We start from the raw sequence: 57,671 nt of genomic DNA, 5'->3' as shown, positions 1-57,671 counted from the left end.
GAGCAACCCGGTGCGCACGTCGCGCTCCACCGTGGGCACGATGACGGAGCTCAATGACCACCTGAAACTGCTCTACGCCCGCGCAGCGCGGCTGTTCGACCAGGACACGGGCCTGCCGGTATCCGAAGACTCCCCCTCCTCGGTATTCCAGGCCTTGCTGGCACGCTGTGCCGCTACCCCGGGCGGGCGCCGCGTGGTGGTGACCTTCGCTGCCGAGTTGCCGGCCAACACCAGTGCCGAGCAAATGGAAGAGTGGCTGTCTGCCAGTGGTTTCTCCCGCATCCAGGCGCAACGTGAAGTCGCCACCCCCACCGGCCCGCGCCTGGTGCTGGATGTGGTGGCCGACCGCTTCCGCATGGGCGCCGACCCGGGTGGAGCGGATCTGGACCGCCCCCGCGTCATGGAGGCACTGGAAGTGGCCTTCAAACGCGGTGGCGGACAGATCACGGTGTATGCCCTGCCGGAGGGCGACCAGGACGAGGCCGAGCGCTGGCGTTTTTCCAGCGGCCTGCACTGCCCCGAAAGCGACCGCCGCTACAGCGCGCCCACGCCGGGCATGTTCTCCTTCAACTCGGCTGCGGGTGCCTGCCCTACCTGCCGGGGCTTCGGGCGCGTCATTGGGGTGGACTGGGGGCTGGTGATCCCAGATGGCCGCAAGACCCTGCGCAGCGGCTGCGTGAAGCCCATGCAAACCCCGGCCTGGGCAGAAAGCCAGGACGATCTGCTGAAGTACGCCGGGGACGCCGGCGTGCCGCGCGACACGCCCTGGTCTCAGCTGAGCGAAGCCCACAAGCAATGGGTGATCGACGGCGACCCCGGCTGGAAGGGCAACTGGAACAAGCAGTGGTATGGCCTCAAGCGCTTCTTCGAATACCTGGAGAGCAAGGCCTACAAGATGCACATCCGGGTGCTGCTGTCCAAGTACCGCAGCTACACCCCCTGCCCCGACTGTCTGGGTGCCCGACTGCAGACCGAATCCCTGCTGTGGCGTCTGGGCAGCCGTGACGACGCCCATGCCGTGCTGGCCCCGGCACAGCGCTTCATGCCCAAGGGCGTGGGTCTGACAAGATCGGCCTTTGAGATCTTGCCTGGCCTGAACCTGCACGATGTGATGCTGCTGCCCATCAAGCAGCTGCAGCGCTTCTTTGCCTTTGTCACCCTGCCGGACACGGCCGAGGGCGAGGCTCTGCAACTGTTGCTCGATGAAATCCGCAACCGCCTGAAGTACCTGGTCGATGTCGGTCTGGGCTACCTCACGCTGGACCGCCAAAGCCGCACCCTGTCCGGCGGCGAGGTGCAGCGCATCAACCTGACCACGGCGCTCGGCACCTCACTGGTCAACACGCTGTTTGTGCTCGACGAGCCCAGCATCGGCCTGCACCCGCGCGACATGGACCGCATCAACGAGGCCATGCAGCGCCTGGTCGATGCCGGCAACACGCTGGTGGTCGTCGAGCACGACCCGGCCGTGATGCTCGCCGCCGATCGCGTCATCGACATGGGCCCCGGCCCCGGCCACCAGGGCGGTCGCATCGTGTTCGATGGCACGCCGGACGAACTCAAGCAGGCTGAAACCCTCACCGGCGCCTACCTGGGTGCCCGGCGCACCATCAGCCTGGGTGTACGCCGCCCGGTTGAAGACAACACGCCCAAGCTGATCCTGCAAGGCGCGCGTCAGCACAACCTGAAGAACCTGGAAGTGAGCTTCCCGCTGCAACGCCTGGTGGGCGTGACCGGGGTAAGCGGATCGGGCAAATCAACCCTGATCCAGGACATCTTGCACCCCGCGCTGCTGCGCCATTTTGGCGAGGCCACGGAAAGCCCCGGCGAGCACGACGAGTTGCTGGGAGCCGACTGGCTGGCCCATGTGAGCTTTGTCGATCAGTCCCCCATCGGCAAGACGGCGCGCTCGAACCCGGCCAGCTATGTGGGTGCCTTCGATGCGGTGCGCACGCTGTTTGCGACGACCCCGCTGGCGCGTGAGCGCAAGTACACCGCCGGGACCTTCAGCTTCAACGCGGGCACGGGCCGCTGCCCGACCTGCGGCGGCTCGGGTTTCGAACATGTGGAGATGCAGTTCCTCAGCGACGTCTACCTGCGCTGCCCGGACTGCGATGGCACGCGCTTCCGCGCCGAGGTGCGCGAAGTCACCATCGAACGCATGGGCAAGTCGCTCAGCATCTCGGATGTGCTGGAGCTGACCGTGGCGGAAGCCGTGCGCCTGTTTGCGCAGGATGTCGACGTGGTGCGCGCCCTGCAGCCGCTGGCCGATGTGGGCCTGGACTACGTCAAGCTGGGCCAGCCGGTGCCCACGCTCTCGGGCGGCGAAGCGCAGCGCCTGAAGCTGGCCGGCCATCTGGTCGAAGCGGCCCAGCAGCGCAGCAAGTCGGGTCAGAAAGTGGCACGCAAGGGCACGCTGTTCCTGTTCGACGAGCCGACCACCGGTCTGCACTTTGATGACATCGCCAAGCTGATGCGGGCCTTCGCCCGTTTGCTGGAAGCGGGCAACTCCATCATCCTGATCGAGCACAACCTGGATGTGATCCGGGCCTGCGACTGGCTGATCGAGTTGGGCCCCGAAGGCGGTGACGAAGGCGGCCAACTGGTGGCCTGCGGCACGCCGGACGATGTCCGGGCCGGCTCGACCCACACCGGCGTGGCCTTGCGCGACTACGAGCAGGCCATGGGCCTGGCGCAGTCGGCCTTGAAGGTGGAAGAAGGCCGATCGCTGCAGGCCCTCGTCAAGGCCCGACGCGACCAGCGCCGTGCCAGGGCCTTGCAGGCGCCCGGCCACGAGGCCATCGAAGTGGTCAATGCCCACGAGAACAACCTCAAGGGCATGAGCGTCGCGATCCCGCGGGGCAAGTTCAACGTGGTCACCGGGGTGTCCGGCTCAGGCAAGTCCACCCTGGCGTTCGACATCCTCTTCAACGAGGGTCAACGCCGCTACCTCGAATCGCTCAACGCCTATGCCCGCAGCCTGGTGCAGCCCGCTGGTCGCCCCGAGGTGGATGCGGTTTACGGCATTCCGCCCACCGTGGCGATCGAACAGCGCCTGTCACGCGGCGGACGCAAGAGCACGGTGGGCACCACCACCGAGGTGCACCACTTCCTGCGGCTGCTCTTCGTCAAGCTGGGCGTGCAGCATTGCCCGAACTGTGTGGATGGCGAAGGCCACCCCGTGCCCGTGCTGCCGCAGACGCCAGAAGCCATCACCGCGCAATGGATGCGCGACTACCGCGGCCAGCACATCGGTCTGCTCGCCCCCCTGGTGGTCAACCGCAAGGGGGTCTACACCGAGCTGGCCAAGTGGGCCTCGGCACACGGCTTTGAATACCTGCGTGTGGATGGCGAGTTCCTGCCCAGCGCCGGCTGGGGCACCAGCAAAGGTCCCAAGCTCGACCGCTACCGCGAGCACACCATCGAGCTGCCCGTGGGCGATGTGTTCGTGTCCCCCGAAAACGAAGCCCGCCTGCGCGAGCTGCTGACCACGGCACTGGAACACGGCAAGGGCATCGTACACCTGCTCGCCCCGCTGGATGGGTTGGCCGATGCGCTGGCCAACGGCAAATCGACCCTGCGCATGGGGCGCGTCAAGGTGTTCTCGACCGAGCGCGCCTGCCCCAGTTGCGGCACCAGCTTCCCGGAGCTGGACCCGCGTCTGTTCTCGTACAACAGCAAGCATGGCTGGTGCCCTGATTGCGTCGGCACCGGTCTGGCCCTGACCCGCGAACAGCGCAAGGTACTGGATGACTCGCAGGCTGGCGAAGACAACAAAGGCCGTGAGCAGACCTTTGCCGAACCGGATGTGGACGACGTCAGCGACGCCGCCTGCGCCAGTTGCCATGGTGCCCGACTGAACCCGGTGGCCCGTGCCGTCACCCTGCGTGGCCAGTCGATCGCGGCCTTGTCGGGCCTGTCGGTCAAGGCCGCCCACGAGTGGTCTGGCAGCCTGAAGCTCGATGGCCGCGAGGCCACCATCGCCCGCGACATCGTCACCGAGATCAAGTCGCGTCTGCGCTTCATGGAGCAAGTCGGGCTGGGCTACCTCAGCCTGGACCGAGCTGCGCCCACCCTGTCGGGCGGCGAGGCCCAGCGCATCCGGCTGGCAGCCCAGCTCGGTTCGAATCTGCAAGGCGTCTGCTATGTGCTCGACGAACCCACCATCGGCCTGCATGCGCGCGACAACCGCCTGCTGCTCGATGCCCTGCACACGCTGGGTCAGGAGGGCAATACCCTGGTGGTTGTCGAGCACGACGAGGACACCATCCGCCGCGCCGAACACATCATCGACATCGGGCCAGGCGCCGGTACGCGTGGCGGTCAGGTGGTCGCCCAGGGCACGGTGGCCGACATCATGGCTTGCGAAACCTCGGTCACCGGCCGCTGTCTGCGTGAGCCCATGGTGCACCCACTGGCCGAACGCCGTGTGATCGCCGCCGACACGCCCGAGCTCATGATCAAGGGCGCGCGTCTGCACAACCTGCAGAACGTGACCGTGCCCGTGCCCCTCAAGCGCCTGGTAGTGGTCACCGGCGTGTCGGGCTCTGGCAAGTCCACCCTGGCGCGCGATGTGCTGCTGGCCAATGTGCATGCCGCCGTCAGCATCCCACCCAAGCAACGCGCCACCACGGCCCCGCTGTGGACTGGTTGCGATGGCATCGAAGGCTGGGGCGCGGTCGACCGTGTGCTGGAGGTCGACCAGACCCCGATCGGCAAGACACCACGCTCCTGCCCGGCCACCTACATCGGCTTCTGGGACACCATCCGCAAGCTGTTTGCCGACACGCTCGAGGCGCGCGCGCGCGGCTGGGCTGCCGGCCGCTTCAGCTTCAACACCGGCGACGGCCGCTGCCCCGACTGCGAGGGCCAGGGCCTGCGCACCATCGAGATGGCCTTCCTGCCTGACGTGAAGGTGCATTGCGACACCTGCGACGGCATGCGCTTCAATGCCGAAACACTCACCGCCACCTGGCGAGGCAAGCACATTGGCGATGTGCTGAAGATGGAAGTGGACGAGGCTGTCGACTTTTTTGCCTCCATGCCAGCCATTGCCCACCCGCTCAAGCTGCTGCAGGACGTCGGCCTCGGCTACCTTACCCTGGGTCAGCCCTCGCCTACGCTGTCGGGTGGTGAAGCCCAGCGCATCAAGCTCGTGACCGAGTTGAGCAAGGTGCGCGACGACGTGACCCGCCGGGGCAACAAGGCCCCGCACACCCTGTATGTGCTCGACGAGCCCACTGTGGGCCTGCACCTGGCCGATGTCGAAAAACTCATCCGCGTCCTGCACCGGCTGGTCGATGGCGGTCACAGCGTCGTGGTGATCGAACACGACCTCGATGTGATGGCCGAAGCCGACTGGGTCATCGACATGGGGCCGGAAGGCGGCACCGGCGGGGGCCGCGTGGCAGCCGCAGGCACCCCCGACGACATCATCAAGGCCAAGACACACACCGGCCAGGCACTCAAGGCGCACAAACGTCGTTGACAAGGGCGTCATACAGGCGTCATCAGTGCGTCATCAGTGCGTCATCGTGACCCGACAGCATCCCTGACTTTGTGGTCTCCGCCAGTCAGGGGTGCATGTCATGGATCGTCGGCAGTTTCTCAAGTTCAGCAGTTTCCTCACCACCACGGCCATCACCGGCAACCTGGCCGGCTGTCTGAGCAGCGGCGGCGGCGATGACGAAGTCCCCGATGCCAGCGGCAGCAGCTGGAAGTTCCCGCAAAGCGTGGCATCGGCCGACCCGAAGCCGGACAGCATCATCCTGTGGACCCGCGTGGTGGGCAGCAGCCAGTCTGACGTGGAAACCACCGCAGACGACAACGACGTCAAGATCCGCCTGATCGTCACGGCGGTCGACAACAGCAGCCTGCTGGGCACGAACACGGCACTGACCGGTACGGCCTTGCTCGACACCAAGGTCACTGCCTACGGAGCCTATGACAGCACCATCCGCCACAAGCTCACCGGGCTGAGCGCGGGCACCACCTACTACTACCAGTTCGTCGCCGGCAGCGTGCGCTCCAATGTGGGCCGATTCAAGACGGCACCGGCCACTACCGCCGAAGTGTCGCAACTGAAGTTCGCCTTCATCACCTGCCAGGACTGGACCATCAACCACTGGGCGGGCTACCAGCACATCGTCGACAACGAAGAGATCGACTTCTTCCTGCACCTGGGGGACTACATCTACGAAACCGTGGGGGAAGACTTCCAGACCGGCACGGTCGAATCGCGCCACACCACCCTCACCCTGCCCGATGGGGTCTACAAAAGCGGCAGCTCGGGCGCCAAGTACGCCAGCACCCTCAACGATTACCGCTACCTCTACAAGACCTACCGCACCGACAGCCGCCTGCAGGCCATGCACGAGCGCTTCGCGATGATCGCCATCTGGGACGACCACGAGTTCTCGGATGACTGCTGGCAGGATGCCGAGACCTATGACGTCGGCACCTATGACAGCACGACCGGCACCGGCGACAACACCCACCAGACCAGCCGCCGCCTGCACGCGAACCGTGCCTGGTATGAGTTCATCCCGGCTGACATCAGCTACGACTCGGCCAGCACCAGCATCAACGGCATCCAGATCTACCGGGACTTCCAGTTCGGCCAGCTCGCCCACCTGGTGATGACCGACGAACGGCTCTATCGCGCAGACCACATGATCCCCGAGGCGCTGATTGGCTCGAGCACCGGTTCGCGCTACATGGTACCGGCCAGCTACCGCACCAGCTTCGAGTCGGCCAAGATGGCCGCGGCCACCACGGCGGGCCTGGCAGACACGCTCAGCCCTGTGTCCATGCTGGGCACCACCCAGCGTGCCTGGTGGAAGACCAAGATGTCGTCTGCCACCACCACCTGGAAGCTCTGGGGCAACGAGGTATCGCTGCTGCGCATGGGCCTCAATGGCACCAACGCCATCGCCACCCTGGTGGCCTTGAACTCGGTGAGCACACTGGTGACCAACATCACCAACGCCGCCAGCGGCTCCAGCGTCGAGCTCGCTTCGGCCATCGTCGCAGCCGTCACCGCCGGGGCCTCCAGCGCCAACGCACAAGCGGGGGCTATCGCCATCGCGACCGCCGACGCCACTTCCGCCGACAAGCAAACCGCAGCCGTCAATGCCGGCCTGACCGCCGCACAAGCGGCCATCGCCGTGAGCGCCTACTCGGCCGCCAAAGCGGTATCCAGTTCAGGTACCAGCGTCGCCGCCACGGCAGCGGCACAGGTCATCGCCTTTGGCTACATCAAAGTTGACATCCGCACCAATGGCGCCAGCTCCAGCTTTGTGTCCTCCCTCGGACTGGACAACTACTTCACCAAGTTCCTGCTCAACTGCGACCAATGGGACGGCTACAACGCCGAACGCCAGCAGTTGATGAATTACCTGCTCGACAACAGCATCAGCAATGTCGTGGCCCTCACGGGTGACATCCACGCCTTCTTTGCCGGCACCGTCAGCAACAACTTCGATGCCACCGACGGGGGTACCGCCGCCATGGTGGATCTGGTGACCGCCGGCATGAGCTCTGACTCCTTCTTCACCTACCTCAGCGATGCCGTCGGTTCGTTGTCATCGAGCCTGGCCACACTGGTCTACTACACCCTGTCCATCCCCACCGGCACCAGCTACGGCACGCTCAGCGTGAACTTCAACCTGCTGGACTACACCATGGGCCGCGCAGCCCCAACGGTGGCCCAGTTGGCTGAACAGGTCCGCGTGCAGGTACGGGGTGCGCTGGCCGAAGCCGGTGCGCCAGAAAGCAGCCTCGACACGCTAACCACAGCCATCCTGACTGCCCTGGAAGCCGACAGCAGCTTCAACACCTCGCTGCTGGCCCTCGCGCAGCAACTGGCCAGCCTGGATTCCAATGCCTGGTTGAAATATGTCTGCACCGATGCCCAGGGCTATTCGCTGGTCACGCTCACCCCTGGCCAGCTGGTCTGCGAATTCCGTCAAGTCAACCGCCTGGTCGGCACAACGGCGCCCAGCACCAGTGTGATCGCCCGCACCACCACCGCCACGGTGACCGCGGGCAGCGCTGCCGTGGCCATCAGCTGAACACGACCTCAGACACAGCTGGACACAACGTTAAACGAGACAGCAACACCACAGCAACACCTCGGTCCTAGCGTAAAGGGGTCGGTTCTGCACCCGCAGCCGGCCCCTTTTTCATTTGTCGAAAGGACCACCCAGTGGACACACACGAACACGGACTGCAGCAGGACCTCGAAGCCATGGCCAGGCAAGCTGCCCGCCGCAAAGCACTGGGCTGGCTGGGCGCGCTGGGGGTGGCCAGCACCGTGCCGCTGGTTGCCTGTGGCGGCGGCGGGTCGTCCAGCGACAGTGCCACCAGCAGCAGCGACAGCAGCAGTTCCGACAGCTCCTCGGGTTCAAGCAGCAGCTCCAGCAGCTGCTCGGTGATCCCTGAAGAAACGGCCGGGCCCTATCCAGGCGATGGTTCCAACACAGCGAGCGGCTCGGTCGTCAATGCCCTGACCCTCAGTGGCATCGTGCGCAGTGACATCACCAGCAGCATCGGCTCGGCCAGCGGCACGGCCACCGGCGTGCCGCTGACCCTCGTCCTCACGCTGAAGAACGCCTCCTGCACCACACTGGAGGGCTACGCCGTCTACCTGTGGCACTGCACCAGCAATGGCAACTATTCGCTGTACTCATCGGGCTACACCGACCAGAACTACCTGCGCGGTGTGCAGGCCACCGACGCCAGCGGCCAAGTCACCTTCGAAACCATCTTCCCAGGCTGCTATTCAGGTCGCATGCCACACATGCATTTCGAGATTTACCGCAGCCTGACCACGGCCACCAGCTATAGCAACAAGCTGGCAACCTCGCAACTGGCCTTCCCGCGCGACATCTGCGAACACGTCTACGACAACGCCTCGGGTTATGGCAACAGCGCCAGCAACCTGTCCCAGATCAGCTTTGCCACCGACAACATCTTCAGCGATGGCTACACCCTGGAGATGACCTCGCTGACAGGCGACCTCACCAACGGCTACACCGCCACCATCACGGTGAGCATTTCAGTCTGACACCCGCCGGGGCGCTCAGCCAGCAGGGGTCTGCAAGCCGAGTTGATGGGCCCACAAGGCCAGCGACAACAAAGCTCCCACGGTTGTCCACAAAATGATGCGGGCCACCAGGCCCGTGTCCACCCGGGCACGCTCGGCCAGCATCGAGACATTGCTGGCCGAAGGCAGCGCCGCCGCCATCACCAGCGTCATCCAGCCCAGCGACGAGATCTCGACCCCAGCACGCTGCAGGGCCCAACCCGCGCCCAGCACGGCCGCCGGATGCACCACCAGCTTCAGCACGACCGGCAGCGTGACTGGCGCTGGCTTGCGGTGGGTTTCTGCCTGCATCTGCGCACGCGCCAGAATGCCGCCCAAGGTAAACAAGGCCACCGGCGTCGCCGACTGCCCCAGCATCTTCAAGGTTTCATCCAGCGGATGGGGCAAGGTGAGCCCGGCTGACGCCACGGCCACGCCCAAGGCCATGGACCACAGCAGCGGGTTCTTCATGGCACCGGCCAGTGCCGTGCGCGCGGCCTTGGCATCAGCCCAGGCCAGACACAGGGAACTGAACAGCACCACGTCGACCAGAAACGTGGCTGCCAAAGGGCCTGCCGCCTGGGGGCCCAGCAAGCCCATCAGCAACGGCAAACCCAGAAAGCCCGTATTGGGAAACACGGTCGCCAGGGCTGCATAGGCCGCATCGCGTTGACCCAGACCCTGCCTCCAGGCCCAGAGCGCCACCCCTGCCAGCACCACGGCGCCGCCCAGCCCGTAGGCCAGCAGCAGGCTGCCAAAGCCCCCGTGAGACAGCACCCCACCTGCGCCAAGGCGCAGCAGCAAGGCTGGCAAGGCAAAAAACAGCACGAAGACATTGAGCCCGCCCAGGCTGTCTGGCGGCACGAACCTGCGCCGCACAGCCACCCACCCCAGCAGCACCAGCGCGAAAAACGGAATGAACAACTCCACCAAGGTCAACATCGACCCCACCTTCCCACATCAATGCACGTTGCGCGCCCACAGCCCGAACCGCCAGCCCAGTAGCGCCGCCAGGATGGCGCCATAGATCGACACTTCGTTGAAGTCATGCTTGCCGGCCTTCTTCCAGAAGAAATGCAGCAACGCCAGCAAGGCCACCACATAGACCAGCCGGTGCAGCCACTTCCAGGCATGCCCGCCGATGGCGCGAATCGCCCCATTGAACGAGGTGGCCGCCAGCGGCGTCATCAACACCAGCGCCGCCACGCCCACCAGGATGAAATTGCGCTTGGCAATGTCCTTCAGGATGTCGGCCCAAACCCAGCCCTTGTCCAGCCAGGCATAGGCCAGAAAGTGAATCAAGGCATACACAAAAGTGCTCACACCCAAGGCCCGGCGAAAGCGCAGCAAGGCCGGCAGCTTGAACCACGTGCGAAGCGGTGAAATGGCCAGGGTAGCCCATAGGAAACGCAAGGCCCACTCGCCGGTTTCCTGCACCAGTTTTTCAGCCGGATTGGCGCCCAGCAGATCGCTGGCAGCGGCCACCATCAGGGTGAGCATGGGCACCGCACACAGGGCCCACAAGACAGGTTTGGCACGCGGGTGCAACAACCAGGACGACAGGTTTGTCATGACTTCGATCAGTAGTATGTTTTCAGGTCCATGCCGGCATACAGGGCCGCCACCTGGGGGCCATAGCCATTGAACATCAGGGTAGGCCGGCGCGGCGTGAACAAACCGCCCTCGCCAATGCGGCGCTCGCTGGCCTGACTCCAGCGCGGGTGGTCCACGGTCGGGTTCACATTGGAATAGAACCCGTACTCACGGCGGTTGGCTTTCACCCAGGATGGCAGGGGCTCGCGCTCGACCAGACGGATGCGGACAATCGATTTGGCGCTCTTGAAACCGTACTTCCAGGGCACCACCAGGCGCAAGGGCGCCCCATTCTGGTTAGGCAAGACCTCGCCATACAGGCCAAACGCCAGCATGGTGAGCGGGTGCATGGCCTCATCGATGCGCAGCCCCTCGGTGTAAGGCCAATCGAGCACGCTGTCGCGCACACCCGGCATCTGTGCCGGGTCCCCCAACGAGGTGAACTCCACAAATTTGGCGCGGCTGGTCAGCCCCACCCGCTGCAGCAAGGCCGACAGCGAATAGCCCACCCACGGGATCACCATCGACCAGCCCTCCACACAGCGCAGGCGGTAGATGCGCTCCTCCATGGCACCGAGTTTGAGCAGCTCATCGATGCCCAAGGATTGGGGGCGCTGGACTTCACCCTCGATGCGCACCGTCCATGGCCTGGTTTTCAGCGTATGGGCCGCATCGGCCGGGTCGGCCTTGTCTGTGCCGAACTCGTAGAAATTGTTGTAATGGGTGACGTCTGCATAAGGCGTCAGCTTGTCCATCACCTGGGCCCCCGCCACCGCGCTGCGCACGGCATTCAGCGGCGCCAATTTGCCCGCGCGCTCCACGGCCTGCGCTGCTGGCCAGGCCGCTGCAGCCAACACACCAGCAGTACCTTTCAGCCAGGCGCGGCGGTCCAGATACGCTGCGAGCGGCGTGACCTCACTCGGCGTGGCATGCACCATGCCGCTGTCGCGGTGCAGCGGGCTGCGCGAAGAACGGATATGAGCCATGGCAATCTGGACAAGGTGTCGATCGATGGCCGACACCATACACCCAGACGCCTCAGCGCGTCAGTTCACCACCAGCTTGGGAATGTCGCCATTGGGGCCATGGATCTCCAGCAGACGCGAAGCCAGCTTGGCCTGTACGCGATCCGGCAAGGGCGCAAAGCCCGTGCCTTTGGTCAGATCGTCACCATGCATGAAGCACCAGTAGACAAAGCGTGCAGCCCACTCGGTGTCCCGCAAGTTGCGCGGCTTGGCATCGAGCAGCATGTAGCTCGTCATCGTGATGGGCCAGGCACCCGGGCGTGCGGTGTTGAGCAAGGTGGCCGTGTCGTCGCCCTTGCGGTACACATCAGACCCCAGGATGGCATCCTTGAACCCCTCCACGGAAGCCACCACATCGCGCCCCGCCGGGTTGCGCAGGCGCACACCCGCCAGGCCATCCTTGCTCACCCGGTCAAACGACAGGTAGGCAATGGCGCCCACATTGGACTTGAGCAACTCGGCCACACCGTCATTGCCCTTGCCTTCCAGCACCTTGCCGGGCCAGTTCGGCTTGTGGCTGACCTGCACCAACGCCTTGAAGTCGGCGGACGAGGCGGCCAGATAGGCGGCAAACCCCTCGCTGCTGCCCGACTTGTCCTGACGCACCACGCGGGCAATCGGCAAAGCAGGCAACTTGACGCCCGGGTTCAAGCCACGGATGGCCTCGTCATCCCAGCGGGTGATCTTGCCCAGCATGATGTCGGCCAGCACCGGGCCCGTCAGCAACAGGCGGTTGCTGCCCACCCCGGGCAAGTTGACGGTCGGCACCAGGCCACCAATCAGCATCGGGATCTGGATCAGCCCCTTGTCCTTGAGGGCACCCGGCTCCAGCGGCGTATCGGTGCCACCAAACTGCACCGCACGTGCCGTGATCTGCTTGATGCCCTCACCGGAACCGGTCGGCGCGTAATCGAGCGCCACGGAGGGGTTGAGTTCGTTGAAGCGGTCAACCCAACGGGCATAGACCTTCGACGGGAAGGTGGCCCCGGTCCCCTTCACCGCGAGACCCGCGGCCTGGGCCGTCGACAGCCCCCATACCAGACAGGATGCCACCACGGCCCCCGCCACCTTCACACCATACATTTCCGCCTTCACGCGGCGCACACACTGAGCAAACACCTTGGGTACTTCCACAACCTGAGAAATTCGAGCTGCGGAAGATACCCAATGTTTATGACAGTTTTGTCACAAACCCTGATCAGCCTGTTGTTTTGCGCGCAGCCTTCTTGGCCGGTACCCGCGGTGCACGGGGCTCGAACTCGAAGCCGACCTTGCCCGCCTTGGCATCCCAAGTCAGGAAAGCCTTGAACTTGCGACGGGTCTTGTTCGAGACAAAGTTTTCCAGCAGATCGGTCTTGCCGGTTTCCAGCAACTTGGCCATCTGCTCCGGGGCGATGGGTTGCTGCAGGATGACCTTGCCACTCTTGAAATCGCACTTCGCCTTGCCGGACCCGAGCGTGTTTTCGCAAATGTAGTTGGCACCGTGCTCATACACCGAACCGCCGCACTTCGGGCAGGCCCCGAGCGTCGTGTGGTTCGAGAAGTCCACAGCTTCGCCAGACTCTTCTTCCTTCTTCGCGTCTTCGCCGAAGTCGAACTCCATCTTCCAGTTGGCGGCCTCCTCATCACGCACCAGGCGCAATTCCGCCGTGAACGGCCATCCGGCCTTCGAGCGGAAACCCTCCAGCGGACCCAGTTTGTGATGCGACAGCAGTTGCTCGACCTCATCCAGCTCGAAGCTGCGCCCAGCCGGAATCTTCGTGATGCTGAAGCCACAGCCGGCACCACCCTCGTGGTCACCACCCAGCTTGCCCGTGCAGGTGAAACGCCGGTAGTTCTCCTTGACTGCCCCGCCGCAATTCGGGCAAGGCGTCTTCAGCGTGGCGTAATCACCCGGGATGGTGTCGCGGTCGTATTCCTTGGCCTTCTGCACCACACGCTGGGTCATCGCGGCGATTTCCGCCATGAACGCATCACGGCTCAGGCGACCCTTTTCCATTTCAGCCAGCTTGTATTCCCAGTTGCCGGTCAGCTCGGGCTTGGTCAGGTCTTCCACGCCCAGGCCGCGCAGCAGGGTCATCAGCTGGAAAGCCTTGGCCGTCGGAATGAGCTCCCGACCTTCACGCAGGATGTACTTCTCGGTGATCAGGCCTTCAATGATGGCCGCACGGGTAGCAGGCGTGCCCAGGCCCTTCTCGGTCATCGCGGCCTTGAGTTCCTCGTCATCGATGAGCTTGCCCGCGCCTTCCATCGCGCTCAGCAGCGTGGCTTCCGTGTAGCGTGCGGGCGGCTTGGTCTTCAGCGCGTTGACATTCACCTCTTCGTTGTGCACCGACTCGCCCGGCTGGATCGCCACCAGCGTGCGCTCGTCACCTTCCTCGGTGGCTTCCTTGCCATACACCGCCATCCAGCCCGGCTTGACCAGCACCTTGCCATTGGTCTGGAAGTGGTGCGTGGCGCCGGCCGCCGGCACCTTGGTGATGCGGGTGGTGACCATGAACTCGGCAGCCGGGTAGAACACCGCGATGAAGCGCTTGACGACCATGTCGTACAGCTTGGCTTCAGCCTCGGTCAGGCTGCGCGGCGCCTGCATCGTCGGGATGATGGCAAAGTGATCCGACACCTTGGCGTTGTCGAACACGCGCTTGTTGGGCTTGATATAGCCCTCGTTGACAGCCTTGCGGGCATGCAGGGCGAGTTCGCGCAGCGGCCCGGGCAGGTCCTCGTCGGCGATCATGCCCATGGTCTGCTTGACCACCCCGATGTAATCCTCAGGCAGCGCACGCGAGTCGGTCCGTGGGTAGGTCAGCACCTTGTGCTTTTCATACAGCGCCTGCGCCAAGCCCAGCGTGGTCTTGGCACTGAAACCAAAGCGCGAGTTGGCCTCCCGCTGCAAGGTGGTGAGGTCATACAGCAGCGGGCTCGATTGCGAGCTGGGCTTGGCTTCCTCGGTGACCGTACCAGTCTGACCACGCACCGCATCGGCAATGGCCTGGGCCTCTGCGGCAGTCCAGACACGATCGGCCTTCTGCTCGGGGTCCTGCTCGTTCTTCTTGTGGCCCGGGTTGAACCACTTGCCTTCGTAGCTGCCAGCCTGCGCCCCGAAGCTGCCCTTGACTTCCCAGTAGTCGCGGAAAACGTGCTTGCGGATCTTTTCTTCACGCTCGACCACGATCGACAGCGTCGGCGTCTGCACACGGCCCACGGTCGTCAGGAAGAAACCACCGTCACGCGAATTGAAAGCCGTCATGGCACGCGTGCCATTGATGCCGACCAGCCAGTCTGCTTCAGAGCGGCAACGCGCGGCATCGGCCAACGGCTGCATCTGCACATCGGAGCGCAGCTTGTCGAACCCATCGCGGATCGCCTGCGGGGTCATGCTCTGCAACCACAGACGTTGCACGCCCTTGCCCAGGCCCTTGGCGCGGGTGGTGGCGGTGCTGTCGGCAGCGTATTGCACGATCAGACGGAAGATCAGCTCCCCCTCACGCCCCGCGTCACAGGCGTTGATGAGGTTGTCGACATCCTTGCGCTTGATGAGCTTGACCAGGGCATTGAGGCGCCCCTTGCTCTTGTCGATCGGATTGAGATCGAAATGCGGCGGGATGACCGGCAGGTGCGCGAAGCTCCACTTGCCGCGCTTGACGTCGTATTCCTCAGGCGCCTTGATCTCTACCAGGTGACCGACGGCGGAGCTCACCACATAGTGCTCCGACTCGAAGTACTCGTCGTGCTTCTCGAACTTGCCGTCCACCTGCGTCAATGCGCGCACGATGTCCTGGGCGACCGAAGGCTTTTCAGCGATAACCAGTGCTTTGCTCATGGGCAGATCAATATTTTTTTGGTCGGGCTCGACCGCCTCAGCAGCGATCGTTCATAAAATCGGGCCTCGCGCGCACGTACGCACACACACATGCGCACGCGCGCGCCCATCAATTCAATGTACCCAAAGTTATCGATGACGCAAGCATCCTCCGCAAAAACAGGGTCGGCTCGTCGCATTCAGGTGCGGCGCTCCGGGGTTCACGGTCGCGGTGTCTATGCCGTCGCTCCCATCAAGGCGGGCGACAAGGTCATCGAGTACAAAGGCGAGATCATCACGTGGGATGAAGCCCTGCGCCGCCACCCGCACGACCCCTCGCAACCCAATCACACCTTCTACTTCCATCTGGATGACGGCCACGTCATCGACGGCAAGTACCACGGCAACTCGGCCCGCTGGATCAACCACTCCTGCGACCCGAACCTCGAAGCCGAGCAGGAAGGCAACCGCGTGTTCCTGATGGCCCTGCGCGACATCGAGCCTGGTGAAGAGCTGTTCTTCGATTACGGTCTCGTGATCGACGCCCGCATCACGCCGTCGCTCAAGAAGGAATACGCCTGCTGGTGCGGCGCCCAGAACTGCCGGGGCACGATGCTGGCCCTGCGTCGTCGCAAATCCACCTGAGGGCATCATCATGGGTATGCAGGCCTTGTTGACCGCCGCAGAGCAGATCTGGCTGTCCACCCAGGCAGACTGCCCGCTGCTCAGCGTGGAAGTGCTGCCCCGCACAGACTCCACCAACACCCAGTTGCTGCAACGCGGCCGCCAGGGTGACACCGCCCCCACCCTGCTGGCCGCCCTGGAGCAGACCGCCGGGCGAGGCCGGCAAGGCCGCCAATGGCTGGCCACACCCGGTGACAGCCTGACCTTCTCGCTCGGCATGGCGCTCGATCTGGAACGCATCCCAGGTGGGGCCAGTGCCCTGTCTCTGGCAGTGGGCTTGTCACTGGCGGAGTCCCTGAGCGCCCAGTTGCCCATTGCCTCCCCCGGCATCCAGCTGAAATGGCCCAATGACCTCTGGTGGCGCGGCCGCAAGCTCGGTGGCATCCTCATCGAGGCCACCCCTGCCCCCGGTCTGACGGGAGGCCAGCGCTGGGTGGTCATCGGCATCGGGCTCAACCTCCGAGAGGTGGAAGGCAGCCCCGGCTTCGAGTCCACCAGCCTGCAGGCCTGCTGTGGCGATGCGCCTGGCCTTGGCTATGTCTGGCAGGCCATCAGCCCGCACCTGATCCGCACCGTTCAAGCTTTCGAGCGAGACGGCTTCGCCCCTTTGCAGGCCCGCTATGCAGCGCGTGACGCCCTGCAGGGGCAATCGGTGGCGCTATGGCAAGGCGCCCAGCGACCGGACTGGCAAACCCAGCCCCCAGCCCAGACCGGCAAGGCCGGCGGCATCGACTGGGATGGCGCCTTGCTCGTGCATACTGCCGAAGGTCTGCAACGCTGGGTCACAGGGGAAGTGACGGTCCGCCTCCAGCAGCCCATCTCCTCGTCTCCCTCATCGCCTTTCGGAAGTTGAATCACTGATGCTGCGCACCCTGGTTCTGTTGTTGGCCCTGGCCAATGCGGTGTTTTTCGCCTGGAGTCAGGGCTGGCTGGGCACCGCCCTTGGTTCGGCACAGGATGGCCAGCACGAGCCACAACGGCTGGCCCAGCAGGTGCACCCCGAGCAGTTGATTCTGCTGCCCGCAACACGAACCAGCCGCAAGCCCGCTGCCGACCCGGCCGCATCTGCTGCCAGCGATGCTGCCTCAACCCCCGCAGCCGTACCCAGTGCTGCTGCCAGCGAGGCGGCGGCCACCCCAGCAGCCACAGCCAACGAGCGGACCGTCTGTCTGGAAGCCGGCCCGTTCACGGAAGCCGACTACCCTAAGGTTGAAGGTCTGCTCAAGCCCGCGCTGACCTCTGCCAAGTGGACCAGCGACACCATCGCCGTCCAGGGCTTGTGGATCGTCTACATGGGTCCCTTTGAATCTGACGCACTGGCCCGCAAGAAGGCCGAGTTGGGCAAGGTCAAGGGCATCGATTTCAACGAGGTGAAATCACCTCCGGTGCTGGCCGGCGGCCTCTCGCTGGGCCGCTACAACAAGGAAGACGATGCGCGCAACGGTCTGAGCGACGTTCGCCAGAAAGGCGTCAAGAGCGCGAAAGTGGTGCTGGTACGCTCCCCCGCCGAGTTGCAGGTGGTGCGGGTGCCCAAGGCTGACAGTCAGGCCCGCGCCGCGCTCAAGGAACTCAAGCTGCCGCAAGGCAAGAAGTTCGAACCCTGTCGCTGAACACCCCACCTGCAACAGGCATGAAAAAAGCCCCTCGAGAGGGGCTTTTGTTCATCCGGGTGGGACGGATTACTTGGCGATGACGCGCGCCATTTCCAGGCACTTGTTCGAGTAGCCCCACTCGTTGTCGTACCAGGACACCACCTTCACGAAGGTCTTGTCCAGGGCGATACCGGCTTCGGCATCGAACACCGAGGTGCAGCTTTCACCGCGGAAGTCGGTGGCCACCACCTTGTCTTCGGTGTAGCCCAGCACGCCCTTCATGGCGCCTTCAGAAGCAGCCTTCATGGCCTTGCAGATGTCGTCATACGACGCTTCGCTGTTCAGCTCCACGGTCAGGTCGACCACCGACACGTCGGAGGTCGGCACGCGGAACGACATGCCCGTCAGCTTCTTGTTCAGCTCAGGGATCACCACGCCCACGGCCTTGGCAGCACCGGTCGACGAGGGGATGATGTTTTCCAGGATGCCACGGCCACCGCGCCAATCCTTGTTGGATGGGCCGTCCACCGTCTTCTGCGTGGCGGTAGCAGCGTGCACCGTGGTCATCAGGCCGCGCTTGATGCCAAAGGTATCGTTGAGCACCTTGGCCACGGGAGCCAGGCAGTTGGTGGTGCACGAAGCGTTCGAGATGATGGCCTGACCGGCGTAGGTCTTGTCGTTCACGCCGTAGACGAACATCGGGGTGTCGTCCTTCGACGGAGCCGACATGATCACCTTCTTGGCACCAGCCTTGATGTGGGCTTCAGCGGTTTCCTTGGTCAGGAACAGGCCGGTCGACTCGATCACGATGTCGGCGCCCACTTCATCCCACTTCAGTTCAGCGGGGTTCTTCACAGCCGTCAGGCGGATCTTCTTGCCATTGACGACCAGGGTGTTGCCGTCCACAGCCACTTCACCCTTGAAACGACCATGCACGCTGTCGTACTTCAGCATGTAGGCCAGGTAGTCGGGCTCGAGCAGGTCGTTGATGCCCACGACTTCGATGTCGTTGGCGAAGTTCTGCACGGCAGCGCGGAACACCATGCGGCCGATGCGACCGAAACCGTTGATACCAATCTTGATGGTCATGACAGGATCCTCAGGGATTTAAAACAGGAATGACAAACGATTCAGTTCACTTGCGGCGGCCCAGAGCCACCTTCACGGTGTCCACCACGTTCTGCGTGGTGAAGCCAAAGTGCTTGAACAGCACGCCGGCCGGGGCCGACTCACCATAGGAGTCGATACCGACCACGGCCGAGCAACCGTACTTCCACCAGAAGTCGGTGACACCGGCTTCCACGGCCACACGCGGCAGACCGTCAGGCAGCACGCTCTGCTTGTATGCCACGCTCTGGCGGTCGAACACATTGGTCGACGGCATGGACACCACGCGCACAGCAACGCCTTCCTTGGCCAGTTCGGCCTGGGCGTGCAGCGCCAGTTGCACTTCCGAACCCGTGGCGATGATCACCGCCTGGGCCTTTTTCTTCAGGCCCACTTCCGTGGGCTCGGCGAGCACATAGGCACCTTGCGTGATGACATCGGCATCCACCTTCGGCAGGTAGGGCAGGTTCTGACGCGACAACAGCAGCGCGCTTGGGCGGTGCTTGTTGGCCAGCGCCATCGACCAGGCCACAGCCGTTTCCGTCGTGTCGGCCGGACGCCAGACATCCAGGCCCGGGATCAGACGCAGGCTGGCAGCATGCTCGACCGACTGGTGGGTCGGACCATCTTCGCCCAGACCGATGGAGTCGTGGGTGAACACGTGAACCACGCGCTGCTTCATCAGCGCGGCCATGCGGATGGCGTTGCGGCTGTAGTCGGAGAAGGTCAGGAAGGTGCCGGCGTAAGGAATGTAGCCACCGTGCAGCGTGATGCCGTTCATGATGGCAGCCATGCCGAACTCGCGCACACCATAGTTGATGTGGCGGCCGATCTGGCCTTCATAGGTCACCACGGCACCGTCATCGGCGACGCGGAAGGCCGGGGTGCTCTTGGTGTTGGTCAGGTTCGAACCGGTCAGGTCGGCACTGCCGCCCAGCATTTCAGGCACGCCAGCGGTGAAGAACTCCAGCGCGATCTGGCTGGCCTTGCGCGAAGCCACGGTTTCGGCCTTGTCGTGGGCAGCTGCCACCGCTTGCACGGCGATCTCGGCGAAGTTGGCAGGCAGCTCGCCAGCCATGCGGCGTTCGAACTCGGCAGCCAGTTCAGGGAAGGCAGCCTGGTAGGCGGCGAAGCGGGCATTCCAGTCAGCCACCAGATCCGCGCCCTTGGGGCGGCCATCCCAGGCAGCGTAAACGTCGGACGGGATCACGAAAGGCTCGCTGCTCCAGCCGATCTCGGCACGAGTCAGCTTGATTTCTTCAGCACCCAGCGGCTCGCCGTGGGCCTTGGCCGTGTTGGCGCGGTTGGGCGAGCCCTTGCCGATGCTGGTCTTGCAGATGATCAGCGAAGGCTTGTTCGTGCTCAGCTTGGCCTTGTCGATGGCACCGTCCACGGCGTCCACATCATGACCATCCACCGGGCCGATCACGTTCCAGCCGTAGGCGGCAAAACGTTGGGCCGTGTTGTCGCCAAACCAGGGCGTCACCTGACCGTCGATCGAAATACCGTTGTCGTCGTACAGCGCGATCAGCTTGTTGAGCTTCCAGGCACCGGCCAAGGCACAGGCTTCGTGGCTGATGCCTTCCATCATGCAACCATCGCCCAGGAAGGCGTAGGTGTAGTGGTTCACGATGGCATGGCCATCACGGTTGAACTCGGTAGCCAGCATCTTCTCGGCCAGCGCCATGCCCACGGCATTGGTGATGCCCTGCCCCAGCGGCCCCGTCGTGGTTTCCACGCCCGGGGTGATGCCCACTTCGGGGTGACCCGGCGTCTTGCTGTGCATCTGGCGGAATGCCTTCAGATCGTCGATCGAGAGGTCGTAGCCAGTCAGGTGCAGCAACGAATAGATCAGCATCGAAGCATGACCGTTCGACAGCACGAAGCGATCACGGTCCGCCCATTGCGGCTGTTGAGGATGGTGCCGCAGATGGCGGCTCCACAGCGCCACAGCCATGTCGGCCATGCCCATCGGGGCGCCCGGGTGACCGGAGTTGGCTTGCTGGACGGCATCCATCGCCAGTGCACGGATGGCACCGGCCATGGCGGTGATGTTCTTGGTGGAGTTGGACATGGTGGGAGGACGATGCTGTGGACGAGGGAAACCCGGATTTTACTCTGGGTTGAGGCCATGCAACCAGGGCGAGACCATGGTGCCTCGCCCCCAGGCCGCACCCGCGGGGACACCCCACCCGCCAGTGGCATCAAGACCCCAATCCTTTCGAATATGATGATCCGCAAGATTTGCAATATGCGGGAGTAACAACATGGCACCCAAAGTCGCCGCCATCGCGATGGTGAAGGACGAGTGCGACATCATTGAGCACTTTGTCCGCTGGAATCTGAAAGTGGTCGATCACCTATTCGTCATCGATCACAACAGCCACGATGCGACACCGGAGATATTGATACTACTGAAAGAAGAGGGTCTCCCAATAACCATCTGGCACGAAGAGCGGATTGACCACAACCAAGCCGCATTCCTGTCAGACAAAATGCTCGAAATTGCAGATTCCGATGAATTCGAATTCATCATCCCATTGGATGCGGATGAGTTTATAAACTGCGAGTACGGCCACTTTGGGACACTTCTCTCAAAAGAAATCAAACCCGCGCATTGTGGCGTAATGCCGTGGATAACATACATCCCTCAATCAGATGACTGCCTGCTTGACGCCCCGCCCAAATTGCACGAAACCTTCATGATGCAGAACATGGAGGGAGAGACATCCACCAAAACCGTCATCCCGAATGATGTCGCAAAATCAAGCACACTTGCGGAGGGAAACCACTTCGCGCTTCACGGCGGCCTCCCGGTGGCGCCGATCTTGCTCCCAGCTGCCTTGCTGCACGTCCCCATCCGCAGCGCACCTCAAATCATCAAAAAGGCACTCAATGGAAGCCATAAGCTTTCGATAAAAGAAACCCGAGCGCCAAGAGAGGGTGCGCACTGGGATGCACTCGCTGCCTACATTCGCCGACGAAATTACACGCTAACCAAGGATGACATGGTTTGGTTGGCGAGACATTACGCCATGACTGAACTGGAAGCCCCAACCAAAGCAGTTCCAGAAGTTGCAAAGACTGGCCCGAAAGTTGGCATACCATTCGAGCAACTCAAATATGCAAACTTGGGCACCACACGTCCGATGCGTGCAATTGATGCACTGGCTCACGAACTATGTGGCGAAATCCGAACCCTCAGGATTGAGTTGGCCCAACTGCATGCTGCCATGTCAACCAGCAAAAAGCCACCATCTGTGCTGAGATCATTTTTCAGCTTCACCGGTACGCCTTAACTCGCAAGCGTTGACTCGAAACCAGCCCGCCAGCCCTACACAACGACCAGCAAGCACATACTCATGAATTCACTCATCCTGCGCACCATCCAAGACGCATGGGTCGGTCTGCACCAGAATTTTTGCTTTATCTCTGCTACACGGTCAACTGTCGACGAATTCTGGCGGCTCAGCCCATTGGGGCGCAGCCTAGGGCCGCTGTTGTCCAGCAACAAGAAAATCAGGGCCGACATTGCATTTGAAAACACCGAGGCACTGCCCACCATCTACAACAACGCCATCCACAACGCATCTAAAAACGAAATATTGATTTTCTTGCACGACGACGTCTGGCTGATCGACAGCAAACTCACCACCAAAGTCACCCAAGGCCTCAACCATTTCGACATCATTGGTATTGCAGGAAACACAAGGCGAATGCCATACCAACCCGCCTGGATTTTCAGTCACATTGAAAACAATCAATGCATTCGGGATACAGAAAACTGGTCAGGCGCCATACGGCACGGCACGCTAGACGATAATTACTTGGACGATTTTGGACCCACTCCATCATTTTGCGAGCTGCTCGATGGAGTTTTTTTGGCCACACGCAAAAACACCCTAACGAAGCAGGCCATACATTTTGACCCGCAGTTTTCATTCGATTTCTACGACATGGATTTTTGCCGATTGGCTCGATCCAAACAACTATCGCTGGGCACATGGCCCATCGACATAATTCATCAGAGCCACGGTTTGTTTGGGGGTGACGGAAGATGGTCGAAGATGTACGGCTTATACCTTGAAAAATGGGGCAGCTAAAATCATGACGGGGAACAAAGCCGGTCGACCAGCCTGACCCCTGCCGCCATGCTGGCAACTGGGACCGACACAAACATTCTGTCTGGGGTGCGGATATCGAATGGATCCAAACCCAATTTTTCAATGGCGTGCATGCGTGCAGGCGCGGCATTGATTGACTTGCCTTCCGGCGGCACCCCCACCACGACACCGAGGTTGCGGTGCGCACTCAGTCTGATGCCACTCCGACCTGCCCGGAGCACCCACTCCTCCTCCAGCAAGGTTTCACCGCCAATCATCTCGTCATCCAACTCGATGTCACGCATCGTCGCTGGACAAAATGCCAGCAGGCCACCATCAAGCACAGCCAGTCCATGACGGGCCAGCGTTCGGGCATCCCCCACCAGTTTGACATCTCCGTACCCAGACTCATCCGCGGGAGACATGAATCCACCAAACTTGCGGGCAAACCCTGCATCCCTCCAATTGAAGCGATCCCACAGCTCGGCACCGGCAAAACCCACGACATCCGTGTCATGCAAAAGGGCCTCAACTTTTGGCAAAAAGCCCGCATCGACCACGTTGACGTGCCCGTGCATGAAGACGACGATATCGGCGGTGGCGTCATCCATGGCCTTTTGATAGGCCAAGCTTCGTCGATCAAGATCAGTTCGCACGACCTTCAGGACAAAACGCCCTCCGGCCGGAAACAACTGGTGCAGATTGGCACAAACTTGGTCGAAATGCACCTGGTCATCGCAAGCGACGACGAACACAACTTGCTTCGCTCTTTCGACTGAGGTCATTGGCGACATGCCGGCATCGGCTATGGCATCCCCATCCAACAGCAAACAGTCAACCTGCATACGGTCAATGACATCCGAGATATCCAACTCCGCCAACCGGCGCTTGGCCTCGCTAACCACCGTGGGTTGTTCTGTACGCATGCCCCAGTTGCATAGCACGACCAGCGCCGCAACCACATCACTTTCTGATGTCAGGATTGGAAGCTTCGACTGAAGGTATTCAATGGCCTTATCCACCCCATCGCTGGCGAGTTGCTGAGCCATGAACAAATGCGCACCGCCACTGTTGGGGTAATGCCGGAAGCAGTGTTGGATGATCCGCTCAGCAGACTCCTTTTTGCCATATGCAGCAGCCTTGTAAGCTCTGCTGATCAACTCACCCTCGGGAAGCGCGTGAACTCTATGCACGTGCTGTAGTTCGCCCTCATCAGCACGCGTCACCCATTGGCGCATCACGCCTTCGACATCGGAAGCAAACAATTTGCCAGACCCGATGCTGGAGGATTGGAACCGACCACGCACTTCCGATCTAAAACGCCTGATGTATGCAGGATCAGATGCAATCTTGATAGCGACACTGACATACTCAGCCTCACAGGGAACAGCCAGCTCCGGATACCCCAAGTTAGCCACGATGGACAAGCCCATGCGACTGAGCAGTGACTGTCCATACAGGGTAACAACAGGCACGCCCATGTAGGTCGCAAAACACGTCGTCGTACCCCCATTGAACGGGTAGGTATCGAGGATGATGTCAATCTCGTTGTATGAATCGAAGAAAGCTTTACCGCCTTCCGGTAGCTTGATATCTATACGGTCCAGCGGGAGGCCTGCTTTCTCAAGGATGGCACTGATCTTCTTTAACGCCGCCTGATCCTCAAAACTGATTGAGCGAATCAGCAAACGCGAACGAGGTACCGCATCAAGAATCTGACGCCATGCACCAAAAATGCGGCCATTCATTTTGGCAATATTGCCAACACACGCAAATGTCACAAAGCCATTTCGCTCGACCGGCGGCTCCTCGTTAATTAGTGCATCCTCTTTAGGATCAAAGCACCAGAACGAGTTCGGCAAGACAAATGGCTCTTCCGTATAAAAAGCATCTGCCTCATCGGTGAGAATAAATGGGTCAACAAACTTCCCATCAACCTCCCTCAACCCAGTTGTTGGCGGATAGCCAATGCCAGAAAGCTGCACCCGAGCCAACCGGTTTTGCAGCATAGGAAGCCTGTTCGCAGATGTGTGCCCAGCCAACTCAACGAGCACATCCAACTGGTGCGACCGCATCAAGTCACGCAAATCTCGATCATTCAACTCATACACATCATGGAAGTGTTCTGAAGCCGCCTTCATCAACTCGGTTTGCGCGTCCTCCGCATGGAAATCATGGTACACGTGTATCTCGAACTGCTCGGTGTCATGCCCCTCCAGAAGGGGCCTGAAGAAATACCTTACAGAATGGTTGCGCAAATCCGGAGACCAATATCCGACACGGATCCTGCGTTTTCCTGACCAATCTTCACCAACAAACTCCCCGACGTCTTCTGATGCATTCGCCTGTTGCTTCAGCGTTTCCCCCCAGAGCAAATGCTCTCCAGCCAGATGTGCTTCAGGTAGATCGGCATAGGCCGACTTGAACATCATGCCGTTTGCGTGACGGAGGCTGTCAAAATTGGCCAGCCAACTCTCCAGCTGAAAAAAGACCGCTCGGTCTGCCTCCCCGCGGTTTAAGCAGATTGCAGAATAATTCAATCCAACCCGGGCAAACCAAGGCTCGCAACTCCATGCTTGCCTCAGAAGACGCTCGGCTTCATCGCTCTTTTTACGATCCGCCAAAGAGCCAGCATAATTTGTCAACGTTGGCAGATAAGTGTCATCCAGCGTATAGGCCTTCTCAAACTGAGCGACAGCCCCAGCCTGATCTCCCATATTCCCAAGCGCGGCACCATAGTTATTCAGCGCCCCAACATGATCCGGGTGCTCTTCAAGATAACCCTTGTAGACTTCGGCAGCTCCGCGGAAGTCGCCTTCCGCCATCAATGCTTCGGCCTTTTCAAGGCGCCCGTCGTGCTCTACCGCTCGCTTGCTAACGAAGAGGCTTTTAACTACCCCAAGGATGACCTTCTTCAACATGACTATTTATGCCTTCGCCTTGCGGACCAAAGCCACAATCAGACCTTCCGTCGCAATAGAGATAAAGTCGTCCGGATACCCTTTGTTTTTGAGTTCCCACTTGAAAGCATTGATCATCAACACACGCCTCAAGAACCCCATCTTACTTTCAGACCGGTAGCTCTCTGCCGACTGGAATGCACGCTCTAACAAGCGCGTCACCCGATTCACAGTCAAGGTGCGCCCTTGACCTGCCGTCAGATCAGGAGGAATTTCTCGCATCAGTTTCGACGCAAGGTCCACGGCAAATCGTTTGTCTTCTTTGAACTTAAACACTGACCGGCTCCATATCCAACAGCACAAACAAAAAAACCCCTCAAAGAGGGGTTTTTATCATACCGAAAATATCAGCCGCGGCAAGACTGGGGCAGATACTTGGCGGTAGAACCGCTGCAGGTCCAAGTCAGGGTGCCGCCGGTTTCGGAAGGCGTCATCACCACGGTCAGGGCTGTACCAACAGCGGAGCTGTTCGCCACCACCGAAATGGCGGTCGAAGCAACCGTAGCGGCAGAAACCTTACCCACAGCAGCGATCGAGCAATCAGCCGACAGAGTCGAAGGGAACGAACCGCCAGCAGACTGATAAGCTTCAGTCGAGCAGGTACGAGCCGAGCTGGCAGCCAGGATCAGTTCGGAAACCTTGGCACGGATGGTGTAGTCCTGATAAGCGGGCAAAGCGATAGCTGCCAGGATACCAATGATGGCCACCACGATCATCAATTCGATCAGGGTGAAACCCTTTTGAACTTGCTTCATCACTTTCATCTTCATACTCCTTGGGGATTAACCCATCTACGTAGATTGTTGCGAGCGCCGGGACCGGCTTGCCTGCTTTTAGAAGCATACGGCAGACCAGCCCCTGGCATCAAGAAAAGCGTGATGTTTTACACACAACACAGACAGCGCATTCAAATTTCGTCACTTTGGTCGATTGGCGGCTGACAAATATTGTCACCTCCACCCACTACGACGACAAAACGTCACCCGCTGCCACGACACCAAACCGTTGTCCCTCCCGCAAGGGCTCAATGCGATGCCGGCTGTCCAGCGCACGAATCTGCGCGAGCACAGCTGGAACCTCGCCCGGTTTGGGGTGCGTGATGTACACGCTCACCTCGCCGTCAAGCTGAGACAATTCTTGAGCCAGGCTTTGGGGTGACAAATGGCCACTGATGGATGCCAGGTGCGCCTCGTCATTGCCAAACGCTGTCTCGATGACCAATTGGGCAATCGCTTTGCCGTGCAAGGTAGCCCACAAGGCAGGGTTCGGGCCCGTATCACCGGTGAATACCCACCAGCCTTGAGGCGTCTCGACCCCGAAACCGACCCCCGGCACGGTGTGCGCCGCGGGCAACACATGGACACGCCGGTCTGGACGCCCTCCTCGCGCGGGGAAGACCAACTCGTCGCCGATCTGGAAGGTGTGGAACACCAGGATCGGGTGCGTGGCGGTGGGGAGCCGCGTGAAGTCCGGCCAGATCACACCATTGAAGATGTGCGCCTTCAAGGCCTCCAGCGTTTGAGGCAAGGCGTGGACGTGAATGGGGCGAAGTTCACTCAGACCGCCAGGCCCCTGGCGCAGGCGGATGACACTGTCGGCCAGCAAGGGGATGCTGAGCACGTGGTCCAGGTGGCTGTGGCTCAACACAATGTGGTCGATGCGCGCCAATTCGTCCAGACGCAACTCACCGACACCGCTGCCCGCGTCGATCAGGATGTCATCGTCCAGCAGAAACGCGGTCGTATGACAACGCGCCGCGATCGAACCAGAGCATCCGAGGACGCGGATCATCGGACCAGCCCGGATCAGCCCTGCAGGAATTGCATCTTGGTGCCGGCCAGCTCAATCATGTCGCCACTCTTGAGGTGAACGGGCTCATCGCCAACCGGCGAGCCATTGACCATGGGTCGAGCAGAGCCCTCGACGTGAGCAAAGACATAGCCGCCCGGGCGCTTCGAGATGGACGCGACCTGAACGCCAGGTTTGCCCACCGTGGTCACCACCTTGGTCAGGGCTACCTCACGCCCAGCCGCAGCACCATTCATCACCTTGACGGATGCCGGAGCCTGGACGGGGAAAGCCCCAAAGCCCGTGGACAGAGGGCCCGTGCCCGTATTACTGAATGGCGCAGGGCCGCTAGCAGGACCAGCCTGCGTTGCCGCAGCCATGGCGGGGCGTGGCGCAGCTGCAGTCGCAGCAGCAAAGCCGCCACTGCCCGGCCGCATGATCATGGTCTTTTCATAGTCCTGGCCTTCTTCGACCAGATACTTGATTTTGTACTTGCCAATCTCAACGGTGTCGTTGTGCTGAAGCAATTGCTTCTTCACCGCCTTGCCATTGATGTAGGTGCCGTTCGTGCTGTTGAGGTCTTCGATGAAGACGTCGCTGCCCAGAACCTGCAATACCGCATGCTCGCCGCTGACGGCGAGGTTGTCGATGACGATGTCGTTATAAGGCCGACGACCCAGGGTTGTCTTGTCCTTCGTGAGCTCGACTTCCTTGATCACGACACCGTCCAGCGAGACGACCAGTTTTCCCATGCGGAACCTCTTGATTGGAATCTCTGTTGTTTATCAGGTTGCACTGCCCAGGCGGCGGAATGGCCACCAGGACTTGGGCGGAGGTTCGGCCTCTCCCTGCGCTCGAACCAGGATCACGGCTATGTTATCCCGACCGCCAGCCACATTGGCTGCATCGATCAGGGCTGCTCCCATCTCAGGCAGAGCCGCACGTGAGGTCATCACCTGCGAAATCTGCGCATCGCTCAGCATATCGGACAAACCGTCAGAACACATCAGGTAGATATCGCCTGACTGAATTTCATGAATATGCGTTTCCATGGCGACCAAGTCTTCCACCCCCACAGCACGGGTGACCAGATTCTTGTTGTTGGAAAACGCAGCCTGTTCAGGCGTGATGATGCCCGCATCAATTTGCTCTTGCAGTAACGAATGGTCTCTGGTGATTTGCTGCAACACCCCAGAGCGCAAACGGTAAGCGCGCGAGTCACCGATGTGCCCCACCAGAACCCGCCCCGCCCGAAAAACGGAGAGCACCAGCGTGGTACCCATGCCCGCATAGGTCGGGTTGGAGTTGGCGGCATTGAAAATGGCGCGGTTGGCATTGTCGACACAGATGTCCATGGCCCGCTTGACGTCACCGTCACTGGCACCTGGCGCGGCTTCGGTCAGCCATCGACCCAGTTCTGCGCGAATGAAATCGCACACCATGCCACTGGCCACTTCGCCGGCGTTGTAGCCACCCATGCCATCTGCGAGCACGGCGATCGAGCAGGAGTCATCCACGGCGATCGAATCTTCGTTGTTCGATCGCACACGCCCGGTATCTGTTCGGCTGAAGAACTCAAACTCCATATTGTTGGATTGTCGCTCGTTTGAATGGTCAGTCCAGATTGATATCCAGGGTTGAAACCGGCCAAACGGTCTGGATCACCGCCCTGAGATCATCGGCCATCTGCCCACCACTTGCATACCGCGTGCCTGGGTGCTTTTGCAGCGCCAACGCCACAATGTCGCCCAAAGCCGAGGGTAGTTCAGGTCGCAACTCGCAGACATTGGGGGCCACCTCCTGAGCGATGGCACGCATCAGTTGCGCCATGGAATCGTTGCGATATGGCAACTGCCCGGTCAAGAGCTGGAACAGGGATACCCCCAAGGAGTAGAGATCGGTGCGTCCATCCAGGCTCTGGCCCGACAACTGCTCGGGCGACATGAAGGTGGGCGTTCCCAGAATCACGCCCGTTCGCGTACGCGTGGCATCTGCCACGCGGGCCACGCCGAAATCCATCACCTTGACGCTGTCGTGCGCCGCGTCAACCATGATGTTGGCTGGCTTGATGTCGCGGTGCGTGACGCCACGAGAGTGGGCGTAGTCGAGCGCATCTGCAACCCGGGCCATGACCGGCAGCAATTGCTCCAGTGGCAGCAAATGGCCTGGCTGGGTGTAGTCGCTGAGATCCTGCCCTTCCACCAACTCCATGGCGATGAAGGCCAGACCATCGGACTCGCCGGCATCAATGATGCGAACGATATCCGGGTGCTGCAGTCGCCCCGCCATTTCAGCTTCGCGCAGAAACCGGGCGCGCGCGTCGATCAGGTCATTGCCCTCGAACTCGCGGACCAGCGACATGGTCTTGAGCGCCACCTGCTGCCCCGTTGCGGGATCAACCCCCAGGTAGACAGACCCCATGGCGCCACGGCCGATTTGCTTGATCACCAGGTACTTGCCCAGGCGCCGCTGTTGGATGTCCGGGATGGTCTGCGTGGGTGTCGCAGACCAGGTGCGGGTGGTGGCAGACTGCGCCAGGCCACGGGCGCGCATCAACTTGACCTTGATCTCCCGCCATTGCGGGTCGAGATCGGCCATGTGGGCATAAACGTCCCTGGCCAGAGCAAAGTTCTGGGCGCGTTCGAACGAACTGGCGATACGCTCCAATGTCTCCATGCAGGCCTCAATGTGCTCACGCTCGGGCTTGTAGCCACGCAGCACCTCCCACGCCTTTTCCGCCGGCGTGTCTCTCAGCGCATTGAGAACGTGGTTGACCTTTTTCTTCTGGATCGAGGCGGCGCGAACAGGGTCAGGCTCCCCAGGCAGAGGAGGCGGCGGCGGCATGGTGTCTGCCCATCTGACCGGTGCAGCAGGCTCATCCCGCTTGCTCCAGGTTTGTGGCCGCGTGCTCGGCGCAAACTCGTCGCCGATCTGTGAAGGCAAACTGGAGTGGAAGCCAGATGGATAGAGCGAGCTGTCATCCTGATGCAGATACGACAAGACCGTGGGGGGCCCCTCGTCGCCCCCAGGTGTGTTGGCAGCCCGGGGCTTCGCATCTCGCGCCGCCACACCCTGCCCACGACGCGAGGCCCGCGCTGCGCCGGCCTGCTCGCTGTCATACCAATGGGCTTTTCTAGGGGCACTGGTCCGCTTGACGAACCACCATAGCAGCGGTGCCAGCAACAGCAGGGCCGGAATCAGCAGCAACCATGGATGCGCAAGCAGAACGGACATGGCAACTCCTGATATGCCGCTCATTCGGATTCTGTCGCAGCCGCGCCGCGCGCAAACAGCGTCCCTAAACCAAGCACCAGCAGGGCGCCCACAGCACCCGCCCCATATCGCACCGTATCGCTATCTGGAACCCATGGCCGCACAGCCGGATCTGCCACGGCGAGAGAACCGCCAATCCATCCCAGCAGCATGCCGCCAGCGGTCACAATGAAGGGGAAACGGTCCATCAGCTTGAGGACCATGCCACTGCCCCAGACGATGATGGGCACGCTGACCAACAGACCGAAGATCACCAGTGGCATCTGATGCCCTTGCTGGCCAGACCCCTGTGCGGCACCGGCAATGCCAATGACGTTGTCAATGCTCATGACCAGGTCCGCCACGATGATGGTCCGGACGGCAGCCCACAATTTGGTACTGGCCTGGATGGAGCCATGCTCGTCCTCGTCAGGCACCAGCAACTTGACGCCGATCCACAGCAGCAAAGCGGCGCCCACCAGCTTGAGGTAAGGCAGGCTCAGCAGCGTCAACGCGAAAAAGATCAGCACGACGCGCAGCGCGATGGCGCCCAGGGTGCCCCAGACAATGCCTTGTCGCCGCAGATCAGCAGGCAGATTGCGGCATGCCAGGGCAATGACAACAGCGTTGTCGCCACCCAGCAGGATGTCGATCATCACGATCTGGCCAACCGCAAACCAGAAATCCGCGCTGAAAAATGCGTCCATGACGTTACAAAAAAAATCAGCCCCGAGTTTAGGGGCTGATTCTGACTAGTTAGGGAAAAAAGCCGTTTGTCGACAACTTACAGCAGCGACTTGAGCAATTTACCCATTTCCGAAGGGTTTCGTGTGACCTTGAAGCCGCACTCTTCCATGATGGCGAGCTTGGCATCAGCCGTGTCGGCACCACCCGAGATCAGTGCGCCGGCGTGGCCCATGCGCTTGCCCGGAGGGGCGGTGACACCCGCGATGAAGCCGACGATGGGCTTCTTCATGTTGGCCTTGCACCATTGGGCCGCTTCAGCTTCGTCCGGGCCACCAATTTCACCAATCATGATGACGGCGTCGGTTTCGGGGTCGTCGTTGAAGGCCTGCATGACATCAATGTGCTTGAGGCCATTGATGGGGTCGCCACCGATGCCCACGGCGCTGGACTGACCCAGGCCGAGCTCGGTCAGTTGTGCCACGGCTTCATAGGTCAGCGTACCGGAACGCGACACGACACCAATGCGGCCCTTCTTGTGGATGTGGCCCGGCATGATGCCGATCTTGATTTCTTCCGGCGTGATCAGACCAGGACAGTTCGGGCCCAGCAACAAGGTCTTCTTGCCGCCAGCCGCTTCCTTGGCCTTCATCTTGTTGCGCACCATCAGCATGTCGCGCACAGGGATGCCTTCGGTGATGGCGATGACCAGATCCAGGTCAGCCTCGACGGCTTCCCAGATGGCATCAGCTGCACCGGCGGGCGGCACATAAATGACGGAAGCGGTCGCACCGGTCTGGGCCTTGGCGTCCTTCACCGAGGCGTAGATGGGCACGCCTTCGAATTCTTCGCCAGCCTTCTTGGGGTTGACGCCAGCCACGAAACAGTTCTTGCCATTGGCGTATGCAATGCAGCCCTTGGTGTGGAACTGACCGGTCTTGCCCGTGATACCTTGGGTGATGACCTTGGTGTCTTTGTTGATGTAGATGCTCATGACGAATCCTCTGGGCGTTAGGCGACGGCAGCGACCACCTTGGTGGCGGCTTCAGCCATGGTGTCGGCGGAGATGATGGGCAGGCCCGATTCGGCCAGCATCTTCTTGCCCAGGTCTTCGTTGGTGCCCTTCATGCGGACCACCAGCGGTACTTGCAGGTTCACGGCCTTGCAGGCCGTGATGACGCCGTCAGCGATGGTGTCGCACTTCATGATGCCACCGAAGATGTTGACCAGAATGGCCTTGACCTTGGGGCTCTTGAGCATGATCTTGAAGGCTTCTGTCACCTTCTCGGCCGTGGCGCCACCGCCAACGTCCAGGAAGTTGGCAGGCTCGCCACCGAAGAGCTTGATGGTGTCCATCGTCGCCATGGCCAGACCAGCGCCATTCACCAGACAGCCGATGTTGCCATCGAGCTGGATGTAGGCCAGGTCGAACTTCGAGGCTTCGATTTCAGCAGGGTCTTCTTCGTCCAGATCGCGCAGGGCCACGATTTCAGGGTGACGGAACAGCGCGTTGGCGTCAAAGTTGAACTTGGCGTCCAGGGCGATCAGCTTGCCTTTGGAGTCACGGTTCAGTGGGTTGATCTCGACCAGGCTGGCATCGGTTTCCATGTAGCACTGGTAGAGCTTCTTGAAGATGTCGATGGCTTGGTCGACCGACTCGGCGGGCAGGCCAATACCTTGGGCCACTTCCTTGCCTTGCGCGTCGGTCAGGCCGGTCAGCGGGTCGATGAAGACCTTGATGATCTTCTCGGGTGTGCTGTGCGCGACTTCTTCGATGTCCATGCCGCCTTCGCTGGACGCGATCAGGGCTACCTTCTGGGTACCGCGGTCGGTCACGACGGAGACGTAGTATTCCTTCTGGATGTCGGCGCCGTCTTCGATGTAGAGGCGACGAACCTTCTGGCCATCAGCGCCAGTCTGGTGGGTCACCAGCTGCATGCCGAGAATCTGGCCGGCCAGCTTGCGGACGTCGTCAAGCGACTTGGCGACTTTGACGCCACCGCCCTTGCCTCGACCACCTGCGTGGATCTGGGCCTTTACCACCCAGACCGGACCACCGAGCTTTTCTGCGGCGGCAACGGCTTCGTCTACAGAAAATGCCGGGATACCTCTTGGGACCGGCACACCGAATCGGCTCAGGATCTCTTTGCCTTGGTACTCATGAATTTTCATGGGATCAACTCACAGATAGGGTTGTGCGAGCTGCTGGTCGCAGCGCGGCGGCCAGAATATCACCAGAGCCCCTGTCCGTTATAGAGGGCTTACGTCATGATCGACCAGAATCTAAGGTCTATCGATCAACATCATCAGAAATGCGGCCCGCCACAATCTGACGGATGACTTCTGATGAGAAACCTCGCCCCGCCAGGAAGCGCATCTGCTTGAGTCGCGCTTCCGGCGTATCGGCGACCTCGCCAAAGCGCCGCAACCAGACGGCATGCGCCCGGGCCAACTCGGTCTCTTTCAGGTGAGAAAGTGCAGCTTGAACGGTGTCATCGGGCAGGCGGTGTTGCGCCAGTTCCACACGGATGCGGGCGGCGCCATAGCGTGCTGCCTTGCGATGCACCATGGATTCGACAAAGCGTTCGGCTGATAACCAACCGCGCTGCTCGAATTCATCCAGGACACGCGCCACTTCTTCCGCGCTTTCGGCATGCGGCGCCAGTTTGCGCTCCAACTCTGCCCGAGAGTGTTCCCGGGCAGAAAGGTACTTCAGTGCCCGCGCCTTCAAGGACAGGCCGGGCTTGGGGGCGGCCATGTCAGCAACCGTGCAAGAGGCCTGGGGAATCAGGATTCGTCGTCACCTGCAGGCGACACCACCGCCGCGGCTTGCTGTACGACACCGACGGCATCACGAACCTTGTTTTCAATTTCCAGCGCCAGTTCTGGGTTTTCGCGCAGGAACTCACGGGCGTTGTCCTTGCCCTGGCCAATTTTTTCCCCCTGGTAGGCATACCAGGCACCGGACTTGTCAACGATCTTGTTGGCCACGCCCAGGTCGACGATTTCGCCTTCGCGGCTGATGCCTTCGCCATACAGGATGTCGAAATCAGCGGTCTTGAACGGTGGCGATACCTTGTTCTTCACCACCTTCACACGGGTTTCGTTGCCGACCACCTCGTCGCCACGCTTGATGGAGCCCACGCGGCGGATGTCCAGGCGGACAGAAGAATAGAACTTCAGGGCGTTGCCGCCCGTGGTGGTTTCCGGGCTGCCGAACATCACCCCAATCTTCATGCGGATCTGGTTGATGAAGATGACCATGCAGTTGGTCTTCTTGATGGTGGCCGTGAGCTTGCGCAAGGCCTGGCTCATCAGCCGGGCTTGCAGACCCGGCAGGGCATCACCCATTTCGCCTTCGAGTTCGGCCTTGGGGGTCAGCGCGGCCACCGAGTCGACGATGATCAGGTCGACCGAACCGGAACGCACCAGGGCGTCGACGATTTCCAGTGCCTGCTCGCCCGTGTCGGGCTGGGAGATCAGCAGATCTTGCAGGTTCACACCCAGCTTCTGGGCGTATTGGGCATCAAGGGCATGCTCGGCATCAATGAAGGCACACACGCCACCTTGTTTCTGCATCTCGGCCGCGACCTGAAGGGTCAGCGTGGTCTTGCCGGACGACTCAGGGCCGTAGATTTCGATCACCCGGCCGCGTGGCAGGCCACCGACACCCAGAGCGATGTCCAGACCCAGCGAACCGGTCGAGACAACCTGGATGTCTTCGGCAACTTCGCCTTCGCCGAGACGCATGATCGAGCCCTTGCCGAATTGCTTTTCGATCTGGGCCAGGGCGGCCTGCAAGGCTTTGGCTTTTTCAGCGCTGAGGGCGGACTTCGCGGTGGCTTCCATTCGGGTCTCCGGTGGGCAAACAGATGTTGTGTTGGGCGCCATTATGACAAAAGCTGGATGGATGTACAGTACTTTCTGGAATTTTTCAGACCCCCCTGTAGGGTGATACAAAAATTCAATGCTGCACCGCAGCATCACAACTAGACTGGGGCGCATGAGTACGCACAACGCATCCCCTTCACACCCCTCCCGCCCTCAGGTCGACCTGGCCTTGCAGGGGGGCGGATCACACGGCGCCTTCACCTGGGGCGTGCTGGACCGCCTGCTGGAAGACGATGGCCTCGATATCGCCGCCATTTCCGGCACCAGCGCGGGTGCCCTCAATGGTGCGGTGATGCTCAGCGGCTACGCCCGAGGGCACGAAGACGGCGGACACGACGAGGGCCGGCGTCAGGCACAACACGCACTCAAGGCGTTCTGGGAAGACATCAGTCAACACGGCCCGATCTTTTCACCACTGACGATGCAGGCCGATGGCTCGCTGAAACCGGCTTTCAACCTCAACGAGTTGCCGGGCTACCAGATCATGAACATGTTCATACGGACGCTCAGCCCGTATGACCTCAATCCGTTCAACCTGAACCCTTTGCGCGCCGTGGTGCAACGTCATGTGGACGTAGAAGCCCTGCACACGGTGTGCACGTCCTGCGGCATCCAGTTGTTCGTGACGGCCACGTCGGTTCATACCGGTCAGGCCCGCGTCTTCACCAAGGAAGAGCTGACACTGGATGCGCTCATGGCATCCACCTGCCTGCCCTTCCTGTTTCAGGCCGTCGAAATTGAAGGCGAGCCTTACTGGGACGGCGGCTACACCGGCAACCCGGCGCTGTTCCCGTTGATCTACAACACCCAGGCCAATGACCTGCTGCTGGTGAAGATCAACCCCTTGCAGCGCATGGAAACGCCAACCCGCAGCGTGGAAATCCTGGATCGCCTCAGCGAAATCACCTTCAACGCCAGCCTGATCAGCGAATTGCGGGCGATTGCTTTCGTGACACGGTTGCTCAAGGACAACCGACTGGACCCCAAGCAGTACAAGAACCTGCACCTCCACATGATTGGCGACGACGACGGGCTGGCCCCCTTCAATGCCTCCAGCAAATCCAACACCGATCGGGCTTTCCTGAAAAAGTTGCACGGCCTCGGTCATGCGGCTGCCACACGCTGGCTGCATGCTCACCGTGCCGACGTGGGCACGCGCAGCACGCTGGACGTTGAACACGCCTTCCTGGGGGCTACTTGATCTGCCGCAAAGTGCTTTCAGGGGCTCGGCAGAAGATGGAATCCTGACAAACACTTTTAGAAAAAGGAGTACGAATGGTTCAAGACCACCACCCGCTGGCCGCCGATTTCCCTGATTTCAAGGACAAGATCCATGCGTTGAAGACGAGCAACCCTCACTTTGCTCGCCTGGAACGTGAATATGAAGACACCGACAAGGCGATCGTGCGGCTGGAAACTGGCCTGGAACACAGTTCCGACGCTGAACTCGAGCAACTGAAGCTCAAGCGTGTCACGCTGAAAGACCAGCTGTACGCCATCCTGAAGGGCTGATGCCCACTGGAGGGACCGGGCCCCGTACAATTTCGGGACCATGATCGAGCCCGTTCCCTCCTCCTCTACCCCCACCCCGCATGCCAGCCAGACTGGCGACGACCGCCCGACGCCTGCGCCCATGCGCCTGTCCGGGCTGGAGCCCGTTGTCATCGACAAGGGCACCTTGTTCGTCAACGTCGGGGAACGCACCAACGTCACCGGCTCGAAAGCATTCGCACGGATGATCCTCGAAGGGCGTTTTGAAGACGCCCTGTCGGTGGCCCGCCAGCAAGTGGAAAACGGCGCCCAGGTGATCGACATCAACATGGACGAAGCCATGCTCGACAGCAAGGCTGCCATGGTGCGCTTCCTGAACCTGATCGCAGGCGAGCCCGAAATTGCACGCGTGCCCATCATGATCGACTCGTCCAAATGGGATGTGATCGAGGCTGGCCTGAAGTGCGTACAAGGCAAGGGCATCGTCAACTCGATCTCGCTCAAGGAAGGCGTCGACAACTTCAAGCACCAGGCCAAGCTGGTCAAGCGATATGGTGCGGCCGCCGTCGTCATGGCTTTTGACGAGACCGGGCAAGCTGACACCTATGCGCGCAAGACGGAAATCTGCGAGCGTGCCTACCGCATCCTGGTTGACGAGGTGGGGTTCCCACCCGAAGACATCGTCTTCGACCCGAACATCTTCGCCATCGCGACTGGCATCGAAGAGCACGACAACTACGCTGTGGACTTCATCGAAGCCACGCGCTGGATCAAGCAGAACCTGCCGGGCGCCAAGGTGTCCGGCGGGGTTTCGAACGTGTCGTTCAGCTTCCGCGGCAACGAGCCGGTTCGGGAAGCCATCCACACCGTGTTCCTGTACCACGCCATCCAGGCAGGCATGGACATGGGCATCGTCAACGCCGGCATGGTGGGCGTGTATGACGACCTGGATGCCCATCTGCGTGAACTGGTGGAAGACGTGGTGCTCAACCGCCAGCCTGTCTTCAAGGAAGGCGAAGACACCAGCTTGACACCGACGGAACGCCTGCTGGCCATTGCCGAACAGGTCAAGGGTGCGGCCAAGGATGACAGCGCCAAGCTGGCCTGGCGTGGCACAGCCGAGCATCCCGTCTCGGTGGAAGACCGCCTGAGCCACGCACTGGTGCACGGCATCACCGAATTCATCACGCAAGACACGGAAGAGTGCTACCAGAAGATCACCGCAGCCGGCGGCCGCCCGCTGCACGTGATTGAAGGACCCTTGATGGCCGGCATGAACACGGTTGGCGACCTGTTTGGCGCGGGCAAGATGTTCCTGCCGCAGGTGGTGAAATCGGCCCGCGTGATGAAGCAGGCCGTGGCCCACCTGGTGCCCTATATCGAGGAAGAAAAGCGCCGACTTGAGGCCGCTGGCACCGATGTGCGCTCGAAGGGCAAGATCGTGATCGCCACCGTCAAGGGCGACGTGCATGACATCGGCAAGAACATCGTGGCCGTGGTCCTGCAGTGCAACAACTTCGAGGTGGTCAACATGGGCGTGATGGTCCCCTGCCAGGACATCCTCAACAAGGCCAAGGAAGTGGGCGCTGACATCATCGGCCTGTCCGGGCTGATCACGCCCTCGCTGGAAGAAATGCAGTACGTCGCCTCGGAAATGGAGCGTGACGAGTACTTCCGTTCGCGCCAGACCCCGCTGCTCATTGGTGGGGCCACCACCAGCCGCGTCCACACGGCCGTCAAGATTGCACCGAATTACAGCGGCCCGGTGGTCTACACGCCAGATGCCTCGCGTGCTGTGGGCGTGTGCTCGGATCTGCTGAGTGAAACCCGCTCGGTGGACTTCATTGGCGAGTTGCGACTGGACTACGAACGTGTGCGCCAGCAGCACGCCAACAAGAAGACCACGCCCCTGGTGACCCTGGCCGAGGCACGTGCCAACAAGGCCCAACCCGACTTCACCACCCACACGCCCGAGGCCCCCAAGTTCATCGGCCGGCGCGTGTTCCAGAACTACGATCTGGCCGAGTTGGCGCAGTACATCGACTGGGGCCCCTTCTTCCAGACATGGGATCTGGCAGGCCCCTTCCCGGCCATCCTGGATGACGAGATCGTAGGCGAGGAAGCCCGCAAGGTCTACGCCGATGGCCAGGCCATGCTGAAGAAGCTGGTGGAAGGCCGCTGGCTCACGGCCAACGCCGTGATCGGCCTCTACCCGGCCAACACGGTGGACGACGACACGATCGAAATCTACCAGGACGAAGCCCGCGACAAGGTGCTGATGCGCTGGTCGCCCTTGCGTATGCAGACCGTGCGACCGGTGGTGGACGGGGTCAAGCGCCCCAACCGCAGCCTGGCCGACTTCGTGGCGCCCAAAGGCAGCAAGGCCGACTACATCGGCCTGTTCGCCGTCACCGCTGGCCTGGGCATCGAGAAAAAAGAGGCCGAATTCATGGCCCACCATGACGACTACTCGTCGATCATGCTGAAATCACTGGCCGATCGCCTGGCCGAAGCCTTTGCCGAATGCATGCACCAGCGTGTCCGCAAGGAGTTCTGGGGCTATGCCGAGCAGGAACAACTGGACAACCAGGCCCTGATCAAGGAGCAGTACCGCGGCATCCGCCCGGCACCGGGTTACCCGGCCTGCCCTGATCACACGGTCAAGCGCGCCATGTTCCAGGTGCTCGATGCCCACGAGATCCACATGCACCTGACAGAAAGCCTGGCGATGATGCCGGCTTCGAGCGTCAGCGGCTTCTACCTGTCGCACCCCGAGGCCAGCTATTTCAATGTCGGCCAGATCGGACAGGATCAACTGGAAGACTGGGCGGCGCAACAAGGCCTGTCAGTGGAAGAGGCACGGCGCGCACTGGCACCCAATCTGTGAGTGGACAGCCCTGTCCTGACTCAGGACAGGCGCCGTCGGAAATCCACCTCTTCAACCAGGCGATCGATCACTGCCAGAAAGGCCGGCACATCGATCGGCTTGGTGATGTATTCCCTGAAGCCGCGGGCCTGGGCTTCTCGAATCGCTTCCGGCATGGCATCAGCTGACAGCGCCACGCGCAAGATGCCTTCGGTCTGGACATCCCGATCGAGCTGGCTGGCCAACTCCAGCCCGGTCATGTCACCCAGGTGCATGTCGAGCAGCAACAGGTCTGGTCGGGCACGCTGTGCCAGCCGGATCGCCTCGGCACCACTGCGGGCCACTTCCAGTCGACACTGCGGCCGCATGGCCAGCACGCTGCTGACCAAGGCAACATTCACTTCGTTGTCTTCGACATAGAGGATCGAGACCGGCTGCGGCGGGGCACTGCCAGCCTCATCCGGGGCATCCAGCGGTGCAGGCGCCGCGTGTCCGACAGGGGTCTCCACATTGCCCAAAGAGGCCAGTGGCAGCCAGCAGGTCATGCGTGTCCCCACGCCCAGACGGCTGGACACCTCCAGTCGGCCATCCATCAGCTGCAGGAGCCGCTGCACGATCACCAGGCCAATGCCCGAGCCCTCGACCGCAGTGTTTTCAGCACCCAGGCGATTGAAGGGTTCGAACAGATGGGAGACCTGCGCGTCCGACAGACCTACCCCGGTATCAGCCACTTCCAGCCCAACCTCGGCACCCACGATGTGGGCAGTCAGGCGCACGCTGCCACCTTGTCGGTTGTACTTGATCGCGTTGGAGACCAGGTTGACCAGCACTTGCTGGAGGCGCACGGCATCGGCCCGCACAGCCAGGAGGCTGGGTTGATCGACGGCCACACCCATGGGCAACAGCATCACGTGCTTGTCACGTGCCAGGCCTGACACGAGACCCATCGCTTGCTCGAACGCCCCCACGACCGGAACGGCAATCGGGCTCAGCGGCATGCGGCCTGCTTCAATGCGGGACAAATCCAGCACGTCGTTGATGACCGCCAGCAGATGCTGCCCCGCGCGCTCGATCACATCCACGCGATCCAGTTGCTCGTGGCCCAGCGGTTCGGCGCGGCTGAGCTTGAGCAATTGTGCGAAGCCCAGGATGGCATTGAGTGGCGTACGCAACTCATGGCTCATGCGCGACAGGAATTCCGACTTCGCTGCACTGGCCTGCTGAGCTGCACGGGCCTGCACCATGGCGTCCTGGTAGAGCTTGTGTTCGGTCACGTCATACTGGTAGCCGAAACGTGCGCGCGTGCCATTGGACTGATGCGCGGAAGAGGCCCTTCCCGCGATATAGCGCACGCCCTTCTGCGGCAGCACCACGCGGTATTCATAGTCGCGCGGCTGATTGGTCTTGAGCGCTTCGTTGATCAAGGACACAAAGCCGGCGCGGTCGTCGGGATGAATGCGCTCGAACACCTTGTTGAAATCCAGCTCGACCTCTTCCGGTGCGAACTCCATCAGCTCGCGCACCCCTTCGTTGACGAACATGACGCGTGGGCGCCCATCCGGGCCGGGTTCCAGCTTGTAGAACACGCCTGGCAAATGCAGGCGCAGACTTTCCAGCAAGGTCGCCTGATCGCACCAGATGAGCTCTCGCTGCTTGCGTTCATCGATGTCCTGGATGACATGCAGTTGCTGCTCTCCGTGCGGCACCACGATGTGGTGATGCCAGCGCCAGCCACCCGCCGCACTGCGCCAGCGCTGATCGAGCCCGCAAGCAACATCGCCAGCGAGATCGTCCGGATGCACCCAGTCTGTCCAGTGCTGGCCAGCCATGGCTGGGGGCGCCACTTGAAGGTGGCGGCACCAGGCATCGCTGAGCTGCGTGAAGCACCCCTGCTGGTCGGTCAAGGCCCAGACCGCCTGCAGGGCCTCCAGTGCAGCCAGTGGGGGATCGATCGGGCCTTGTCCCTCTGGGGTTGCTGCGGGCATGACACTTCCTGCTGATACGTCGCCAGGGACTGTGTCACAGACCCGTCAGGGCGCCAATAGGGAAGATCAAGGAGAAGCCGGATTCAGCGAGGCTGCAGCAAGGGGTGCAGGTAGCGACCGGTGTGGCTGCCGGGATGGACCGCCAGCTCCTCGGGCGTGCCCGCCATCACCAGCGTACCGCCACCGGAGCCTCCTTCCGGCCCCATGTCGATGAGCCAGTCGGCGGTCTTGATGACATCGAGGTTGTGCTCGATCACCACAATCGTGTTGCCTGCGTCGCGCAGCTGGTGCAGCACCTTGAGCAGCAGGGCGATGTCATGGAAGTGCAAGCCGGTCGTGGGCTCGTCAAGGATGTAGAGCGTGCGCCCGGTATCCCGCTTGGAGAGCTCCAGCGCCAGCTTCACGCGCTGGGCTTCCCCGCCCGAGAGGGTGGTCGCACTTTGCCCCAGGCGGATGTAGCCCAGCCCGACATCCATCAGTGTCTGCAACTTGCGGGCGATGGACGGCACCGCGCTGAAGAAGTCCAGGGCGGCCTCGACGGTGAGGTCGAGCACTTCATGGATGTTCTTGCCCTTGTACTGGATTTCCAGCGTTTCGCGGTTGTAGCGCTTGCCATGACAGACGTCGCAAGGCACATACACGTCTGGCAGGAAGTGCATCTCGACCTTGATGACACCGTCACCCTGGCACGCCTCGCAGCGGCCACCCGAGACGTTGAAAGAGAAGCGCCCTGCGCCATAGCCGCGCTCACGGGCCGACGGTACATCGGCCATCAACTCGCGGATCGGCGTGAAAAGGCCCGTGTAGGTCGCCGGGTTGCTGCGTGGTGTGCGGCCAATGGGCGACTGGTCCACATTGATGACCTTGTCGAACAGGTCCAAGCCTTCGATGTCATCGTGTGGTTCGGGCTCCATGTGGCTCTGGTAGAGCTTGCGCGCCACACTGGCGTACAAGGTTTCGTTGACCAGGGTGCTCTTGCCCGAGCCGGACACGCCTGTCACGCAGGTCAGCAGGCCCACAGGGAAGTCGACCGTGACGCCCTTGAGATTGTGGCCACGGGCGTTGACCACGCGCAGGCGCGGGGTTTCGTCGGTGAAGACATGGCGTTGGTCAGGCACGGGGATGCGCAAAACCCCAGCCAGGTAGCGGCCGGTCAGGCTGTCCGGGTTGGCAGCCACTTCGGCGGCCGTCCCGTGCGCCATCACTTTGCCGCCATGCACACCCGCACCCGGGCCCATGTCGATCACATGGTCGGCCGCGCGGATCATGTCCTCATCGTGTTCGACGACGATCACACTGTTGCCCAGGTTGCGCAGGTGCTGCAGGGTGCCGATCAGGCGGTCGTTGTCGCGCTGGTGCAGGCCGATGCTGGGCTCATCGAGCACATACATGACCCCGGTCAGGCCGGAACCAATCTGGCTGGCCAGGCGGATGCGCTGCGCCTCGCCACCCGAGAGCGTGTCGGCACTGCGATCCAGGCTGAGGTAGGTCAGCCCCACGTCGTTGAGAAAGCGCAGACGGGATCGGATCTCGCTGACCACCTTGCCGGCGATCTCGGCCTTGTTGCCTTGCAGACGCAGGGCATCGAAGTAGTTGAAGGCATCAGACAACGTCGCGTGCGCAATGTCATAGATGGCGCGTTGCTCGCCGGTCACGGCATCGACCAGACGCACGTGGCGGGCTTCGGTACGCAGGCGGGTGCCATGGCAGTCCGGGCAGGCCTTGGGCTGCTGGTAGCGAGCCAGCTCCTCTCTCACCGCCGGAGAATCGGTTTCCTTGAAGCGGCGCTCGAAGTTGCGGATGATGCCCTCGAAGGGATGGCTGCGCTTGACTTTGCGCTTGCGGCCAGCCGTGCCTTCGGCTTCGTAGGTGAACTCGATCTCTTCCTCACCCGAACCGTAGAGCAGCACTTGTTGGAAAGCCTCGGGCAGCTCCTCGAACGGCTGCTCGATGTCGACGCCGTAGTGATGGCCGACGGACTCCAGCAAGGAATAGGTGTAGGGGTTGCGGCGGTCCCAGCCCTTCACGGCACCACTGCCCAGGCTCAGGCTGGGGAAAGCCACCACGCGCTGAGGGTCGAATGCGATGACCTGGCCCAACCCATCGCAGGTAGGACAAGCACCCACCGGCGAGTTGAAGGAAAACAGCCGCGGCTCAAGTTCAGCGAGCGAATAGGAACACACCGGACAGGCAAATTTGGACGAAAACAGGTGCTCGGCACCCGAATCCATTTCCAGTGCAATGGCGCGGCCTTCGGCCAGATTCATCGCCGCTTCGAAGCTTTCAGCCAGGCGTTGCGCCATGTCCGAACGCACTTTCAGACGGTCCACCACCACATCGATGTCGTGCTTTTCCTGCTTGGCCAGCGGTTGCAGCTCGGCTGCGTCCAGCACCTGACCATCCACCCGGAAGCGGATGTAGCCATGCGCCTGCATGCTGGCGAACAGGTCGGCATGCTCACCTTTGCGGTCGCGCACCACGGGCGCCAGCACCATGATCTTGGTTTCTTCGGGCAGTGCCAGCACGGCGTCCACCATCTGGCTGACGCTTTGCGCCTGCAAGGGCTGGCCATGCTCCGGACAGAAGGGCGTACCAGCCCGCGCAAACAGCAAGCGGAGGTAGTCGTGGATCTCGGTGACCGTGCCGACCGTGGAGCGCGGGTTGTGGCTGGTGGCCTTCTGCTCAATGGAAATCGCCGGCGACAGGCCTTCGATGACGTCGACATCGGGCTTGTCCATCAGCTGCAGGAACTGACGGGCATAGGCACTCAGGCTTTCCACATAGCGACGCTGCCCCTCGGCGTACAGCGTGTCGAACGCCAGGCTCGATTTGCCCGACCCGGACAGGCCTGTGACCACGACCAACTGGTGGCGGGGGATGTCGAGGTCCACATTTTTCAGATTGTGGGTGCGCGCCCCACGGATGCGGATATGGGATGCGTCCAACGGCCCCACGGACGCGGGTACAGCGGGGGTCGCAGGGCTGGAAGGAGGGGTGAAACGGGACATCGGCGTGCAGGATTCTGTCAAGGGCGGCGCAACCGGCCATCATACGATCCAGGCGCGGGTTTACGCCAACCCTGAACCTGCAAAACCCGAGGGCTTCAGTGCCCCAGGTTGCGCCGGAAAAATGTCACCTGACGGTCAACCACCTTCTCAAACACCGGACCGGTGTAGAGCGAAAAGTGATCGGCTCCCTGCAACTCCATGTAGTCCACGTTCGACATCTCGGGCACCATCTCCCGGATTCCCGCGATGGGGATCAATCCATCTTGCTCCGCAGCGATCAACAGTGTGGGTATGCGAATGTTCGGCGCGCTCTCAGCGGGCCGGAAAAACGGCAGGCTCCACACGAAACGTGCTGCCACCTTGTTTTCCGACTCCATGCCCGGAGGAACCAGGCGACCATATCCTTCCGCACACTCCTTGCAGGACAAGGCCGCAAAGCCATCCCTGGAGATGATCGGCACGTACACCGGGGTGTCACCCGACTTGCGCAACCAGTCCCGCGTCGCATACCAGGCAGCCAGCGGGTAGTACTTGATCGGGAAACGCAAGGCACTCTGGAAGCCATTGATCATGGGCACCTGCGCACTGACGGCCTTCACCGTACCAGCCCGCTGCGCAGCCACCACCAGCACCTCACCGCCACTGAACGAGGTCCCCCAGATACCCAGTCGTTTGGGATCGATGTCACCACGATGCTGAAGCGACTCCACGGCCGCAAGCCAGTCCTTGACCTGTTCTCTGCCATCGACGACACGACGAGGTTCGCCGCCACTGCGACCAAAGCCACGGTAGTCAAAGCGCATCACCGCAAAGCCCGCCTTCACAAAACGCTCGGCAAAGGGGTCCAGCCCCCAGCTCTTGAGTGCGCCGAAGCCATGGGCCATCACGATCACCGGCGGCTTCTGGACACCCTTGGGCAACCACAACTCGGCATCGCACGTGACATTTTGCGAAATGAAGGCCGCATGGCGCACCTGGTAGGAAACGGGCGGGGCTGCCTGGCTTGAATCAAAGAAAGCCAGCGCAAGCCCTGCTGCGAGCAGGGGGCGCAGCGTGAATCCTGCGGTGCGTCGCATGCCCATGATCCCTCGTTATCGTTTGAACGTTGATACGAGACAGTCTAGCTGCGTTCACGCACACATGTGGCCTCAATCCCCCCAAGTCCCTCCACCTCCATGCGGCCCCGGTCCCCGGGCTGCAGGAACTTCGGCGGCTTGAATGCCGCACCCACCCCACTGCAGGTCCCGGTGTAGATCACATCGCCAGGCTCAAGGGTCATGGCCTGACTCAAGTGGGCGATCTGGTCCCAGATGTTGAAGATCATCAGGCTGGTGTGGCTGCTCTGGCGCAACTCGCCATTGACCCAGCCGCGCAGATTCAGGGCATGCGGGTCTGCCACGGCATCCGATGTGGTGATCCAGGGGCCGAATGGCGCATGCGTGTCGAAAGACTTGCCCAGCATCCATTGCGGCGTGCGCTTCTGCCAGTCACGCACCGACACATCGTTGCCCACGCAGTAGCCGAAGATGACTTCATGCGCCCGCTCGCGCGGCACATGCTTGCAGCGCTGACCGATGATGACCACCAGCTCGGCTTCGTAGTCAACCATGTCGGAGACCTGCGGGTCTGGCAGCACGATGGGGTCAAAGGGGCCGTTGACAGCGGTCACCAGCTTGGTGAACCACACCTGATGCTGAGGCACCTCGCGGGTCTCCCCCACGATCTGCTCATTGACGTGCTCAACGTAATTCAGCCCAATGCCCAGCACCTTGCCGGGACGGGGCACCGGCGCCAGCAGATGGACCTGATCCAGCCTCAAGGCCTGATCGGATGACGGCAACGCCTGCAGCTGGCCGCGCAAATCCACCCAGCGCTCGATGAGATCGAGCATGGGTTGACGGCTATCTAGCAGACCTGGCCAGCAGCGCTGCACCGGGTAGACCAGCTCGCCATCGACCAAGCCGACTTCGGCGGCCTGACCGCCTTGCTGAAACGTACACAAACGCATGTTCACACCTCTTTCAACCATGCACGGCGGCATGGTACCCGAGGGGTGAAATCAGCGTGCAGCGTTCAGCGCCAGCCGGGTTTCCGTGGCGACGCGACGTGCCGCGCTGGCGAAGTCTTCGCCACTGCTGGCGTACAAAACCGCACGCGAACTGTTGACGATGATGGTGCCAGTGACAGCCCCATGGGCATCGGTCTTCAGGCCGGCTTTGACAGTGGCCACCGCATCACCGCCCTGCGCACCCACGCCAGGGATCAGCAGCGGCAGCGTGGGCGCCAACTCGCGCACACGGGCGATCTCTTCCGGGAAGGTGGCGCCCACCACCAGGCCCATCTGACCATTGGTGTTCCACGGGCCTTGCGCCTGCTTGGCAATGTGCTCGTACACGCGCGGCTGCCCGTCCACATCGGCCAGACGCAGGTTCTGCAAGTCGGAGCCGCCCGGATTGGACGTGCGGCACAGCAGGATCACGCCCTTGCCGGGATAGGCCAGGAACGGCTCCATCGTGTCGAAACCCATGAAGGGCGACAGGGTGACAGCATCGGCCTGGTAGCGCTGGAAAGCTTCACGCGCGTACTGCTCGGCCGTGCTGCCGATGTCACCGCGCTTGGCATCCAGAATGACCGGCACCTGCGGTGCAACCCGGCGGATGTGCGCCATCAGGCGCTCCAGCTGGTCTTCGGCGCGATGGGCTGCGAAATAGGCGATCTGCGGTTTGAAGGCGCAGACCTGATCCTTCGTGGCATCAACGATGGCTGCACAGAAGTCATAGATGAACTCCGGGTGCCCCTTCCATGCGGTCGGGAACTTCGCGGGCTCAGGATCCAGGCCCACGCACAGCAGAGAGTCATTGAGCTGCTGCGCGCGCAGCAGTTGTTCCGTGAAGATCATGTCGATGCCTGCCGAAAGGTTACTTGCCGATGCGCTGGGCCAGCTCGACGGCCTTGCCGATGTAGTTGCCCGGCGTCATGGCCAGCAGGCGGGCCTTGTCGGCTTCCGGCAGCTCCAGGGTCTGGATGAAGGCCTGGATGGACTCGCGGGTGATGGCCTTGCCGCGGGTCAGCTCCTTCAGGCGCTCATACGGGTTGGGCATGGCGTAGCGACGCATCACGGTCTGGATGGGCTCGGCCAGCACTTCCCAAGCGTTGTCGAGGTCATCTGCCAATGCTTGCGGGTTGACTTCCAGCTTGCCCAGGCCACGCGCCAGGCTGTCATAGGCCAGCAGGGCATAGCCCAGCGCCACACCCATGTTGCGCAGCACGGTCGAGTCGGTCAGGTCACGCTGCCAGCGGCTGATGGGCAGCTTCTGGCTCAGGTGCGTCAGCACGGCGTTGGCCAGGCCCAGATTGCCTTCGGCATTTTCGAAGTCGATCGGGTTGACCTTGTGCGGCATGGTCGACGAGCCGATTTCGCCTTCCTTGGTCTTTTGCTTGAAGTAACCCAGGCTGATATAGCCCCAGACATCACGCGACCAGTCGATCAGGATGGTGTTGGTGCGGGTGACGGCGTCAAACAGCTCGGCCATGTAGTCATGCGGCTCGATCTGGATGGTGTAGGGGTTGAAGGTCAGGCCCAGCTGGCTTTCGATCACGCCCTGGCTGAACGACTCCCAGTCGTTTTCAGGGTAGGCAGACAGGTGGGCGTTGTAGTTGCCCACGGCGCCATTCATCTTGGCCAGCAGCTTGACGTCGGCAATGCGCTCGCGGGCATTGGCCAGACGAGCCACCACGTTGGCCACTTCCTTGCCTACCGTGGTGGGCGAAGCAGTCTGACCGTGTGTGCGGCTCAGCATCGGCATCTCGGCCAGGCTGACAGCCAGGGCACTGAGGGTGCCAATCAGGCCGTCAATCGCCGGCAGGATCACCTCTTCGCGCGCAGCCTTGAGCATCAAGCCATGGCTGGTGTTGTTGATGTCTTCCGAGGTGCAGGCAAAGTGCACGAACTCACCGGCCTTCTCCAGCTCGGCATGGCCTGCAAAACGCTTCTTGATCCAGTATTCGACCGCCTTCACGTCGTGGTTGGTGGTCTTCTCGATGTCCTTGATGGCCTGGGCATCGGCCTCGGCAAAGCCCGCCACCAAACCGCGCAGGTACGAGCGCGATTCAGCCGACAGCGGCGCCAATTCGGGCAGGCCTGCGTCAGACAAGGCAATGAACCACTCGATTTCGACCTGCACACGGCGGTGCATCAGACCAAACTCGGACAGCAGCGGACGCAGGGCGGCCACCTTGGGGGCATAACGGCCATCCAGGGGCGACAGGGCGGTGAGAGCAGACAGGTTCATGGCAGTAAGGGCAGTTGCGCGGGCGAACCCGGCATTTTACTTCTCAACGCCTGGTGTCTGGTGCATCTGAATGGATGGACGGCGCCGAACGAGTCTGCCCATAGCTTGGCCAGTGCGATTTGAGCACCTCCGCGTCCACCCGGCTCCAGACCTCCAGCGCCTGTGTGCGCATGCGACGCGAAGCCACCGTCGCCCAGGGCCAATACAAGCCCAGGGTCAGCAACAGCCAGACTGCATGACGGCATTGCAAGACCACATACGCCCGCACATCCAGGCTGCTTCGAAAGCGAAGTGCACGGTGACCGGTCTTGCTCCAGACCAGGTTCTGCAATCGGGCATGGCTGTAAGGCACCACGCCAGCCAGCACCCCCAGCAACACGCCCGCCGTCAACAACCGGGCGCCCATCGCGGTGATGTCCAGGTGCATCATCAGGGCACCGCCCAGCACCGCCACCGCCAGCCCACCCACCAGCGCTGCCAGCAGGCCGCCCCAGACCGCCACCCGCAGCCACAGCATCCCCATGGCTGACAAGGTGCCTTTCCATGCCAGCCCCACAGGCCCCAGACGCAGCCTGTTCTGGCGGTAGTCCATATAGGCCCAGAAGTAGAGAGGCACACCCAGCAATCCCACCGCTGCCAGGAATCCGCAAGCAGCCCACCAGGCTGGCTGGCTGCGCAGAGAGGCCACCAGGCACAACCAGACCAGCATCAGCCCGATGGACAAAGGCAGCAGCAAGGCCGCGTAAACAGCGTCCACCTGCCCATCGAAAGCCAGGCGCCGACCAGACCAGCTCGTGTGCTGCAACTGGTGCACCAGCGACAGGTGTACGCCCAGCGGCCATACGGCCACGGCCAGCACCAAAGCCAGCAGCCCCGCCAGCGGCGACCCTCGCCACGAACCGACCACACCGGCCAGCAGCGCGAGCATGAAGGCGTACCGAGGCAGCTGTCTGATGGGCACGGCGTGGTAGTCCAGCGGCATGCCTGCCACCGTGGTGTGCCGCATGAAGAAACGCTGCGCACGCACCTGGGCCCACGGCCAGAAAAGCCCCAGCGTGAGGATCAGCATCAGCGAATTGGTGAACCACAAGCGGGCGTAATCTGCCGCACGTGCATGGAACCGTACCGGCAGGCGCAACACCACCCCTTTAGGCAACCTCGGCAGCTCGCCCGCCAACGAGGCCCCTCCCGCCCCGGCACACTCTGCAGCTTCCTGAAAACGGTATGCCAGATCGTCCTGGTAGTCGGAGCCGATCGGAGCCGGCCATGGCAAGGACGAGCCCGGAGGCGCCATGGACGAGCACTCCGCGGCAGCGGAGCCCCTTGTCAGACGCTCGTCATCAACCGAGTGGCGGCCAAGCACAACCATCGCTCTGCAGCTTGAGTGGACAGCAATCCCAAAATGTAACCGTGACAGACGTCACAGTCTGTCCGCAGATACCCCCTTGTTGGGTGGATAACCCTTCGTCATGTGAAACCACCACGCGCAACTGGCCGCTCCCGTTAAAATCAGGACGCAACCCATACATCACGACACAGAATGAAACTGATTGGTTCCCTGACCAGCCCCTTCGTCCGCAAGGTCCGGATCGTGCTGGCCGAGAAAAAGCTCGACTACAAATTCGAGTTGGATGACGTGTGGGCCGCTGACACCACCATCGCCTCATCCAACCCCTTGGGCAAAGTGCCCTGCCTCGTGATGGAGGGTGGCGAAGCCATTTTTGACTCGCGCGTCATCGTTGAATACGTGGACACCTTGTCCCCGGTTGGCAAGCTGATTCCCCTGACCGGGCGTGAACGCGTTGAAGTCCGCACCTGGGAGGCACTGGCCGACGGCGTACTCGATGCCGCCGTCATGGCGCGCATGGAGCAAACCTGGTCAGGTCGCACCGAAGCCCAGCGCTGCCAGGCACAGATCGACCGACAGATGCTCAAGGTGCGCAACGGTCTGCAGGCCATGAGCCGAGGCCTGGGTGACAAACCCTGGTGTGCCGGCACACACTACAGCCTGGCTGACATCGCCGTGGGTGCCGCCCTCGGTTACCTCGACTTCCGCTTTCCGGAAATCGACTGGCGCGCCGATCACCCCAATCTGTTGAAGCTGGCCGAGAAACTGGCTCAACGCCAGAGCTTCATCGATACGGCCCCACCTCAGTCTTGAGGTGATCACCACCTCTCATGGCGAGAGGTGGAATGAGTCCGCACGGGCACGGCGCCAGTACTCCTCGAAAACCGCCTGAGGCCAGGCCGCTTCGCCCTGCTCTGCAGCCAGCAATTGGCCTGGCTGCGCCAGCGGCAGGAGGTGGGACAAGCGCCGCACCTCGTGGCTCGACACCCGCCGCACGATGTGATCGGCCGTGATCTCATGGGGGTCGTGCAAGCCCGCCGCCTGTACCAGCTCTTTCAAGGCGTGCAGGGTGTTGTGGTGGAAAGAGTAGACCCGTTCCGCCTTGTCGCCCACCACCAGCGCGCGCTGACGCACCGAGTCCTGGGTGGTCACCCCGGTGGGGCAATGCCCCGTGTGGCAGGCTTGCGCCTGGATGCACCCCAGCGCAAACATGAAGCCTCGCGCTGAATTGCACCAGTCCGCCCCCAAGGCCATCATGCGTGCGATGTCGAAGGCACTGATCACCTTGCCGGCACAGCCAATCTTCACGCGGTGTCGTTCGTTGAGGCCGACCAGGGTATTGCGCACCAGCAGCAAGCCCTCCTGCAGGGGCGCACCCACGTGATCAGTGAACTCCAGCGGCGCCGCGCCCGTGCCGCCTTCCGCACCGTCCACCACGATGAAGTCTGGCCAGATGCCGGTTTCCCGCATCGCCTTGACCATCGCAAACCACTCCCACGGGTGCCCGATACAAAACTTGAAGCCGACCGGTTTGCCACCGGACAGCTGTCGCAGCCTCTCGATGAACTGCATCATCTCGATTGGCGTCGAAAACGCACTGTGGCTTGCGGGGGACACGCAATCCGTGCCCTGCTCGACACCACGCGCCTCCGCGATCTCGGCCGTGACCTTCGGCCCCGGCAACACACCACCATGCCCCGGTTTGGCCCCCTGGCTGATCTTGAGTTCGATCATCTTGACCTGAGGATCCCGGGCATTGTCGACAAAGCGATCCGCATCAAACCGGCCATCCGGCGTGCGGCAGCCAAAATAGCCTGAGCCAATTTCCCAGATCAAATCGCCGCCAGGCCCCCGGTGGTAGCGGCTTACCGAGCCCTCCCCTGTGTCATGCGCGAAGCCACCTTTGCGCGCCCCCGTGTTCAAGGCCAGGATGGCGTTGGCGCTCAGGGCCCCAAAGCTCATGGCAGAGATATTGAACAGGCTGGCCTGGTAGGGCTGCGTGCACGACGTTCCGCCGCCTCCGATGGTGACCCGGAAATCGGCTGAATCAATGTGCGTAGGGGACATGGAGTGGCTCAACCACTCATAGCCGGCAGCGCCCACATCGCGCTGGGTTCCGAACGGGCGCTTGTCCGGGTCGCCCTTGGCGCGCTGATAGACCAGGGATCGCTGCTGCCTGGAGAACGGTGCAGCCTCGCTGTCGCCTTCAATGAAGTACTGGCGAATTTCCGGGCGGATGAATTCCAGCAGATAACGCAAATGCCCCAGCAACGGGTAATTGCGCAGCACGGCCCGCTTGCGCTGGCGCATGTCACGGATACCCTGGTAGGCGAGCAAACTGGCCAGCATCGCCACCCAAAGCCAGCGCCCGGTGGTCGCCCACTGCCACCAGCCGGCCAGGGTCAGGCAAACTGCCAGCACCCAGGCCCCATAACGAATGGGAACGTGTTCATTGAGCCGAATCAACCAGGCTGGCATGGTGGCATCTCCTCAGCAGTCCACGCGGTTTTTCACCATGGTAAAGAGAAGTGGCCCCGCCATGTGGGTACAACAGCACGGTATTGATCGCCCAGATCGCAGGCAGGACAAGCGCACCCACATGCACCCGTTTGACGCTACACTGTCGGTACAGCGCCGATTTGTCCGGCTTGCGGGCGCTCAAGAAATACCGCTAAAGAGGGCGCTGGAACCCGGCCCCTGCTTCGACGCGCGGCCGGTTTTTCATTTTTTACAGTTGTAGCGCCATGTCTTCCCTCGGGGTTGTCACCCCTGCATCCATGCACTTCGGCACGCCGCTTCCCCTGCAAAGCGGCGCAGTTCTGCGCGACTACACCCTCATGTACGAAACCTACGGTCGGCTCAATCCCGACCGCAGCAACGCCGTGCTGGTGTGCCATGCGCTCAATGCCTCTCACCATGTCGCCGGCCTGCACGCCGACGACAATGGCCAGCCCCTGCCCAAGAGCCAGGGCTGGTGGGACAACCTGATCGGCCCCGGCAAGCCGCTGGACACCGACAAGTTCTTCGTCATCTGCATCAACAACCCCGGTTCCTGCTTCGGTTCGACCGGCCCGATGCACACCAACCCGGACACCGGCCGCATCTACGGAGCCGACTTCCCTGTTGTCACGGTGGAAGACTGGGTTGATGCCCAGGCGCGCTTGCTGGACCGCCTCGGTATCGAGCAACTGGCCGCCGTGGTGGGCGGCAGCCTGGGCGGCATGCAGGCGCTGTGCTGGAGCATGCGCTACCCGCAGCGCGTCAAGCACTGCGTGGCCATTGCCACCGCCCCCAACCTGTCTGCCCAGAACATCGCGTTCAACGAAGTGGCGCGGCGCGCCATCGTCACCGACCCCGACTTCCACGACGGTCATTTCTACGAATTCGGGGTGGTCCCGCGTCGTGGCCTGCGCGTCGCCCGCATGATCGGACACATCACCTATCTGTCCGATGACGTGATGGAAGAGAAATTCGGGCGAGAACTCGTCGGGCGCGACCTGGGTGACGACCCGAACTACAGCACCAAGAACATCGAATTCCAGGTCGAGAGCTACCTGCGCTACCAGGGTGACAAGTTCAGTGACTACTTCGATGCCAACACCTACCTGCTGATCACCCGCGCGCTGGATTATTTCGATCCGGCCCGCCACTTTGGCGGCAACCTGAGCGAGGCGCTCGGGCAGGCTTCTGCCAGGTTCCTCGTGGTCAGCTTCACCACCGACTGGCGCTTTTCGCCAGCGCGCTCGCGCGAGATCGTCAAGGCCCTGGTCGACACCGCCCATGACGTCAGCTACGCTGAGATCGATGCGCCCCATGGGCACGACGCCTTCCTGCTCGATGACCCGCGCTACCACGGGGTCGTGCGCGCCTATTTCGAACGCATGGACCGCGAAATTCAATTCCAATCGGCCCCGCTGCAAGACTTGAGGCAGCCCGCATGACCCAACGCAATCTTCATCAAGTGATCGCCGAACTGGTCCCCGTGGGCTCTCGCGTTCTGGACCTGGGTTGCGGCAACGGCGAGTTGCTCGCCTACCTGCGCGATACCCGGCAGTGCACCGGTTACGGCATTGAGCTCGACGATGGCAAAGTGCTCGAATGCGTACAGCGCGGCGTCAACGTCATCCAGCGCAACCTGGAAGAAGGTCTGAGCATCTTCGAGGACAACAGCTTCGACCTGGTGCTGCAACTCGACACGCTGCAACACCTGCGCAATACCGAACAGATGCTGATCGAAACCTCTCGCGTCGGTCGCCAGGGCATCGTCAGCTTTCCCAACTTTGCGCACTGGCCACACCGGCTGAGCGTGATCCGCGGCCGGATGCCGGTCAGCCGCAGCCTGCCCTATCAGTGGCACGACACCCCCAACATCCGTGTCGCCACCTTTGCCGATTTCGAAGTACTGGCTCGCCGCAATGGCCTGACTGTGCTCGAATCGTTTGGCTTGCATGAAGGCAAAGTGGTGCGCCAATGGCCCAACCTGCTGGCCAGCACGGCTGTGTTCAAGCTCGAACACCACTGACTTCATGAAAAAAGCGCCCCCGAAGGGGCGCTGTCAAACTCTGGTTCAGACAAAAGAACGAAGGATCAAACGCGTTGATCAGAAAGCGTGGCGGATGCCCACCATGTAGGTGTTGCCGGACTTCAGATCGGTCTGGTCGTCGTAGATGAAGTTGGCGTACACATCGGTGCGCTTCGACAGGTTGTAGTCGTAACCCACAGCCACGATGGTGTGCTTGATGTCATCACCAACATCAGCCTTGAACTTGCCTTGACCGTAAGAAGCCAGGATCTTGCCGGATGCCGTGACAGGGATGCTCACACCGACTTGGTACAGATCGATGTCGCCAGCAGACAGATAGGTCGTAGACGAGAAACCACTGTTCTTGATCTGACCATACTGGCCAAATGCCTTCACGATGCCGAAGTCATAGCTGACGCCGAGCAGACCAAACTTCTGCTTCTGCCCATCGGTGAACTCCACCTTCGGAGCGGCTGCACTCTGGACCTCTTGGTAACCCAGGGCTGCAGCAAAAGCGCCGTTTACGTAGGTGCCACCCAATGCATAGCTGTCGCCTTGAGCACCGCTGGCAGACTCGCCGGCTTGGTACACAGCGGTACCTGTGAAGCCGCTCAGATTCGGGCTGTAATAGGCAACCGTGTTGCTCCAGCCAGAATCACTCTTTTCAACGTTGGGATTGAACGATGACGCGGGATTGATCCAGTTTCCACCAAATGTCAGACGCACGATTGGCGAGACACCGAAGGAGCCACCGAAGGGGTTGAAGCCAATTTCCTGCCCGTACAGGAGGTTCATGGTGCGACCGATGGCCACCTTACCAAAGCTGCCGACCAGCGCCACATTGGCGTTGCGAGTCCACATCGGATCACCGGAGCCATAGCGGCCCGATGCACCGGTGTCAGGACGGAGGAAGCTTTCCAGGGTGAACTGTGCCTTCAAACCACCGCCAATGTCTTCCGAGCCACGGAAGCCAATGAAACTGGTGGTCATGCGGTTGCTGTCCACAGTCGTCGTGCGCGGACTCGTGCCTTTGACGTGCGCGTTTTCAACAGAGCCGAAAGACAGGTCCAGCAGCCCATACATGTTCAGCGTGTTCTCGGCGTGGGCGCTCGAAGCCAAACCCAGCGCGATCAGCAAGGCGGGGGACAGTTTCTTTTGAATAGACATGAATGCTCCAGAAGGGATGGTCACAACTGCGTGTCAGCACCATGAAAGGCGCCAACTGTATACAGTTATTGCAAATGGCATGCCAGCCATCAGCCCCATTTCCGATCGCTTTGGCACCAAGTTGGTAGCCCAAGACCCCCATTTGCGTGCCATCACACCCGTGCAGGCACCAAATGAAAAAGCGCCCCGAAGGGCGCTTTCTGGATAGACACTCGACTGATGCGAATCAGAACGCGTGGCGGATGCCAACCGCAAAGGTGTCGCCAGACTCCAGGCTGCTGGCCCCGTCGTACTTGAAAGCGGCGTACACGTCGGTCCGCTTCGACAACCTGTGGTCGTACGCCAAAGACAAGATACGGCGCTTGAAGGTGTCACCAAAATAGTCCCCGGTGTATTTGGCCTCGCCATAGGCGGCCAATACGGTGCCTTCAGCGGTCACCGGCACCGCGATGCTCAACTCATAGCTCTTCAAGGTGGCAATGGTGTCGCTGCCGTCTTTGGTCTTGGCTTCAGCGTACTGCCCCATCACCTTGAGCACACCGAAGTCATAGCTGGCGCCCAGTTGGTAGGCATTCTTTTTGGCCAGGTAAGCCGTGCTGTTATAGCCGGTCACGGCGTAGTTCAACCCCAGGCTCAATGGGCCCGCCGAGTAGTTGCCCGACAGCGTGTACGAGTCACGCGAGCTGGGGTTACTCGACACCACCTCCTTGGGGGAGAACTGCGCGCTGAAGGTGAAGCCACCGAAGTTGGGCGACTCATAGGTCAGCGAATTCACCCAACTGGTGTCAAAACCTAGACCCACCACATAGTCGTCAAAGTAGCCGTAGTCGCCAAACAGCAAGATCGTGCTTGGCGAAAAGCCAAATGAACCACTGAAGGCACTGTAGGACAGGCATTGCCCGTAAAAGGCGTTGTCGTACTGACCGGCAATCACACGACCGAAACCACCCGACAAGGCCACATAGGAATCACGCCCCCAGAAGCCACCAGCCCAGTTGTTCTGCTGCCCACCGGTGTCGGCATGAAGAAATGACTCCAGAGCGAATTCAGCCTTCAGGCCACCACCCAGATCCTCAGACCCACCGAAGCCAATGAAGGAAGTAGTCATGGCGCCACTTTCGACCTTGGTCGCACGGGTGTCACTGCCCTTGGCATGGAAACCCTCGAACGAGCCAAAAGACATGTCGATCGTGCCGTAGGCCTTCACGTCGGCATGGTGAAGCGCCCCGGGTTTCACGGAGGCTCCAACACTGGAGAATGGAGCCATGAAGAAGTCCGCAAAGTTTTCGCCTGAGGTCCGTGAGCGCGCCGTGCGCATGGTGCTGGAGCACCGCTCAGAGCACCCGTCGCAATGGGCGACCATCGAATCGATTGCCGAGAAGATTGGCTGCGTGCCGCAAACCCTGCACACCTGGGTGCGCCAGCA

At 61.6% G+C, this 57,671-nt stretch carries 44 protein-coding genes and 1 riboswitch (1 of these 45 running past the window's edge); of the genes, 15 read left to right on the top strand and 29 right to left on the bottom strand.

What is annotated here, in order from left to right; genetic code table 11:
• The 3 genes from uvrA (ACE3PH_RS08665) to ACE3PH_RS08655 all read left to right on the top strand — a co-directional run.
• Window positions 1-5,488, top strand: partial view of an excinuclease ABC subunit UvrA gene (uvrA, locus tag ACE3PH_RS08665; RefSeq protein WP_374317930.1) — the 3' portion only. Its footprint begins 260 nt before the window's first position; 5,488 of the gene's 5,748 nt are visible here — the last part of the coding sequence; its start codon lies off the left edge, out of view; its stop codon occupies window positions 5,486-5,488.
• A gap of 100 nt (window positions 5,489-5,588) precedes the next feature.
• Window positions 5,589-8,072, top strand: coding sequence for an alkaline phosphatase (locus tag ACE3PH_RS08660; RefSeq protein ID WP_374317928.1), 2,484 nt, complete (start codon window positions 5,589-5,591; stop codon window positions 8,070-8,072).
• Between the two features lie 134 nt (window positions 8,073-8,206).
• Window positions 8,207-9,067: an intradiol ring-cleavage dioxygenase gene (locus ACE3PH_RS08655; RefSeq protein WP_374317926.1), complete on the top strand. Its 861-nt coding sequence runs from the start codon at window positions 8,207-8,209 to the stop codon at window positions 9,065-9,067.
• A 15-nt stretch (window positions 9,068-9,082) separates the two neighbouring features.
• Here ACE3PH_RS08655 and ACE3PH_RS08650 read toward each other — a convergent pair whose 3' ends face one another.
• The 5 genes from ACE3PH_RS08650 to ACE3PH_RS08630 all read right to left on the bottom strand — a co-directional run bounded on the left by ACE3PH_RS08650 (window position 9,083) and on the right by ACE3PH_RS08630 (window position 15,526).
• On the bottom strand, window positions 9,083-10,027 hold the full coding sequence (locus ACE3PH_RS08650) for an AEC family transporter (protein WP_374317924.1): 945 nt from the start codon (window positions 10,025-10,027) through the stop codon (window positions 9,083-9,085).
• Window positions 10,028-10,045: 18 nt separating this feature from the next.
• Window positions 10,046-10,657 (bottom strand): sulfite oxidase heme-binding subunit YedZ, encoded by a 612-nt coding sequence (locus ACE3PH_RS08645; RefSeq protein WP_374317922.1) that lies wholly within the window; start codon window positions 10,655-10,657, stop codon window positions 10,046-10,048.
• A gap of 8 nt (window positions 10,658-10,665) precedes the next feature.
• Window positions 10,666-11,664, bottom strand: coding sequence for a protein-methionine-sulfoxide reductase catalytic subunit MsrP (gene msrP, locus ACE3PH_RS08640; protein ID WP_374317920.1), 999 nt, complete (start codon window positions 11,662-11,664; stop codon window positions 10,666-10,668).
• A 60-nt stretch (window positions 11,665-11,724) separates the two neighbouring features.
• Window positions 11,725-12,822, bottom strand: a complete 1,098-nt coding sequence (gene pstS / locus ACE3PH_RS08635; RefSeq protein WP_374317918.1) for a phosphate ABC transporter substrate-binding protein PstS — start codon at window positions 12,820-12,822, stop codon at window positions 11,725-11,727.
• Window positions 12,823-12,901: 79 nt separating this feature from the next.
• Window positions 12,902-15,526, bottom strand: coding sequence for a DNA topoisomerase III (locus tag ACE3PH_RS08630; RefSeq protein ID WP_374317916.1), 2,625 nt, complete (start codon window positions 15,524-15,526; stop codon window positions 12,902-12,904).
• A gap of 135 nt (window positions 15,527-15,661) precedes the next feature.
• On the opposite strand from ACE3PH_RS08630, the gene ACE3PH_RS08625 reads away from it, so the two are divergent.
• The 3 genes from ACE3PH_RS08625 to ACE3PH_RS08615 are packed head-to-tail and all read left to right on the top strand — an operon-like array spanning window position 15,662 to window position 17,799.
• The gene (locus ACE3PH_RS08625) at window positions 15,662-16,150 is read left to right on the top strand and encodes an SET domain-containing protein (protein WP_374317914.1); all 489 of its coding nucleotides are present in this window, start codon (window positions 15,662-15,664) and stop codon (window positions 16,148-16,150) included.
• 16 nt (window positions 16,151-16,166) lie between these two features.
• A complete protein-coding gene (locus tag ACE3PH_RS08620; RefSeq protein WP_374317912.1) occupies window positions 16,167-17,042 on the top strand; it encodes a biotin--[acetyl-CoA-carboxylase] ligase in 876 nt (291 codons plus the stop codon).
• Between the two features lie 7 nt (window positions 17,043-17,049).
• Window positions 17,050-17,799: an SPOR domain-containing protein gene (locus ACE3PH_RS08615; RefSeq protein WP_374317909.1), complete on the top strand. Its 750-nt coding sequence runs from the start codon at window positions 17,050-17,052 to the stop codon at window positions 17,797-17,799.
• Window positions 17,800-17,868: 69 nt separating this feature from the next.
• Here ACE3PH_RS08615 and gap read toward each other — a convergent pair whose 3' ends face one another.
• Together gap and tkt are read right to left on the bottom strand one after the other, a co-directional pair.
• Window positions 17,869-18,870, bottom strand: a complete 1,002-nt coding sequence (gap, locus tag ACE3PH_RS08610; protein WP_374317907.1) for a type I glyceraldehyde-3-phosphate dehydrogenase — start codon at window positions 18,868-18,870, stop codon at window positions 17,869-17,871.
• Between the two features lie 46 nt (window positions 18,871-18,916).
• Window positions 18,917-20,962 carry a transketolase gene (tkt, locus tag ACE3PH_RS08605; RefSeq protein ID WP_374317904.1) on the bottom strand — a complete coding sequence of 682 codons (2,046 nt, stop codon included), beginning with the start codon at window positions 20,960-20,962 and terminating at the stop codon, window positions 18,917-18,919.
• 193 nt (window positions 20,963-21,155) lie between these two features.
• Between tkt and ACE3PH_RS08600 the strand changes: the two genes are divergently transcribed.
• Both ACE3PH_RS08600 and ACE3PH_RS08595 read left to right on the top strand, forming a co-directional pair.
• Window positions 21,156-22,187 carry a glycosyltransferase family 2 protein gene (locus ACE3PH_RS08600; protein ID WP_374317902.1) on the top strand — a complete coding sequence of 344 codons (1,032 nt, stop codon included), beginning with the start codon at window positions 21,156-21,158 and terminating at the stop codon, window positions 22,185-22,187.
• A gap of 63 nt (window positions 22,188-22,250) precedes the next feature.
• A complete protein-coding gene (locus tag ACE3PH_RS08595) occupies window positions 22,251-22,991 on the top strand; it encodes a glycosyltransferase (RefSeq protein WP_374317900.1) in 741 nt (246 codons plus the stop codon).
• Between the two features lie 2 nt (window positions 22,992-22,993).
• On the opposite strand, the gene ACE3PH_RS08590 is transcribed toward ACE3PH_RS08595, so the two are convergent.
• From ACE3PH_RS08590 to recA, 12 genes are all read right to left on the bottom strand, one after another.
• Window positions 22,994-25,912: a hypothetical protein gene (locus ACE3PH_RS08590; protein ID WP_374317899.1), complete on the bottom strand. Its 2,919-nt coding sequence runs from the start codon at window positions 25,910-25,912 to the stop codon at window positions 22,994-22,996.
• Between the two features lie 6 nt (window positions 25,913-25,918).
• Window positions 25,919-26,227, bottom strand: a complete 309-nt coding sequence (locus ACE3PH_RS08585) for a hypothetical protein (protein WP_374317897.1) — start codon at window positions 26,225-26,227, stop codon at window positions 25,919-25,921.
• A 71-nt stretch (window positions 26,228-26,298) separates the two neighbouring features.
• On the bottom strand, window positions 26,299-26,706 hold the full coding sequence (locus tag ACE3PH_RS08580) for a pilin (protein WP_374318418.1): 408 nt from the start codon (window positions 26,704-26,706) through the stop codon (window positions 26,299-26,301).
• A 208-nt stretch (window positions 26,707-26,914) separates the two neighbouring features.
• Window positions 26,915-27,742 (bottom strand): MBL fold metallo-hydrolase, encoded by an 828-nt coding sequence (locus ACE3PH_RS08575; RefSeq protein WP_374317895.1) that lies wholly within the window; start codon window positions 27,740-27,742, stop codon window positions 26,915-26,917.
• A 14-nt stretch (window positions 27,743-27,756) separates the two neighbouring features.
• Window positions 27,757-28,491 carry an FHA domain-containing protein gene (locus tag ACE3PH_RS08570; protein WP_374317893.1) on the bottom strand — a complete coding sequence of 245 codons (735 nt, stop codon included), beginning with the start codon at window positions 28,489-28,491 and terminating at the stop codon, window positions 27,757-27,759.
• A gap of 33 nt (window positions 28,492-28,524) precedes the next feature.
• A complete protein-coding gene (locus ACE3PH_RS08565) occupies window positions 28,525-29,325 on the bottom strand; it encodes a Stp1/IreP family PP2C-type Ser/Thr phosphatase (protein ID WP_374317891.1) in 801 nt (266 codons plus the stop codon).
• Between the two features lie 28 nt (window positions 29,326-29,353).
• The gene (locus ACE3PH_RS08560) at window positions 29,354-30,973 is read right to left on the bottom strand and encodes a serine/threonine-protein kinase (protein ID WP_374317889.1); all 1,620 of its coding nucleotides are present in this window, start codon (window positions 30,971-30,973) and stop codon (window positions 29,354-29,356) included.
• A gap of 20 nt (window positions 30,974-30,993) precedes the next feature.
• Complete coding sequence (locus ACE3PH_RS08555) at window positions 30,994-31,698, bottom strand: TerC family protein (protein WP_374317887.1); 705 nt, start codon at window positions 31,696-31,698, stop codon at window positions 30,994-30,996.
• 77 nt (window positions 31,699-31,775) lie between these two features.
• Window positions 31,776-32,669 (bottom strand): succinate--CoA ligase subunit alpha, encoded by an 894-nt coding sequence (gene sucD / locus ACE3PH_RS08550; RefSeq protein WP_374317885.1) that lies wholly within the window; start codon window positions 32,667-32,669, stop codon window positions 31,776-31,778.
• Between the two features lie 17 nt (window positions 32,670-32,686).
• Window positions 32,687-33,847: an ADP-forming succinate--CoA ligase subunit beta gene (gene sucC, locus ACE3PH_RS08545; RefSeq protein ID WP_374317883.1), complete on the bottom strand. Its 1,161-nt coding sequence runs from the start codon at window positions 33,845-33,847 to the stop codon at window positions 32,687-32,689.
• 118 nt (window positions 33,848-33,965) lie between these two features.
• Entirely contained in the window at window positions 33,966-34,433 is a 468-nt protein-coding gene (gene recX / locus ACE3PH_RS08540) for a recombination regulator RecX (protein ID WP_374317881.1), read from the bottom strand.
• A 29-nt stretch (window positions 34,434-34,462) separates the two neighbouring features.
• Window positions 34,463-35,524: a recombinase RecA gene (gene recA / locus ACE3PH_RS08535; protein WP_374317879.1), complete on the bottom strand. Its 1,062-nt coding sequence runs from the start codon at window positions 35,522-35,524 to the stop codon at window positions 34,463-34,465.
• 154 nt (window positions 35,525-35,678) lie between these two features.
• Here recA and ACE3PH_RS08530 point away from each other — a divergent pair, with 154 nt between their 5' ends.
• The 3 genes from ACE3PH_RS08530 (at window position 35,679) to metH (ending at window position 39,944) form a co-directional block, all read left to right on the top strand.
• Entirely contained in the window at window positions 35,679-36,767 is a 1,089-nt protein-coding gene (locus ACE3PH_RS08530) for a patatin-like phospholipase family protein (RefSeq protein WP_374317877.1), read from the top strand.
• A gap of 74 nt (window positions 36,768-36,841) precedes the next feature.
• The gene (locus tag ACE3PH_RS08525) at window positions 36,842-37,078 is read left to right on the top strand and encodes a YdcH family protein (RefSeq protein ID WP_374317875.1); all 237 of its coding nucleotides are present in this window, start codon (window positions 36,842-36,844) and stop codon (window positions 37,076-37,078) included.
• Window positions 37,079-37,118: 40 nt separating this feature from the next.
• Entirely contained in the window at window positions 37,119-39,944 is a 2,826-nt protein-coding gene (gene metH, locus ACE3PH_RS08520) for a methionine synthase (RefSeq protein WP_374317873.1), read from the top strand.
• Between the two features lie 20 nt (window positions 39,945-39,964).
• Here metH and ACE3PH_RS08515 read toward each other — a convergent pair whose 3' ends face one another.
• The 7 genes from ACE3PH_RS08515 to ACE3PH_RS08485 form a co-directional block, all read right to left on the bottom strand.
• Window positions 39,965-41,908, bottom strand: a complete 1,944-nt coding sequence (locus tag ACE3PH_RS08515; protein WP_374317871.1) for an ATP-binding protein — start codon at window positions 41,906-41,908, stop codon at window positions 39,965-39,967.
• 83 nt (window positions 41,909-41,991) lie between these two features.
• Window positions 41,992-44,916: an excinuclease ABC subunit UvrA gene (gene uvrA / locus ACE3PH_RS08510; protein WP_374317868.1), complete on the bottom strand. Its 2,925-nt coding sequence runs from the start codon at window positions 44,914-44,916 to the stop codon at window positions 41,992-41,994.
• Between the two features lie 95 nt (window positions 44,917-45,011).
• The gene (locus ACE3PH_RS08505; protein ID WP_374317866.1) at window positions 45,012-45,992 is read right to left on the bottom strand and encodes an alpha/beta hydrolase; all 981 of its coding nucleotides are present in this window, start codon (window positions 45,990-45,992) and stop codon (window positions 45,012-45,014) included.
• Between the two features lie 44 nt (window positions 45,993-46,036).
• A complete protein-coding gene (locus ACE3PH_RS08500) occupies window positions 46,037-46,924 on the bottom strand; it encodes a fumarylacetoacetate hydrolase family protein (RefSeq protein ID WP_374317864.1) in 888 nt (295 codons plus the stop codon).
• Between the two features lie 51 nt (window positions 46,925-46,975).
• Window positions 46,976-47,815: an orotidine-5'-phosphate decarboxylase gene (pyrF, locus tag ACE3PH_RS08495; RefSeq protein WP_374317862.1), complete on the bottom strand. Its 840-nt coding sequence runs from the start codon at window positions 47,813-47,815 to the stop codon at window positions 46,976-46,978.
• Window positions 47,816-47,834: 19 nt separating this feature from the next.
• Window positions 47,835-49,208 carry an adenylosuccinate lyase gene (gene purB, locus ACE3PH_RS08490; protein WP_374317860.1) on the bottom strand — a complete coding sequence of 458 codons (1,374 nt, stop codon included), beginning with the start codon at window positions 49,206-49,208 and terminating at the stop codon, window positions 47,835-47,837.
• Between the two features lie 43 nt (window positions 49,209-49,251).
• Window positions 49,252-50,577: a DUF898 family protein gene (locus tag ACE3PH_RS08485; RefSeq protein WP_374317858.1), complete on the bottom strand. Its 1,326-nt coding sequence runs from the start codon at window positions 50,575-50,577 to the stop codon at window positions 49,252-49,254.
• 171 nt (window positions 50,578-50,748) lie between these two features.
• On the opposite strand from ACE3PH_RS08485, the gene ACE3PH_RS08480 reads away from it, so the two are divergent.
• Window positions 50,749-51,369: a glutathione S-transferase N-terminal domain-containing protein gene (locus ACE3PH_RS08480; RefSeq protein WP_374317856.1), complete on the top strand. Its 621-nt coding sequence runs from the start codon at window positions 50,749-50,751 to the stop codon at window positions 51,367-51,369.
• A gap of 15 nt (window positions 51,370-51,384) precedes the next feature.
• Here ACE3PH_RS08480 and ACE3PH_RS08475 read toward each other — a convergent pair whose 3' ends face one another.
• On the bottom strand, window positions 51,385-53,034 hold the full coding sequence (locus tag ACE3PH_RS08475) for an FMN-binding glutamate synthase family protein (protein ID WP_374317854.1): 1,650 nt from the start codon (window positions 53,032-53,034) through the stop codon (window positions 51,385-51,387).
• Window positions 53,035-53,177: 143 nt separating this feature from the next.
• A riboswitch (SAM riboswitch) is annotated at window positions 53,178-53,252 on the top strand.
• A gap of 48 nt (window positions 53,253-53,300) precedes the next feature.
• Here ACE3PH_RS08475 and ACE3PH_RS08470 point away from each other — a divergent pair.
• Together ACE3PH_RS08470 and metW are read left to right on the top strand one after the other, a co-directional pair.
• Window positions 53,301-54,497 carry a homoserine O-acetyltransferase gene (locus tag ACE3PH_RS08470; RefSeq protein WP_374317852.1) on the top strand — a complete coding sequence of 399 codons (1,197 nt, stop codon included), beginning with the start codon at window positions 53,301-53,303 and terminating at the stop codon, window positions 54,495-54,497.
• Window positions 54,494-55,078, top strand: coding sequence for a methionine biosynthesis protein MetW (metW, locus tag ACE3PH_RS08465; RefSeq protein WP_374317850.1), 585 nt, complete (start codon window positions 54,494-54,496; stop codon window positions 55,076-55,078). Before ACE3PH_RS08470 ends, metW begins: the two co-directional genes overlap by 4 nt.
• 78 nt (window positions 55,079-55,156) lie before the next feature.
• Here metW and ACE3PH_RS08460 read toward each other — a convergent pair whose 3' ends face one another.
• Window positions 55,157-56,245 (bottom strand): porin, encoded by a 1,089-nt coding sequence (locus ACE3PH_RS08460; protein ID WP_374317849.1) that lies wholly within the window; start codon window positions 56,243-56,245, stop codon window positions 55,157-55,159.
• Between the two features lie 226 nt (window positions 56,246-56,471).
• Window positions 56,472-57,512 (bottom strand): porin, encoded by a 1,041-nt coding sequence (locus tag ACE3PH_RS08455; RefSeq protein ID WP_374317847.1) that lies wholly within the window; start codon window positions 57,510-57,512, stop codon window positions 56,472-56,474.
• Between ACE3PH_RS08455 and ACE3PH_RS08450 the strand changes: the two genes are divergently transcribed.
• Window positions 57,511-57,671, top strand: a 161-nt coding sequence (locus tag ACE3PH_RS08450) for a transposase (RefSeq protein ID WP_374318416.1), incomplete at its 3' end; no start/stop codon positions are given. The two genes, ACE3PH_RS08455 and ACE3PH_RS08450, sit on opposite strands and share 2 nt — an antisense overlap.

The organism is Aquabacterium sp. (assembly GCF_041909175.1).
Taxonomy (GTDB): Bacteria; Pseudomonadota; Gammaproteobacteria; order Burkholderiales; family Burkholderiaceae_C; genus Aquabacterium.
The sequence above is the reverse complement of the archived record's forward strand: the minus strand, read 5'-3'. Positions and strand labels throughout refer to the sequence as shown.

Coding starts and splice junctions, on each gene's coding strand:
- ACE3PH_RS08660 (WP_374317928.1), top strand. CDS start 5,589: ATGGATCGTCGGCAGTTTCTCAAGTTCAGCAGTTTCCTCACCACCACG.
- ACE3PH_RS08650 (WP_374317924.1), bottom strand. CDS start 10,027: ATGTTGACCTTGGTGGAGTTGTTCATTCCGTTTTTCGCGCTGGTGCTG.
- ACE3PH_RS08645 (WP_374317922.1), bottom strand. CDS start 10,657: ATGACAAACCTGTCGTCCTGGTTGTTGCACCCGCGTGCCAAACCTGTC.
- msrP (WP_374317920.1), bottom strand. CDS start 11,664: ATGGCTCATATCCGTTCTTCGCGCAGCCCGCTGCACCGCGACAGCGGC.
- ACE3PH_RS08630 (WP_374317916.1), bottom strand. CDS start 15,526: ATGAGCAAAGCACTGGTTATCGCTGAAAAGCCTTCGGTCGCCCAGGAC.
- ACE3PH_RS08625 (WP_374317914.1), top strand. CDS start 15,662: ATGACGCAAGCATCCTCCGCAAAAACAGGGTCGGCTCGTCGCATTCAG.
- ACE3PH_RS08620 (WP_374317912.1), top strand. CDS start 16,167: ATGCAGGCCTTGTTGACCGCCGCAGAGCAGATCTGGCTGTCCACCCAG.
- ACE3PH_RS08615 (WP_374317909.1), top strand. CDS start 17,050: ATGCTGCGCACCCTGGTTCTGTTGTTGGCCCTGGCCAATGCGGTGTTT.
- gap (WP_374317907.1), bottom strand. CDS start 18,870: ATGACCATCAAGATTGGTATCAACGGTTTCGGTCGCATCGGCCGCATG.
- tkt (WP_374317904.1), bottom strand. CDS start 20,962: ATGTCCAACTCCACCAAGAACATCACCGCCATGGCCGGTGCCATCCGT.
- ACE3PH_RS08600 (WP_374317902.1), top strand. CDS start 21,156: ATGGCACCCAAAGTCGCCGCCATCGCGATGGTGAAGGACGAGTGCGAC.
- ACE3PH_RS08595 (WP_374317900.1), top strand. CDS start 22,251: ATGAATTCACTCATCCTGCGCACCATCCAAGACGCATGGGTCGGTCTG.
- ACE3PH_RS08590 (WP_374317899.1), bottom strand. CDS start 25,912: ATGTTGAAGAAGGTCATCCTTGGGGTAGTTAAAAGCCTCTTCGTTAGC.
- ACE3PH_RS08580 (WP_374318418.1), bottom strand. CDS start 26,706: ATGAAGCAAGTTCAAAAGGGTTTCACCCTGATCGAATTGATGATCGTG.
- ACE3PH_RS08575 (WP_374317895.1), bottom strand. CDS start 27,742: ATGATCCGCGTCCTCGGATGCTCTGGTTCGATCGCGGCGCGTTGTCAT.
- ACE3PH_RS08570 (WP_374317893.1), bottom strand. CDS start 28,491: ATGGGAAAACTGGTCGTCTCGCTGGACGGTGTCGTGATCAAGGAAGTC.
- ACE3PH_RS08565 (WP_374317891.1), bottom strand. CDS start 29,325: ATGGAGTTTGAGTTCTTCAGCCGAACAGATACCGGGCGTGTGCGATCG.
- ACE3PH_RS08560 (WP_374317889.1), bottom strand. CDS start 30,973: ATGTCCGTTCTGCTTGCGCATCCATGGTTGCTGCTGATTCCGGCCCTG.
- ACE3PH_RS08555 (WP_374317887.1), bottom strand. CDS start 31,698: ATGGACGCATTTTTCAGCGCGGATTTCTGGTTTGCGGTTGGCCAGATC.
- sucD (WP_374317885.1), bottom strand. CDS start 32,669: ATGAGCATCTACATCAACAAAGACACCAAGGTCATCACCCAAGGTATC.
- sucC (WP_374317883.1), bottom strand. CDS start 33,847: ATGAAAATTCATGAGTACCAAGGCAAAGAGATCCTGAGCCGATTCGGT.
- recX (WP_374317881.1), bottom strand. CDS start 34,433: ATGGCCGCCCCCAAGCCCGGCCTGTCCTTGAAGGCGCGGGCACTGAAG.
- recA (WP_374317879.1), bottom strand. CDS start 35,524: ATGGAAGCCACCGCGAAGTCCGCCCTCAGCGCTGAAAAAGCCAAAGCC.
- ACE3PH_RS08530 (WP_374317877.1), top strand. CDS start 35,679: ATGAGTACGCACAACGCATCCCCTTCACACCCCTCCCGCCCTCAGGTC.
- ACE3PH_RS08525 (WP_374317875.1), top strand. CDS start 36,842: ATGGTTCAAGACCACCACCCGCTGGCCGCCGATTTCCCTGATTTCAAG.
- metH (WP_374317873.1), top strand. CDS start 37,119: ATGATCGAGCCCGTTCCCTCCTCCTCTACCCCCACCCCGCATGCCAGC.
- ACE3PH_RS08515 (WP_374317871.1), bottom strand. CDS start 41,908: ATGCCCGCAGCAACCCCAGAGGGACAAGGCCCGATCGATCCCCCACTG.
- uvrA (WP_374317868.1), bottom strand. CDS start 44,916: ATGTCCCGTTTCACCCCTCCTTCCAGCCCTGCGACCCCCGCTGTACCC.
- ACE3PH_RS08505 (WP_374317866.1), bottom strand. CDS start 45,992: ATGCGACGCACCGCAGGATTCACGCTGCGCCCCCTGCTCGCAGCAGGG.
- ACE3PH_RS08500 (WP_374317864.1), bottom strand. CDS start 46,924: ATGCGTTTGTGTACGTTTCAGCAAGGCGGTCAGGCCGCCGAAGTCGGC.
- pyrF (WP_374317862.1), bottom strand. CDS start 47,815: ATGATCTTCACGGAACAACTGCTGCGCGCGCAGCAGCTCAATGACTCT.
- purB (WP_374317860.1), bottom strand. CDS start 49,208: ATGAACCTGTCTGCTCTCACCGCCCTGTCGCCCCTGGATGGCCGTTAT.
- ACE3PH_RS08485 (WP_374317858.1), bottom strand. CDS start 50,577: ATGGTTGTGCTTGGCCGCCACTCGGTTGATGACGAGCGTCTGACAAGG.
- ACE3PH_RS08480 (WP_374317856.1), top strand. CDS start 50,749: ATGAAACTGATTGGTTCCCTGACCAGCCCCTTCGTCCGCAAGGTCCGG.
- ACE3PH_RS08475 (WP_374317854.1), bottom strand. CDS start 53,034: ATGCCAGCCTGGTTGATTCGGCTCAATGAACACGTTCCCATTCGTTAT.
- ACE3PH_RS08470 (WP_374317852.1), top strand. CDS start 53,301: ATGTCTTCCCTCGGGGTTGTCACCCCTGCATCCATGCACTTCGGCACG.
- metW (WP_374317850.1), top strand. CDS start 54,494: ATGACCCAACGCAATCTTCATCAAGTGATCGCCGAACTGGTCCCCGTG.
- ACE3PH_RS08460 (WP_374317849.1), bottom strand. CDS start 56,245: ATGTCTATTCAAAAGAAACTGTCCCCCGCCTTGCTGATCGCGCTGGGT.
- ACE3PH_RS08455 (WP_374317847.1), bottom strand. CDS start 57,512: ATGGCTCCATTCTCCAGTGTTGGAGCCTCCGTGAAACCCGGGGCGCTT.